Annotated in this window: 69 protein-coding genes and 1 other annotated feature; all 69 genes read right to left on the bottom strand. The window is 29.8% G+C overall.

Annotated elements, in window-relative coordinates:
- Positions 1-373 precede the first annotated feature (373 nt).
- Complete coding sequence (locus tag C4R78_RS05525; protein WP_103896096.1) at positions 374-1,699, bottom strand: pyrimidine-nucleoside phosphorylase; 1,326 nt, start codon at positions 1,697-1,699, stop codon at positions 374-376.
- Positions 1,700-1,715: 16 nt separating this feature from the next.
- On the bottom strand, positions 1,716-2,534 hold the full coding sequence (locus C4R78_RS05520; RefSeq protein ID WP_103896095.1) for a purine-nucleoside phosphorylase: 819 nt from the start codon (positions 2,532-2,534) through the stop codon (positions 1,716-1,718).
- 11 nt (positions 2,535-2,545) lie between these two features.
- Positions 2,546-3,364 carry a purine-nucleoside phosphorylase gene (locus C4R78_RS05515; protein ID WP_103896094.1) on the bottom strand — a complete coding sequence of 273 codons (819 nt, stop codon included), beginning with the start codon at positions 3,362-3,364 and terminating at the stop codon, positions 2,546-2,548.
- Between the two features lie 17 nt (positions 3,365-3,381).
- A complete protein-coding gene (locus tag C4R78_RS05510; protein ID WP_103896093.1) occupies positions 3,382-4,554 on the bottom strand; it encodes a phosphopentomutase in 1,173 nt (390 codons plus the stop codon).
- Between the two features lie 71 nt (positions 4,555-4,625).
- On the bottom strand, positions 4,626-5,501 hold the full coding sequence (gene xerD / locus C4R78_RS05505; RefSeq protein WP_103896092.1) for a site-specific tyrosine recombinase XerD: 876 nt from the start codon (positions 5,499-5,501) through the stop codon (positions 4,626-4,628).
- An 18-nt stretch (positions 5,502-5,519) separates the two neighbouring features.
- Positions 5,520-5,720 (bottom strand): hypothetical protein, encoded by a 201-nt coding sequence (locus C4R78_RS05500; RefSeq protein ID WP_103896091.1) that lies wholly within the window; start codon positions 5,718-5,720, stop codon positions 5,520-5,522.
- A gap of 10 nt (positions 5,721-5,730) precedes the next feature.
- Entirely contained in the window at positions 5,731-6,336 is a 606-nt protein-coding gene (gene spoIIM / locus C4R78_RS05495) for a stage II sporulation protein M (protein WP_103896090.1), read from the bottom strand.
- A gap of 89 nt (positions 6,337-6,425) precedes the next feature.
- On the bottom strand, positions 6,426-6,956 hold the full coding sequence (locus C4R78_RS05490) for an NUDIX domain-containing protein (protein ID WP_103896089.1): 531 nt from the start codon (positions 6,954-6,956) through the stop codon (positions 6,426-6,428).
- A gap of 53 nt (positions 6,957-7,009) precedes the next feature.
- Positions 7,010-7,816, bottom strand: coding sequence for a sporulation transcription factor Spo0A (spo0A, locus tag C4R78_RS05485; protein WP_103896088.1), 807 nt, complete (start codon positions 7,814-7,816; stop codon positions 7,010-7,012).
- A 127-nt stretch (positions 7,817-7,943) separates the two neighbouring features.
- Positions 7,944-9,155, bottom strand: a complete 1,212-nt coding sequence (gene spoIVB, locus C4R78_RS05480) for a SpoIVB peptidase (protein WP_103896087.1) — start codon at positions 9,153-9,155, stop codon at positions 7,944-7,946.
- Between the two features lie 165 nt (positions 9,156-9,320).
- A complete protein-coding gene (recN, locus tag C4R78_RS05475; protein ID WP_103896086.1) occupies positions 9,321-11,024 on the bottom strand; it encodes a DNA repair protein RecN in 1,704 nt (567 codons plus the stop codon).
- 12 nt (positions 11,025-11,036) lie between these two features.
- On the bottom strand, positions 11,037-11,489 hold the full coding sequence (locus C4R78_RS05470) for an arginine repressor (RefSeq protein ID WP_103896085.1): 453 nt from the start codon (positions 11,487-11,489) through the stop codon (positions 11,037-11,039).
- Positions 11,490-11,503: 14 nt separating this feature from the next.
- Complete coding sequence (locus C4R78_RS05465; protein ID WP_159945839.1) at positions 11,504-12,346, bottom strand: NAD(+)/NADH kinase; 843 nt, start codon at positions 12,344-12,346, stop codon at positions 11,504-11,506.
- Positions 12,347-12,363: 17 nt separating this feature from the next.
- Positions 12,364-13,179 (bottom strand): TlyA family RNA methyltransferase, encoded by an 816-nt coding sequence (locus tag C4R78_RS05460; protein WP_479722864.1) that lies wholly within the window; start codon positions 13,177-13,179, stop codon positions 12,364-12,366.
- Between the two features lie 13 nt (positions 13,180-13,192).
- Positions 13,193-15,049, bottom strand: coding sequence for a 1-deoxy-D-xylulose-5-phosphate synthase (gene dxs / locus C4R78_RS05455; RefSeq protein ID WP_173689743.1), 1,857 nt, complete (start codon positions 15,047-15,049; stop codon positions 13,193-13,195).
- On the bottom strand, positions 15,018-15,638 hold the full coding sequence (locus C4R78_RS05450; protein WP_242971201.1) for a hypothetical protein: 621 nt from the start codon (positions 15,636-15,638) through the stop codon (positions 15,018-15,020). Before C4R78_RS05450 ends, dxs begins: the two co-directional genes overlap by 32 nt.
- 594 nt (positions 15,639-16,232) lie before the next feature.
- Positions 16,233-16,655 (bottom strand): divergent PAP2 family protein, encoded by a 423-nt coding sequence (locus C4R78_RS05440; RefSeq protein ID WP_242971200.1) that lies wholly within the window; start codon positions 16,653-16,655, stop codon positions 16,233-16,235.
- Positions 16,656-16,678: 23 nt separating this feature from the next.
- Positions 16,679-17,554, bottom strand: a complete 876-nt coding sequence (locus C4R78_RS05435) for a polyprenyl synthetase family protein (RefSeq protein ID WP_103896080.1) — start codon at positions 17,552-17,554, stop codon at positions 16,679-16,681.
- Between the two features lies 1 nt (position 17,555).
- A complete protein-coding gene (gene xseB / locus C4R78_RS05430; protein ID WP_103896079.1) occupies positions 17,556-17,795 on the bottom strand; it encodes an exodeoxyribonuclease VII small subunit in 240 nt (79 codons plus the stop codon).
- Positions 17,792-19,066: an exodeoxyribonuclease VII large subunit gene (xseA, locus tag C4R78_RS05425; RefSeq protein ID WP_103896078.1), complete on the bottom strand. Its 1,275-nt coding sequence runs from the start codon at positions 19,064-19,066 to the stop codon at positions 17,792-17,794. The genes xseB and xseA overlap by 4 nt, the downstream gene beginning before the upstream one ends.
- Positions 19,059-19,907 (bottom strand): bifunctional 5,10-methylenetetrahydrofolate dehydrogenase/5,10-methenyltetrahydrofolate cyclohydrolase, encoded by an 849-nt coding sequence (locus C4R78_RS05420; protein WP_103896077.1) that lies wholly within the window; start codon positions 19,905-19,907, stop codon positions 19,059-19,061. The genes xseA and C4R78_RS05420 overlap by 8 nt, the downstream gene beginning before the upstream one ends.
- Positions 19,888-20,826 (bottom strand): tRNA (adenosine(37)-N6)-threonylcarbamoyltransferase complex transferase subunit TsaD, encoded by a 939-nt coding sequence (locus C4R78_RS05415; RefSeq protein ID WP_103896076.1) that lies wholly within the window; start codon positions 20,824-20,826, stop codon positions 19,888-19,890. Before C4R78_RS05415 ends, C4R78_RS05420 begins: the two co-directional genes overlap by 20 nt.
- Before the next feature lie 2 nt (positions 20,827-20,828).
- Positions 20,829-21,236, bottom strand: coding sequence for a transcription antitermination factor NusB (nusB, locus tag C4R78_RS05410; RefSeq protein ID WP_103896075.1), 408 nt, complete (start codon positions 21,234-21,236; stop codon positions 20,829-20,831).
- A gap of 18 nt (positions 21,237-21,254) precedes the next feature.
- Positions 21,255-21,479: a DUF2273 domain-containing protein gene (locus C4R78_RS05405; RefSeq protein WP_103896074.1), complete on the bottom strand. Its 225-nt coding sequence runs from the start codon at positions 21,477-21,479 to the stop codon at positions 21,255-21,257.
- A 10-nt stretch (positions 21,480-21,489) separates the two neighbouring features.
- Positions 21,490-22,017 carry an alkaline shock response membrane anchor protein AmaP gene (gene amaP / locus C4R78_RS05400; protein ID WP_103896073.1) on the bottom strand — a complete coding sequence of 176 codons (528 nt, stop codon included), beginning with the start codon at positions 22,015-22,017 and terminating at the stop codon, positions 21,490-21,492.
- Between the two features lie 66 nt (positions 22,018-22,083).
- Complete coding sequence (locus tag C4R78_RS05395) at positions 22,084-22,464, bottom strand: Asp23/Gls24 family envelope stress response protein (RefSeq protein WP_103896072.1); 381 nt, start codon at positions 22,462-22,464, stop codon at positions 22,084-22,086.
- Between the two features lie 71 nt (positions 22,465-22,535).
- The gene (locus tag C4R78_RS05390; protein ID WP_103896071.1) at positions 22,536-23,021 is read right to left on the bottom strand and encodes a SpoIIIAH-like family protein; all 486 of its coding nucleotides are present in this window, start codon (positions 23,019-23,021) and stop codon (positions 22,536-22,538) included.
- A gap of 67 nt (positions 23,022-23,088) precedes the next feature.
- Positions 23,089-23,691, bottom strand: a complete 603-nt coding sequence (gene spoIIIAG, locus C4R78_RS05385) for a stage III sporulation protein AG (RefSeq protein ID WP_159945837.1) — start codon at positions 23,689-23,691, stop codon at positions 23,089-23,091.
- 10 nt (positions 23,692-23,701) lie between these two features.
- A complete protein-coding gene (gene spoIIIAF / locus C4R78_RS05380; protein ID WP_159945835.1) occupies positions 23,702-24,262 on the bottom strand; it encodes a stage III sporulation protein AF in 561 nt (186 codons plus the stop codon).
- A 5-nt stretch (positions 24,263-24,267) separates the two neighbouring features.
- Complete coding sequence (gene spoIIIAE / locus C4R78_RS05375) at positions 24,268-25,413, bottom strand: stage III sporulation protein AE (RefSeq protein ID WP_103896068.1); 1,146 nt, start codon at positions 25,411-25,413, stop codon at positions 24,268-24,270.
- A 12-nt stretch (positions 25,414-25,425) separates the two neighbouring features.
- The gene (gene spoIIIAD, locus C4R78_RS05370) at positions 25,426-25,812 is read right to left on the bottom strand and encodes a stage III sporulation protein AD (protein ID WP_103896067.1); all 387 of its coding nucleotides are present in this window, start codon (positions 25,810-25,812) and stop codon (positions 25,426-25,428) included.
- Positions 25,813-25,823: 11 nt separating this feature from the next.
- The gene (spoIIIAC, locus tag C4R78_RS05365) at positions 25,824-26,021 is read right to left on the bottom strand and encodes a stage III sporulation protein AC (protein ID WP_103896066.1); all 198 of its coding nucleotides are present in this window, start codon (positions 26,019-26,021) and stop codon (positions 25,824-25,826) included.
- A gap of 10 nt (positions 26,022-26,031) precedes the next feature.
- Positions 26,032-26,547 carry a stage III sporulation protein SpoIIIAB gene (spoIIIAB, locus tag C4R78_RS05360; protein WP_103896065.1) on the bottom strand — a complete coding sequence of 172 codons (516 nt, stop codon included), beginning with the start codon at positions 26,545-26,547 and terminating at the stop codon, positions 26,032-26,034.
- A 17-nt stretch (positions 26,548-26,564) separates the two neighbouring features.
- On the bottom strand, positions 26,565-27,497 hold the full coding sequence (gene spoIIIAA, locus C4R78_RS05355) for a stage III sporulation protein AA (RefSeq protein ID WP_103896064.1): 933 nt from the start codon (positions 27,495-27,497) through the stop codon (positions 26,565-26,567).
- A 107-nt stretch (positions 27,498-27,604) separates the two neighbouring features.
- Positions 27,605-28,009: a CD1247 N-terminal domain-containing protein gene (locus tag C4R78_RS05350; protein ID WP_103896063.1), complete on the bottom strand. Its 405-nt coding sequence runs from the start codon at positions 28,007-28,009 to the stop codon at positions 27,605-27,607.
- 63 nt (positions 28,010-28,072) lie between these two features.
- A complete protein-coding gene (gene efp / locus C4R78_RS05345) occupies positions 28,073-28,630 on the bottom strand; it encodes an elongation factor P (RefSeq protein WP_103896062.1) in 558 nt (185 codons plus the stop codon).
- A 30-nt stretch (positions 28,631-28,660) separates the two neighbouring features.
- Positions 28,661-29,737 carry a M24 family metallopeptidase gene (locus C4R78_RS05340; protein ID WP_103896061.1) on the bottom strand — a complete coding sequence of 359 codons (1,077 nt, stop codon included), beginning with the start codon at positions 29,735-29,737 and terminating at the stop codon, positions 28,661-28,663.
- Positions 29,734-30,171 carry a type II 3-dehydroquinate dehydratase gene (gene aroQ, locus C4R78_RS05335; protein ID WP_103896060.1) on the bottom strand — a complete coding sequence of 146 codons (438 nt, stop codon included), beginning with the start codon at positions 30,169-30,171 and terminating at the stop codon, positions 29,734-29,736. Before aroQ ends, C4R78_RS05340 begins: the two co-directional genes overlap by 4 nt.
- Positions 30,172-30,238: 67 nt before the next feature.
- Positions 30,239-31,108 (bottom strand): TIM barrel protein, encoded by an 870-nt coding sequence (locus C4R78_RS05330; RefSeq protein ID WP_103896059.1) that lies wholly within the window; start codon positions 31,106-31,108, stop codon positions 30,239-30,241.
- A 1-nt stretch (position 31,109) separates the two neighbouring features.
- Positions 31,110-31,613, bottom strand: a complete 504-nt coding sequence (locus tag C4R78_RS05325) for a shikimate kinase (RefSeq protein WP_242971199.1) — start codon at positions 31,611-31,613, stop codon at positions 31,110-31,112.
- Positions 31,614-31,623: 10 nt separating this feature from the next.
- Positions 31,624-32,013, bottom strand: a complete 390-nt coding sequence (locus C4R78_RS05320; protein WP_103896058.1) for a hypothetical protein — start codon at positions 32,011-32,013, stop codon at positions 31,624-31,626.
- A gap of 4 nt (positions 32,014-32,017) precedes the next feature.
- Complete coding sequence (locus C4R78_RS05315; protein ID WP_103896057.1) at positions 32,018-32,419, bottom strand: hypothetical protein; 402 nt, start codon at positions 32,417-32,419, stop codon at positions 32,018-32,020.
- Complete coding sequence (locus C4R78_RS05310) at positions 32,409-32,825, bottom strand: hypothetical protein (RefSeq protein ID WP_103896056.1); 417 nt, start codon at positions 32,823-32,825, stop codon at positions 32,409-32,411. The genes C4R78_RS05315 and C4R78_RS05310 overlap by 11 nt, the downstream gene beginning before the upstream one ends.
- Positions 32,826-32,833: 8 nt before the next feature.
- Positions 32,834-33,289, bottom strand: coding sequence for a hypothetical protein (locus C4R78_RS05305; protein WP_103896055.1), 456 nt, complete (start codon positions 33,287-33,289; stop codon positions 32,834-32,836).
- A gap of 2 nt (positions 33,290-33,291) precedes the next feature.
- On the bottom strand, positions 33,292-34,029 hold the full coding sequence (locus C4R78_RS05300; protein ID WP_103896054.1) for a prepilin peptidase: 738 nt from the start codon (positions 34,027-34,029) through the stop codon (positions 33,292-33,294).
- A gap of 14 nt (positions 34,030-34,043) precedes the next feature.
- Positions 34,044-35,138 (bottom strand): type II secretion system F family protein, encoded by a 1,095-nt coding sequence (locus C4R78_RS05295; protein WP_103896053.1) that lies wholly within the window; start codon positions 35,136-35,138, stop codon positions 34,044-34,046.
- Positions 35,139-35,151: 13 nt separating this feature from the next.
- Positions 35,152-36,210 (bottom strand): type IV pilus twitching motility protein PilT, encoded by a 1,059-nt coding sequence (locus tag C4R78_RS05290; protein ID WP_103896052.1) that lies wholly within the window; start codon positions 36,208-36,210, stop codon positions 35,152-35,154.
- Positions 36,211-36,223: 13 nt separating this feature from the next.
- On the bottom strand, positions 36,224-37,594 hold the full coding sequence (locus tag C4R78_RS05285; RefSeq protein WP_103896051.1) for a GspE/PulE family protein: 1,371 nt from the start codon (positions 37,592-37,594) through the stop codon (positions 36,224-36,226).
- 54 nt (positions 37,595-37,648) lie between these two features.
- Positions 37,649-38,455, bottom strand: a complete 807-nt coding sequence (gene aroE / locus C4R78_RS05280; protein WP_103896050.1) for a shikimate dehydrogenase — start codon at positions 38,453-38,455, stop codon at positions 37,649-37,651.
- The gene (locus C4R78_RS05275) at positions 38,448-38,966 is read right to left on the bottom strand and encodes a YqeG family HAD IIIA-type phosphatase (protein ID WP_103896049.1); all 519 of its coding nucleotides are present in this window, start codon (positions 38,964-38,966) and stop codon (positions 38,448-38,450) included. Before C4R78_RS05275 ends, aroE begins: the two co-directional genes overlap by 8 nt.
- Positions 38,967-39,055: 89 nt before the next feature.
- Positions 39,056-39,739, bottom strand: coding sequence for an RNA polymerase sporulation sigma factor SigK (sigK, locus tag C4R78_RS05270; protein WP_103896097.1), 684 nt, complete (start codon positions 39,737-39,739; stop codon positions 39,056-39,058).
- A 57-nt stretch (positions 39,740-39,796) separates the two neighbouring features.
- On the bottom strand, positions 39,797-40,423 hold the full coding sequence (udk, locus tag C4R78_RS05265) for a uridine kinase (protein WP_103896048.1): 627 nt from the start codon (positions 40,421-40,423) through the stop codon (positions 39,797-39,799).
- The gene (locus C4R78_RS05260; RefSeq protein ID WP_103896047.1) at positions 40,416-41,645 is read right to left on the bottom strand and encodes a peptidase U32 family protein; all 1,230 of its coding nucleotides are present in this window, start codon (positions 41,643-41,645) and stop codon (positions 40,416-40,418) included. The genes udk and C4R78_RS05260 overlap by 8 nt, the downstream gene beginning before the upstream one ends.
- A 10-nt stretch (positions 41,646-41,655) precedes the next feature.
- A complete protein-coding gene (locus tag C4R78_RS05255; RefSeq protein WP_103896046.1) occupies positions 41,656-42,297 on the bottom strand; it encodes an O-methyltransferase in 642 nt (213 codons plus the stop codon).
- 164 nt (positions 42,298-42,461) lie between these two features.
- A complete protein-coding gene (locus tag C4R78_RS05250) occupies positions 42,462-42,944 on the bottom strand; it encodes a QueT transporter family protein (protein WP_103896045.1) in 483 nt (160 codons plus the stop codon).
- An 11-nt stretch (positions 42,945-42,955) separates the two neighbouring features.
- The gene (locus C4R78_RS05245) at positions 42,956-43,300 is read right to left on the bottom strand and encodes a YlbF/YmcA family competence regulator (RefSeq protein WP_103896044.1); all 345 of its coding nucleotides are present in this window, start codon (positions 43,298-43,300) and stop codon (positions 42,956-42,958) included.
- 15 nt (positions 43,301-43,315) lie between these two features.
- Positions 43,316-44,977 (bottom strand): ribonuclease J, encoded by a 1,662-nt coding sequence (locus tag C4R78_RS05240; RefSeq protein WP_103896043.1) that lies wholly within the window; start codon positions 44,975-44,977, stop codon positions 43,316-43,318.
- 118 nt (positions 44,978-45,095) lie between these two features.
- A complete protein-coding gene (locus tag C4R78_RS05235) occupies positions 45,096-45,539 on the bottom strand; it encodes a Fur family transcriptional regulator (RefSeq protein WP_103896042.1) in 444 nt (147 codons plus the stop codon).
- A gap of 83 nt (positions 45,540-45,622) precedes the next feature.
- On the bottom strand, positions 45,623-45,760 hold the full coding sequence (locus C4R78_RS09400) for a hypothetical protein (protein ID WP_159945833.1): 138 nt from the start codon (positions 45,758-45,760) through the stop codon (positions 45,623-45,625).
- Between the two features lie 15 nt (positions 45,761-45,775).
- Positions 45,776-47,614 (bottom strand): ferrous iron transport protein B, encoded by a 1,839-nt coding sequence (gene feoB, locus C4R78_RS05230; RefSeq protein ID WP_103896041.1) that lies wholly within the window; start codon positions 47,612-47,614, stop codon positions 45,776-45,778.
- An 11-nt stretch (positions 47,615-47,625) separates the two neighbouring features.
- Entirely contained in the window at positions 47,626-47,847 is a 222-nt protein-coding gene (locus tag C4R78_RS05225; RefSeq protein ID WP_103896040.1) for a FeoA family protein, read from the bottom strand.
- 137 nt (positions 47,848-47,984) lie between these two features.
- Positions 47,985-48,296 (bottom strand): DUF1292 domain-containing protein, encoded by a 312-nt coding sequence (locus tag C4R78_RS05220; RefSeq protein ID WP_103896039.1) that lies wholly within the window; start codon positions 48,294-48,296, stop codon positions 47,985-47,987.
- A gap of 61 nt (positions 48,297-48,357) precedes the next feature.
- Positions 48,358-48,774 (bottom strand): Holliday junction resolvase RuvX, encoded by a 417-nt coding sequence (gene ruvX, locus C4R78_RS05215; protein ID WP_103896038.1) that lies wholly within the window; start codon positions 48,772-48,774, stop codon positions 48,358-48,360.
- Between the two features lie 11 nt (positions 48,775-48,785).
- Positions 48,786-49,736 (bottom strand): aldo/keto reductase, encoded by a 951-nt coding sequence (locus C4R78_RS05210; RefSeq protein ID WP_103896037.1) that lies wholly within the window; start codon positions 49,734-49,736, stop codon positions 48,786-48,788.
- Between the two features lie 49 nt (positions 49,737-49,785).
- Positions 49,786-50,031 carry an IreB family regulatory phosphoprotein gene (locus tag C4R78_RS05205; protein WP_103896036.1) on the bottom strand — a complete coding sequence of 82 codons (246 nt, stop codon included), beginning with the start codon at positions 50,029-50,031 and terminating at the stop codon, positions 49,786-49,788.
- 178 nt (positions 50,032-50,209) lie between these two features.
- A complete protein-coding gene (gene alaS / locus C4R78_RS05200) occupies positions 50,210-52,846 on the bottom strand; it encodes an alanine--tRNA ligase (protein WP_103896035.1) in 2,637 nt (878 codons plus the stop codon).
- Positions 52,847-52,887: 41 nt separating this feature from the next.
- Positions 52,888-53,090, bottom strand: a binding site (T-box leader).
- Between the two features lie 70 nt (positions 53,091-53,160).
- Positions 53,161-54,162, bottom strand: coding sequence for an AI-2E family transporter (locus tag C4R78_RS05195; protein ID WP_103896034.1), 1,002 nt, complete (start codon positions 54,160-54,162; stop codon positions 53,161-53,163).
- A 9-nt stretch (positions 54,163-54,171) separates the two neighbouring features.
- On the bottom strand, positions 54,172-54,660 hold the full coding sequence (locus C4R78_RS05190; protein WP_159945831.1) for a PRC-barrel domain-containing protein: 489 nt from the start codon (positions 54,658-54,660) through the stop codon (positions 54,172-54,174).
- A 71-nt stretch (positions 54,661-54,731) separates the two neighbouring features.
- The coding region (locus C4R78_RS05185; protein ID WP_146057668.1) for a transposase at positions 54,732-55,079 on the bottom strand (348 nt) is incomplete at its 5' end.

The following is a 55,079-nucleotide window of genomic DNA, read 5'->3' as shown; positions in this document are numbered from 1 at the left end:
ATCGAATTCTTCATTGTTGTGTATAAACTTGTTAAACTATTAAATCTACAACAATTTTTAACGGCCTCGCGCAAAAAATTTAAGAAGAAAACCTTAGTCGACCTAAGTCAGTCTTTAAAGGTTTTCTTCTTAAACCTATACCAAACTACGTGCAAAAATAAACAATACGCTGAGCTTTTATAAAAGCCAACCTTTGATTGGCCTTTTTGTCATGCCCATTTTTAAAGCTTTTGCTTAAATTAATCTCAATTACATAAAAACTCCTTGGAAATTAGCAAGGGCGGGCATCTGAATAATTTGCCCACCCCAACTATTGACATAGAACCTAAAAATAAAGCTCCTAAAAGGTAAATACCTTTTAGGAGCTTTATTTTTAAAATCTTTGTATTCCATCTTTTGTTACAACACCAAATATCAATGGTCTTTTAGCAGGTTTTTCATCTGATATTTCAAATGCTTTTCTTAATCTTTCTTCACAATCTTTTAACTTATTTAGGTCATTTACATGTATGTAAGCAAGAGGTTCTCCTTTTTCTACATAGTCTCCAACCTTCTTATTTAAAACAACACCGACAGCTAAATCTATTTGGCTTTCTTTTGTTTCTCTACCTGCTCCTAAAACTAGAGCAGCTAAACCTACTTCCATTGCAACTATTTTGTTTACATAACCACTCTTTTCTGCTTTAAATTCAATAACATGCTGAGCCTTCGGTAAAAGATCAGGATTATCGATAACTTGTGGATCTCCACCTTGGGCAGCAACAAATTCTTTAAATTTATTAAGAGCTGCTCCTGTTTTTATTGTATCTTCTAATATTTTTCTTGCAGTTTCTACATCATTAGCTTTTTTAGCAAGAACAAGCATATAGGAACCTAAAGTCATGCACAATTCATATAGATCCTTTGGCCCTTGACCCTTTAATGTATCTATAGCTTCTTTTACCTCTAAAGCATTACCTACAGCATATCCAAGTGGTTCATCCATATCTGAAACAATTGCAACTGTATTTCTACCTACGTTTGTTCCTATATCAACCATTTCTTGAGCTAAAGCAAAAGAATCGTCTAAAGTCTTCATAAATGCACCAGCACCAGTTTTAACATCTAAAACTATAGCATCTGCTCCAGCTGCTATCTTTTTACTCATTATGCTTGATGCTATAAGAGAAATATTATCAACAGTAGCCGTAACGTCTCTTAAAGCATAAAGCTTTTTATCAGCTGGTGCAAGATTTGCAGTTTGACCTGCAACTGCTAACTTTATTTTATTTACATTTTCAATAAATTTTTCTTTTGGTAATTCAGTATTAAATCCTCTAATAGATTCAAGCTTATCTATAGTTCCTCCAGTATGTCCTAATCCCCTTCCTGACATCTTTGCAACTGGAGCACCGGCTGCTGCTACCATAGGTCCAAGCACAAGAGTAGTTGTATCTCCTACCCCACCTGTTGAGTGCTTATCAACTTTTATGCCTTCAATAGCTGATAAATCTACAACTTCCCCTGAATTAACCATAGCCATCGTAAGATCTGCTGTTTCTCTCTTATTCATCTTTTGGAAATAAATAGCCATAAGTAATGCAGCAACTTGATAATCTGGAATTTCTCCTTTTGTATAGCCGTTAACTACAAATTCTATTTCTTCTTTTGTAAGTTCTCCACCATTTCTTTTCTTTAAAATAATATCATACATCCTCATAATTATTACCCCCATGTTACATTGATTTTACTATTTCCTTTACTAAAGCCACAAATTTTTGTGTTGCCTTTGCTGCGGTAGCAACTACTCTTTCATGATCAAGTGGTTCAAGATTGTCTGGAATAGCCATATCTGTTATACATGAAATTCCTAGCACCTTCATTCCACCATGGTTTGCAACTATAACTTCAGGTACAGTTGACATACCAACTGCATCTGCCCCCATAAATCTAAGCATTCTAAGTTCTGCTGGAGTTTCATAGTTTGGTCCTGAAACGGCAACGTAAACTCCTTTTTGGACTTTTATATTTAACTTTTTAGCACATTCTTCAGCTAATTTTATCAACTCTCTATTATATGCTTGAGACATATCAGGGAATCTTGGCCCAAGCTCCTCATAATTTCTACCTATTAATGGGTTTGTTCCTATCATGTTTATATGGTCAGTTATTATCATTAAATCTCCTGCTTCAAACTCAGGATTCATTCCACCAGCCGCATTTGTAACTATTATCTTATCTATTCCAAGTGCCCTCATAACTCTTATAGGTAAAGTAACATCCTTCATATCATGACCTTCATAGTAATGGAATCTTCCATTCATAGCCATTACATACTTATCTCCTATGTATCCAAAAATAAATTCTCCTGCATGCCCTACAACTGTTGATTCTGGGAAATGTGGAACTTCATTGTACTTTATTACCATTTTGTTTTCAATTTCATCTGCTAGTTTTCCAAGGCCTGAACCTAATATAATTGCAACATCTGGGGTTTTTTCTATTCTTTCCTTTATATATTCTTTAGCCGCATTAATTTTTTCTAAATAGTTCATCCTAATCCCTCCTACATTTCTTTTACAATACCTTTAACAAGTCTTATAAACTTTTCTCTAACCTTCATTGATGTTTCAATTACTTCTTCATGGTTTAAAGGTTGATCAAGTATTCCAGCTGCCATGTTAGTTATACAGGAGATACCTAAAACCTTTATTCCACAATGATTTGCAACTATAACTTCTGGAACTGTTGACATACCAACAGCATCTCCACCAAGCTTTCTTATTGCTCTTATTTCTGCAGGGGTTTCATAGTTTGGTCCTGTTAACATAAAGTATACTCCCTCAACAACAGGAACCTCAACCTTTTGAGCTACTTTCTTTGCTAATTCAACTAATTCTTTATCATATGCATTTGACATATCTGGAAATCTTGGACCAAATTCATCAATATTTCTACCTATAAGAGGGTTAGCCATAGAAAAATTAATATGATCCTTAATAATCATTAAATCTCCTGGCTTAAAGTTTGTATTAACTCCGCCTGCTGCATTAGTTACAATCAATTTTTTAACTCCTAACATCTTAAATACCCTTATAGGAAGAGTTACTTCCTTCATTGAATATCCTTCATAAAAATGGAATCTTCCATTCATTAATAATACATTTTTGTCTTCTAGCTTACCAAAAATAAATTTACCTGCATGCCCTTGTACAGTTGATACTGGAAAATGTGGTATTTCACTATAAGGAATTTCAATCTTTTCTTCAACTTCATCTGCCAAAATTCCAAGGCCTGAACCAAGGATGATGGCTACATCAGGAATGAATGGAATCCTTGCTTTTATAAACTCTGCAGCTTCTTTTATTTTTTGTAGTTCTTGCATATTATCACCCCTTTATTTTATTTTAATATTTCTTTTGCAAAGCTTTCTCCATATATATCAGCTTTAATATTTAACATTTCTGCTATAGTCTTTCCTATATCTGCAAAAGTTTTTCTTGTTCCTAAATTAACACCTTTTTTAATTTGTTTACCATAAATTAGTATAGGTATATATTCCCTTGAATGATCTGTGCTTTCTGTTGTTGGATCACATCCATGATCAGCTGTTATTATTAAAACATCATCATCTTTTAAATTATCAATTATCTCAGGTATTCTATTATCAAACTCTATTAAAGCCTTAGCATAACCTTCAACATCATTTCTATGACCATAAACCATATCAAAATCAACAAGGTTTGTAAAAATAAGGCCTTTGGTGTCCATTTTCATATATTCTAATGTTTTATCCACACCATCCATATTATTTTTTGTATGAACAGCTTTAGTTATTCCATAACCATCATATATATCTTCTATCTTTCCAACTGCACAAACATCCATTCCACTTTCTTGAATATAATTTAGCAATGTTTTTCTAAAAGGCTTTAATGCAAAATCCCTTCTATTAGCAGTCCTTTTATAATTTCCTGAAGTTCCTATAAATGGTCTTGCTATTACTCTCCCTACCGCATGATCTCCTACTAACATTTCCCTTGCTATTTTACACATTTCATACAATTTTTCTAAAGGAATAACTTCTTCGTGAGCAGCGATTTGGAACACACTGTCTGCTGATGTATAAACTATAGGATATCCAGTTCTAACATGCTCATCGCCTAGCTCTTGAATTATAGCAGTTCCAGAAGCTGGCTTGTTTCCTAAGACTTTTGTCCCTATTCTTCTCTCAAATTCTTCTATAAGCTCTTTTGGAAAACCATTAGGGTATGTAGGGAATGGTTTATCAAGTATTAGCCCTGCAATTTCCCAATGTCCTGTTGTAGTATCTTTTCCTTTAGACATCTCAAGGGATCTTCCAAAACATCCTTCAGGTTCTTCTACAGCCTCAATACCCTTTATTCCGTCTATATTTCCAAGTCCTAATTTCTGCATGTTGGGAAGGTGTAATCCTCCTAATACCTTTGAAATATTACCTATTGTATCGCTTCCTTGATCATTATATAAATGAGCATCTGGTAATTCGCCTATACCAACGCTATCCATAACTATCAAAACAACTCGGTTAATCATAAAAAATTTCCTCCTTTTTAAAATATTCAGGAATAACATTATATCATATTTTCAAAAAAATAAAAAGGGCTTTATGCCCTTGGATGTGATTTTTTATATATCTCTCCTATTCTATTTTTTGAAATTTCAGCATATACTTGAGTCGTTGAAATATCTGAATGTCCAAGAAGCTCTTTAAGAGATTTTAAATCAGCACCATTTTCAATCAAGTGAGCTGCAAAGGAATGCCTTATTATATTAGGAGTTATTTCTTTATTTATTCCTGCTAACTTAGCATAATGTTTTATAATCTTCCAAAAGCCTTGCCTTGTCATTCTTTCACCATGTAAATTGACAAATAAAGCTTTTTCATTTTTATCACCAATCAATTTATTTCTAAAATTAAAAATATAAACTTGCAAAGCCTCAATAGCTACTTTTCCTAAAGGTATAATTCTTTCCTTGTAGCTTTTACAATATAAATATCCTAACTTTAAATTTACATCTTCTAAATTAAGATTTACAAGTTCAGAAACCTTTATTCCTGTAGCGTATAAAACTTCTAGCATTGCTTTATCCCTTGCTCCTTTAAAATCATCTTCTTTTGGAATAGATAAAAGCTTTTCGATTTCCTCTATTGATAATATACTAGGAATTTTTTTTTCAACTTTTGGAGTTTCAAGCTCGAAGGTAGGATCAAATTCAACTAATCTATTTTTATATAACATTTTATAAAAAGCTCTTATTGAAGCCAAACTACGTGAAATGGAAGATATTGCTCTACCTTCTTTTTGTAAATTTAAAAGATAACCTATTATATTCGTCTTTTTTACGTTTTTATAATCTAACCCGTTATATCTTAAATATGTTAAAAAACTTTTTATATCCCTTTTATAACACTCTAAAGTATTTTCCCTCAATTTTTTATTTTTTAAAAAAACTTCAAACTGGTTTAATATTTCCTCCATTGTAATATTCCCCTTTAGTTATTTTGGAATATTTAATATTTTCTTTATTGTATCCATAAAGTTTTGCTCATCAATTCCATAATTTACAACAAAAATTGCATCATCCTTATTTTTATTATAATTTTTTGAAAGAAAAAACCTTATAAACATAGGTATTAAAAAGCCTAAAACTAATATTACAATAAAAATCTTTATAAATAATCTAATCTTTTTATTCATACCAACACCTTTATTGAATTGCTAAATATGTAGATAACAATTTAATAATATAAGGTGAAATAAAAGATTCTACAACATTACCTAAAAATACAAATAACAATAAAAATAGCATATTAAAAGAAAAGTTTAAAAAATTACCATTAACTGTTAAATTTTTAGGTTTTTTAAACAAACTTAAACTATAAATAAAGCTTATAGAACATATAAACAAAAATGCAGGAATATAAAACAGATTTTGAGGTAATAACGATAATATTATAAATAAAAATCCCTTTAATCCAAAACTTTGCAAAATAAAAGCTATAGTAAAACCTAAAGAAAACCCCTTATATAATAAAATTAATATAGAAAATAAAAATCCAAAATATGTAAAACTCAAAATCCAAATAAGTATTATCATTAATAAGTTATTTTTTAAAATTCTTATAAAAATGGAAAAACTATTTATTTTTTCATTGTTTACCACTTGAAAAAAATTATTTAAATAGATAAAAAGATTTTGTTTATCGCTATAAGTCATTCCTTTAACATTCAAAGCTCCTAAAGCTATCCCAACGGAAAAAATTAAAGTTATTATAAAGTAAATAAATAAATTTTCCTTTAAATTAAAATGCATTTTATAATTTATCCTTCTGTTCGTAATTATACCCCCTTTGTTTATAATCTTTTTACTACATTTATATGAAAAACAAAGGGATAAAATGATTAAATATAATTTTTAGCTAAAAGAATGCCAATTATGGTTTTAGCATCCTTTATTTCTCCTTCTTTAATCATTTCTAAAGCTTTATCTATTGAAACCTCAAAAACCTCTACATTCTCACCCTCATCAAGATTTACTTTACCATCTTGTAAATCATCAGAATAATAAATGTATAAAACCTCCGATGAATATCCTGGAGATGGATAAAACTTTGTTAAAAGCTTTAAGGATTTGGGGACTTTCCCAGTTTCCTCTTCAAGTTCTCGAGCTGCACACTTTTCAGGCTCTTCTCCTTTTTCTAATTTCCCCGCAGGAATTTCAATTAAAACCTCCTCCGCTGGTTTTCTAAATTGCCTAATTAAAATAATGTTTTTTTCATTCGTAACTGCAACTATTCCAACTCCTCCGTTATGTTCTACAACTTCTCGAGTAGTTTGTTTTCCATTCGGCAATAAAACAAAATCCTGCCTTACTTTAATTATTTTACCATTATATTTTTGCTCTGATGAAATAGTCTTTTCATATAAATTCATTAACTTCACCTCTCAAAATTATTTAGGCCATTCCCTAGGGAATAGCCCAATCATTAACCTAATTTTTGTTTTAATCTAAGTTTATCAGCAATCATAGCTATAAATTCAGAGTTTGTAGGTTTACCTTTATCGTTATGAATAGTATATCCAAAAATCTTATTTATAGTTTCAACTTTTCCTCTTGACCATGCAACCTCAATTGCATGCCTTATTGCTCTTTCTACTCTGCTTGCAGTAGTATTATACTTTTTAGCTATTGAGGGGTATAATTCCTTAGTAACAGCACTTAAAAGTTCTATGTCATTAACAACCATTTGTATAGCTTCCCTTAAATATAGATATCCTTTTATATGAGCAGGAACTCCTATTTCGTGAATAATATTTGTAATTTCTGCTTCAAGAGAATTTGAACTGTTAATACTACGCAATGATTCAGGTATGTTAACAGATGTTCTTCTTACTTCAGGTAAATTATTTGTTGATGCAAAAAGCTGTCTAATTCTTTTACTAAATATATCCATGTCAAAAGGCTTTACAACATAATATTCTGCTCCTAAGTTTATAGCCCTTTGAGTTATCTTGTCTTGTCCAACAGCAGACAAAATTATTATTTTGGGCATTGTGATATCATCCATAGAATTTAATTTTTCTAAAACCCCCAGCCCATCTAAGTGAGGCATTATTATATCAAGAACCAGAACATCCGGTTTATTGGCTGTAACAAGTTTTATTGCCTCTATACCATCTTTTGCAATACCAACAACTTCAAAATCTTCTTGTGTTTTTAAATATTCGCTAAGAATTGATGTGAATTCTTTGTTATCGTCAGCAATTACTATTCTTATTTTTTTATCCTCCATTAAATTACCCCCTCATTTTTCCATTATCTAACAATAATATTATTCGACAAAGTAGCTTAAAATTCCTTCTAATAAAAACAAATTTTTTTAAAATTAAAATAACGTAAAATTAAAGAAAAATTGGGTATTACATATCATACCCTTGTTGTTTTAACATCCATTCAATATAAATACCATATCCCATATCGGGTTTATTAACAAATACATGAGTTACAGCACCTACTATTTTCCCATTTTGAATGATAGGACTTCCACTCATTCCCTGAACTATTCCACCAGCTTTTTTTAAAAGCTCTTTATCTGTTATCCTTATTATCATACTTTTAGAACTTGGTTTTGTTTGTTGAATTACTTTTTCTATAACAATATCATATTCTTTTACATTAGTTCCATCTACCGTTGTCAATATTTTAGCTGGACCTTCCTTTACTTCATATTGATAAGCTATAGGTATAGGCTTTTTATATATATCATTATTATAAACTTTTAACAATTTTCCGTAAATACCACATAAAGTATTTTTTTCTATTTCTCCAATAGCGCTATCGTTTAAAAATATACCTTTAAGTTCACCCGGTCTTCCTCTTTGACCTTGTTCTATACCTACTATGCTAGCATCAAATATTTTTCCTGATCTTATAGGAAAAAGGATTCCTGTATCCACATCGTTTATAGGATGTCCCAGTGCTCCGAAATTATTATTTTTAGGATCATAATAAGTTAAAGTTCCAATTCCTGATGTTGAATCTCTAATCCAAAGACCTATTTTGTATTCATTATTTTTATTTTTAATAGGTTTTAAATATATAACTTTTATGTTTTCTTTCCTTTTTAATTTTATTTTTATTTCCTTTCCATTAGAACTTTTTACTATATCAAGCATATCATAAACGTTCTCTAACTTTTTATCTTGTGCCTCTAAAATTATATCTCCTATCTCTACTCCACCAATTGCAGCAGGGCTTTGTTTATATCCTTCATCTACCTCAATATCTGAAAACCCAACCACTATAAGCCCATCACTTTGAATTTTTACTCCTATAGGCTTCCCTCCCGGAATTAATTTTATTTCAGGCACTACATTTACCGTCATCTTTTTTACAGGTATAAGCCCAAGGAGCTTTATATTTAAATCTACTTTTTGGCTTTCTATTTTCTTTTCAACTTTATATAAAAATTCATTTTTAACAAAATTTCTTATAAATGAGCTTGTATTTATATCTTTTTCATTCGCATTTATATTTGAAGGCAAAAACAAAATTTGACTTAAAGTAGTTAAAAATAAAAAAACAGATATATATATATAATTTACGGCTTTCCTTTTAAATTTCCACTTCAAGGTAATCACTCCCTATTCCTTTTTATACCAGTCACCTTCCTTTCTCTATATCTAAATTAACCTGTTTAATGTCCATATATACTAGAATAAAACTTCGCTAATGGCCAATAATGTATTTAAACTAATAATTATTCCATAAAAACAAAAAGCCAATGGAAAATTATATTAATTTCCATTGGCTTTAATAGTAGACTTTAATTGATTTGCTATACTAATCATTTCATTTGCATGCTTAAAAGTTAATTCAGTTACAATTGCTCCACCTACCATTCTTGCAATTTCATTTATTCTTTCTTTATCGTCTAGTTTTTTAACAATAGTTTTGGTTGTATCTTCATCAAGTATCTTTTTTATCATAAAATGATTATCCGCCATAACAGCAATTTGAGGTAAATGAGTTACGCACAATATCTGATGATCCTTTGAAATTAAGCACATTTTTTCTGCCACTGCTTGCGCTGCTCTTCCACTAATTCCAGTATCTATTTCATCAAAAATAAGTGTAGGTATTTCATCTACTTTAGCTATAACGGATTTTATAGCTAACATAATTCTTGAAATTTCTCCACCAGAAGCTACCTTATTAAGCTTTTTAAGCTGTTCTCCTGGGTTTGCGCAAAACAAAAAATTTACAGCATTTTTACCATTTACAAAAAATTTATCTAGTTCTAAAACTTCAACATAAAACCTTGCCTTTTCTAACCCTAAATACCTAAGTTCATATTCTATTTTTTCTGACAGCTTTTTTGCCGTTTCTCTTCTAATATTTGTAATTTTACCAGCTAAATCGTTTAAAATTTCTAAACATTTTTCATGTTCCTTTAAAAGATCCTCTAATATTTCCTCACTTCTTTGAATATTTTCATATTCAATTTTTATTTTGTCATAAAAATTTAGTATGTCTTGTATGTTATTGCCATATTTTCTCTTTAACTTACTAATCAAATCTAATCTTTCTTCTATGATATTAAGTTCTTCAGGATTGTATTCTATTTTGTCTTTAAAGTCCCTTATTCTTTCTATAACATCTTCAAGTTTATAATAAACTTCTTCTAAATCTTCTTTTATTTTAACAAATTCTTCATCAAATCTTGCTATATTTTCTAGTTGACTTAAACTTGAGGATATTTCATCAAAAGCTGAATATCCTTCACTTTTTTGGTATAATCTTTCATAAACATTAGCTAAAGTTGAATAAATTTTTTCAGAATTAGCAAGTAAATTTCTCCTTTTTGTTAATTCTTCATCTTCTCCAATTTTTAAATTAGCCCTTTCTATTTCATCTATTTGAAATGACAATATGTCTAATTTTTGTAATTTATATTGCTCATCACGCCTTAAATCTTCTATATTTTTCTCTATTTCATTTAGCTTTTCAAAATAATACCTATATTCTCTCTTAATAGGCTCTAGTTCAAAATTGCAAAAAGCATCAAGAATATGAACATAATTATCTTCATCTAGTAAAGATTGATGCTCATGTTGTCCATGAATATCTATAATAAACTTTCCTATTTTTTTTAAAAAACTTGCTGTGACGGTTTTGCCGTTTACTCTAGATAAACTTTTACCACTACTATTTATTTCCCTTGAAATTATAAGAACATCATCAACATCAATCCCTGCTTCTTGTAAAATTTCCTTTAATTTTAAATTAGTACATTCAAAAACACCTTCAACATAAGCAAAATCCTTTCCCTGTCTTATTATATCCTTACTTTGTTTTTCTCCTAATAAAAAATTTATGCTATCTATTATTATAGATTTACCCGCTCCAGTCTCCCCAGTTAAAATATTTAAACCTTTTGAAAACTTCAAATCCACCTCATCTATTAAAGCAAAATTTTTTATATTAAGCTCAAGGAGCATCAAATTACCTCCTTATCCATTAAACATCATCTTCATCTTTGCAACTATCTCCAAAGCCTTTTCTTCACTTCTTGCAAGAGCAAAGATTGTGTTATCCCCCGCTATTGTTCCTACCAAACCATCAAATCTTAGATGATCTATAGCTTCTGCTGCTGCAGAAGCTGAACCTGATAAAGTTTTTATAACTATCATATTTCCAACACAATCTATATTAAGAACAGTTTGTGAAAATATATTAACTAATCTATCATAAACAACATTGTTTTCATTTGATAAAGGAGCATACTTATATCGTCCATCTTTTGTTTGTACCTTAATAAGTTTCAACTCCTTTATATCCCTTGAAACTGTAGCTTGAGTTACATCAAACCCAGCTTTTCTTAATTCATCTACTAATTCCTCTTGAGTCTCAATATCCTTTTGAGTAATTATTTCTAAAATTTTTGAATGCCTAGTAATTTTCATAAAAATAACCCCTTTCAGGTAGAAAATTCCTTTAATTTCTTTTGTAATACATCAAAAAAATTCCTATTGTATACCCTTACAAACTGAGCCATATGCTCAGACTTTGATATAAATACTTTATCTCCCCCTCTAAGCTTTAATCCAAACTGCCCATCAGTAGTCAAAAATACTCCTTCATTTTCATCCAAAACCCTTACCTGTAATTCTTGTTGACTTCCCAACACAATAGATCTTGAATTTAAGCTATGTGGGCAAATAGGTGTTACTATTATAACCTCCAACTCTGGATAAACTATAGGACCTCCTGCTGAAAGAGAATAAGCCGTCGAACCAGTAGGAGTTGAAACAATAAGTCCATCTCCTCTATATGTTTCAACATGAGTAGAACCAATAAACGTATCTAATTTTATTATTCTTGAAATAGCTCCTTTGGTTATACATATGTCATTTAGACAAAACAAAGTTTTTTCTATTTTTTCATCTCTATAAATATCCGCCTTTAACATCATCCTTTTTTCAATTGTAAAATTTCCTGATAAAAGTTTTTCAATAGCATCAAACATACCATCTTTTTCTGCTTCTGTAATAAAACCTAAGTTTCCAAAATTAATTCCTAAAATTGGTTTGTTGTAAGGTATCTGCATCCTTGCAACTCTTAAAATAGTTCCATCTCCACCTAAAACAACAATAAAATCAGACTTTTTAAACACATCTTCTTGAGAAACTCCTTTTATTTCTAGAGAGTCTTCATTAATAAAAACATTGCAACCTTTATTTAAAAGAAATTCAATTAATCGTTTGGTGGTGGTTAAATTTACATCTTTAGTTTTATTTACAACAACCCCTATGTTATACATATTTCTCACATCTTTCATCAACTTAAATTTTTATGAGCTTGTTCAACCGTTTTTACTATTAAATCATCTAAATCATTTATTTTAGCCTCATCTTGTTTTTTTGAAAGATAAATAAGGTATTCAATATTCCCTTCAGGTCCTTTAATTGGTGAAAAATCCAATCCCTTTATTGTAAATCCCTTTTCTAATGAAAAATGGGCAATCTGTTTAATAACTTCCTCATGAACTTTTGGGTCTTTAACAACACCTTTTTTCCCAACTTTTTCTCTTCCTGCTTCAAACTGAGGTTTTATAAGTGCAACTATTTCTCCATCTTCCTTTAACAATTCCTTTACAACAGGAAGAACTAATTTTAATGATATAAAAGAAACATCTATTGATGAAAAATCAGCAAGTTCTCCTATATCATCCCTCTTAACAAATCTAATATTTGTCCTTTCCATCACTACAACTCTAGGATCGTTCCTAAGTTCCCACGCTAATTGACCATATCCAACATCAATAGCATAAACCTTTCTAGCTCCATTTTTTAACATACAATCAGTAAACCCACCAGTAGAAGCTCCAACATCAATTGCTATCTTATCTTTTAAATCTATTTTAAAAGATAAGATAGCTTTTTCAAGCTTAAGCCCTCCACGGCTTACATATGGAATTGCATTTCCCTTTACTTCTATATGAGCATTAACATCAATTTTTTCACCTGCTTTATCAATTCTTACACCATTTACAAAAACTAACCCTGCCATTATATTTTTTCTTGCCTTTTCACGAGTTTCAAAAAATCCTTTTTGAACTAAAAGAACATCAAGCCTTTCCTTTTCCATAGTCACCTAACCCTTTGCTTTAAATTTCTTTTAAAATAGTATTATATAATCCTTCAACATCCAAGTTATACTTCTTATAAAGAAGAGCAATATTCCCATGAGGAATAAATTCATCTGGATAACCACATAAATAAATTTTTCCCTTATAATTCCTTTTAGCTGCATATTCTAAAATAGCCGAACCAAACCCTCCGGCTATATAGTTATCCTCTACTGTAAATATAAAATCATGTTCATTAAAAACTTCATCTAACATTGAATAATCTAAAGGTTTTATAAATCTGGCATTTATTAATGTAGCATCTATCCCGTTTTTTTTCAATTTATTTGAAACAAGCATAGCATTTTGAGTAAGCCTTCCTGTTGCAATTATACAAACTCCTTTACCTGATATCAATTTTTCCCATTTACCTAAGTTTATTTCATCATACTTCATAAAATCGACATCAAAATCTCCGCCCCTTGGATAACGCAAAGCAACAGGCTTATCATAATTTATAGCCCATCTTATCATCATCCTAAATTCAGCAATATCTTTTGGAGACAATATCACCAAATTAGGAATAATCCTAAGAAAAGATATATCAAATACACCTTGATGGGTTTCTCCATCTTCTCCAACCACTCCTGCTCTATCAATAGCCAAAACAACTGGTAAATCTTGAAGACATATATCATGTATAACTTGATCATATGCCCTTTGAAGAAATGTTGAATACACAGCAAACACTGGCTTAAAACCCTGAGTTGCAAGCCCCGCTGCAAAAGTTGCTGCATGCTGTTCTGCAATTCCAACATCAAAAAATCTATCTTTAAAAATTTGTGAAAATTTTTTAAGTCCCGTTCCATCGGCCATAGCTGCTGTAATAGCCACAATTCTTTTATCTTTAGATGCTAAATCTACCAATTCCTCACCTAAAACTTTAGAATAAGTAGTATAAGATTTAAAAAAACTATTCCCTGTCTCTATTTCAAAAGGACCTACTCCATGATATACATCTGGTTTATCTTCAGCATATAAATATCCTTTTCCTTTTTTGGTAACTACATGTATCAATATAGGTCCTTCCATATTCTTTGCCCTTTGAAAAACATCTATTAAATTTTGCATATTATGTCCATCTATCGGCCCTAGATATGTAAAACCTAATTCCTCAAAAAGCATACCTGGAATTACTAGATGCTTTACTCCCTCTTTAATTTTTTCTATTGATTTATATATGTTATCCCCTAATGCAGGTATTTTTTTTACCAAAACCTCAATATCATGTCTTAAATGTAAATACTTTGGACTTGTTCTTATTTTACTTAGATACATTGCTAAACTTCCTACATTTTTTGATATAGACATCTCATTGTCATTTAAAACAACTATAAGATTAGTTTTTGAAACTCCTGCATCATTTAAAGCTTCTAAAGCCATACCTCCAGTCAATGCTCCATCCCCAATAACTGCAACAACGTTAAACTTCTCTTTCTTTAAGTCCCTAGCTTTTGCTATTCCCAAAGCTGCAGAAATTGAAGTGCTGCTATGTCCCGCTCCAAAAACATCATATTCACTTTCTTTTCTTGTTGTAAAACCACTTAAACCTCCATACATTCTTAATGTATCAAATTTGTCCTTTCTCCCCGTCAATATCTTATGGGTATAACACTGGTGTCCTACATCCCATATTATTTTATCCTTAGGCAAATCAAATACTTTATGTAACGCCAAAGTCAATTCAACAACACCTAAATTTGATGCTAAATGTCCTCCAGTTTTTGAAACCTTTTCTATTAAAAAATCTCTTATTTCTTGTGCCAGAATATTAAGCTCTTTTAATGACAAATTTTTTATATCTTTAGGATAATTTACTTTTTCTATTATAGCCATCACCCTTACCTCTTTTACTTTTTTTAATTTTTATAAATTTTTCTAAAAAACGTGAAATATAAAAAACTATATTATTAGCTTGAACAAATGCAAAATTCTTCCCTAAAGCTTTTCCTCCTATTGTTAAGGTAGCAATAATAGAGCTTATAGTTAAAGCTAAAAAAGTCTTATTTAAAGAAGTATAAAGACTACTTATGTTAGAAGCTATAACTGCTCCCGTTGCTCCACTTATTATTCCAACTATATCTCCTATTACATCGTTACAAAAGTTAGAAACTTTATCAGCATTTCTAATCAACCTTACCGCAAGCTTTGCTCCATTAATTTTTCTAGAAGCTAAAGAGTGAAAAGGAACTTCATCAGCTGCCGTTACTGCAACACCTATTATGTCAAAAAAAATACCAATAAAAATAATAAAAAGCAAAATTGCTATAGCACTTATCAAATTAACATTTGGAATAATCCATTCTGTTAAGGTATTAATTGAAAAAGATATTACTAAAGTCCAAATAATTATCATAAATAACCATTTTTTATTATTCTGACCATTAGATTTTTTCTTATATAACTTTATCTTTTTATTTCCCATATACTCACCTTTTTTAATTTAAATTGGGTGGCAGCAGGATGAGTTAAGTTTGCGGCTTAGGTCTAGCAGGATTTCCCATTTTCAGACCTAGGCGTCGCCGCCCAGGCGGTTTCCCTTTAACTGAAAATTCACACCGTCGCCGAGTGTGAGGCTAGATTACCACTTAGTCCACACTGCAATCCCCATCCTGCCTCTTTACGAACAGTCTAGGAGCTTTCCTCAACGGCATCGTCTATTCCTAGCCTCTTTTGCAGAAATGGTTTCCTATAGCAATAATCCATATTCGTGGGCCCATTTAGAATATGGATCTGATCTATCCTCCACCATTTCCGCTCAAGGCAGGCTACACTGCACGCAGCTTTGAACCGCCTTGCAGGTTTAATCCCTTGCCGTAGATTACCCACGAACAAGGGTCTCCGCGGAGGTAGGGTCGATTCCGCATGCCATTGCGGTCGCCCCAGCCCCCTTACTCCCAGCACCAACCCACTACTGGGCGTAGCGAGCCAGCACAAGGAACTTCATCGATGTGCCCTTTAGCGGATTTTTAGCCCCGCCTTCGGAATAGACTAGCCGACTAGAATACTGCGCCACCCATTAATAGCAAATTCCAACTATTAAGCCTATAATAGCTCCAACGAAAACTTCTATAGGAGAATGTCCTATAAGCTCTTTTAATTTTTCCTGTTTAAATTTATGATGCATTAAATCATCAACTATCTTATTTAATATTTCTGCTTGTTTTCCAGCAGCTCTTCTTACACCTGCAGCATCATACATAACTACAAGTGCAAAACATAAAGATATTGCAAATTCTATGCTATCAAATCCCTTTAAAAGTCCAACCTTTGTAGAAAGCGCTACAACAAAAGCTGAGTGGGAACTTGGCATTCCTCCAGAACCTACAATTCGCGAAAAATCTAGTTTGCCTTTTTTTATTGAAACTATTAAAACTTTTAACCCTTGAGCAATAATCCAAGCTATAAAAGCTGTTATAAGGATTTCATTTTTAAAAATCAAGAAAACATCCACCTAATCTTCACCTAACTTTCTCGATATAAAAGATATTCTGTCAAAGCATGTAAAAATCCTGTATTATCTATTTTAATAGCAAGTTCTGCAGCTTTCAAACTATATTCTTTGGCTAATTCCCGTGATTTTTCTAAACCATACAAGCTTACAAAGGTAGGTTTATTGTTTTTTGCATCTTTTCCCACGCTTTTACCCAATTTTTCGCTATTTCCTACAACATCTAAAATATCATCTACTATCTGAAAAGCAATACCTAGGTTTTTACTATATTCCCTTGTCAAAGGAAGAGCATCGTATCTATTTGCAATTATTGCTCCAACATTACATGAGGCTTCAATAAGTTTTCCTGTTTTTTTCTCATGCATATTTTTTAATAAGTTTTCATTTAATAATTTTCCCACATTAGTTATATCTATTACTTGACCTGCTATCATTCCCATTACTCCACTTGCCCTTGAAATTTCAAAGGCAGCATCTATAAATCTTTTATCATAACTATTTTTTGAAGATAAAAGAAGTATTTCAAATGCTAAATTAAGCAAAGCATCTCCAGTTAAAATAGCAATAGCTTCTCCATAAACCTTATGATTTGTAAGTTTTCCTCTTCTATAATCATCATTATCCATGCAGGGTAAATCATCATGAATTAGTGAATAAGTATGTATCATTTCTATACTACAAGCAACATCTAAAACTTCTTCAGTATTTCCTCCTAAAGCTTCACATATAGCTATACTAAGAATAGGCCTTATTCTTTTTCCTCCTGCAAGCAAACTATATTTCATAGAATCAATAATAATTTGAGGAGCATCTAAATTAGAAACAAGCTCTTTAAGCCTTTCGTTAACCCTTTTTTGCTTATCTAATAAACATTTTTCAAATTCCATTTTACTCCTCCTCAAAATTAAACTCTGTTTCAATTAATTCTCCATTGCTTCCCTTTAAAACTATATTTATCTGTCTTTCTGCCTCGTCAAGCTTTCTATTACAATAATCTGAAAGTTCAATACCTTCCTTAAACAATTTTAAAGATTCATCTAAAGATAAATTATCACTTTCCAATTTTTTTACTATTTCTTCCAATCTCTTTATAGCTTCTTCAAAATTTAAATTTAACTGTTCCTTCATAAGTTTACCTCCATTTTCTCTAAAACATTACATTTTACATTTCCATCACAGAAATGCAAGATTATATCATCTCCAATATCCAACTCATTAACACTTTTTACTATACCTTCATCTTTTTCAACAAATGCATAACCCCTCTTAAGTATTTTTAATGGGCTTAATGCATCCATTTTTCCAACCAAAACTGAAAAATTACTTCTTCTTTCTAAAACAACATTAGAGCCTATATTTAAAAGCTTTGTTTTTAAAAGTTCCACCTGGCTTTGAGAAGTAGTTAGTTTTTGTAAAACAGTATGTTCTAATTTATTACGAAGATTGTCTAGATATTGCATATTTTGTAGTATTATATTATTAGGAGAATAATTCATAAGCCTTTGATGTAAACTACCTAAGTATAATAAATCCTTCTTGATCTTATTATTTAAACATTTATATAAAGTCTCTTGATAACTATTTATTTTAAACTTTAATTCATCAAACCTAGGAACTGCCATTTCAGCAGCATGAGAAGGGGTAGAAGCTCTAACATCTGCAACAAAATCTGATATAGTATAATCAGTTTCATGTCCAACAGCAGAAATTATAGGAATTTTGCTATCGTATATAGCCCTTGCAACTATTTCTTCATTAAAAGCCCAAAGCTCTTCTATAGACCCCCCTCCTCTTCCTATTATGATAACATCAATATCATCCCTTGAATTAAAATATTTGATTCCTTCAACAATAGTTTCAGCGGCTCCTTCCCCCTGAACCTTTGCTGGATACAAAATTATTTTTACTCCACTAAATCGTCTTGTTGAAACATTTATAATATCTCTAATAACAGCTCCCGTGCTTGAAGTTACAACTCCAATTTTCCTTGGGAATATAGGTAATTTTTTTTTCCTTTCTTCACTAAACAATCCTTCTTTATATAACTTCTCTTTTAATTTTTCAAAAGCAAGATATAAACTACCATATCCCTCAGGCTCTAGTTTACGACAGTATAATTGATACTGACCATCTCTTTCATATACAGTAACACATCCATAAGCTATTACGCTCATACCGTCCTCAGGAATAAATTTTAATTTTGAACTATATCCTTTAAAAAGGACACATCTAATTTTAGCATCATTATCCTTTAATGTAAAATACATGTGTCCTGAAGAATGAAGCTTAAAATTTGATATTTCTCCTTTTACTATTACATCGTTTAAAACATCATCATAATCAAATATTTCTTTGATGTATTTTGTCAGCTGACTTACACTAAATATTACACTATCCATAAATATTCGCTGCCTCCAAAACGTTTTCTATAAGCATAGTAGTTGTCATAGAACCTACACCGCCAGGAACAGGAGTTATCATTGAAGCTTTATTTAAAACATTTTCAAAATCCACATCGCCAACTAATTTTCCATCAACAAGCGTTGTTCCTGCATCCACAATTACTGCACCTTCTTTTATCATATCTTCTGTAATAAGCTTTGGCTTACCGACAGCACTTATAATAATATCAGAATTTAATAATATTTCTTTTAAATTTTCCGTTTTAGAATGACATATAGTAACTGTTGCATCATTATGCAACATAAGTGCTGCTATAGGTTTTCCAACTATATTGCTTCTTCCAACAACAGCAACTTTCTTACCACGTATTTCAATATTCATTTCCTTTAATATTCTTAAAATCCCCTTTGGAGTACAAGGAAGCAAACATTTTTCTCCCCTGTATAATTTTCCTACATTTATAGGATTAAAGCAATCTACATCTTTATTAACATCTATAATTCCCGCAATCTTATTTTCATCTATATGCTTTGGAAGAGGAACTTGAACAAGTATGCCATGAACACTTGAGTCATCATTTAATTTTTTTATAAGCTCTATTAAATCCTCTTCTGAAGTATCTTCAGAAAGTTCATATGTAATGAATTTTAATCCTGTTTCAATACAAACCTTTTCTTGATTTTTTACGTAAGATAAAGATGCTGGATCTTTTCCAACTATTATAGTAGCAAGACAAATTTTTTGACCATTTATATCTTCATATTGCTTGGCCTTTTTAGAAAGTTCCTCTCTAATCTTTTTGGCAATTTCTTTGCAATTAATCACGTAGGCTGCCATTATAATCCCCCTTTAATAACTTTTTAAGGCCTATATAAGCAACCCCAACAGCATTATCGGTTGCAAACTCCTCTTTGGAAAAATAAACCATGCCATCAAATTTATTTTTTAGGTATTCTCTAATAAATTTACTTGAAGAAACTCCTCCAATTAAAATTATAGGTAGCTTGTAATATTTAATCAAATTATTTATGAGTTTTTCCAAGGTTTTAGCCGCACACAACATTACAGCATAAGCTATTTCATCACTTGCTTTTCCTTCATTTATATACCTTAAAGCCATAGTTTCTTGCCCTGAAAAATTAAAAAAGTATCCATCTACCTTTGATGGAATTCTTAAATTTTTGTTTGTAGAATTTAAAGCCAATTCATCAAGTTTTTTACCTGATGGAAAATTATATCCAAGAGCTACTCCTACTCTATCTAAAAACTGCCCTATACTTATATCTTTTGTTCCACCTATTTTAGTTATATAGTAATCATCTTTAAATTGAACATGTAAAACCTCTGAAGTTCCTCCAGATAAATGTAAAGCAATAAATTCAGTATAATTAAAATCTATAGATCTTACAGCTGCTTCGATATGCCCCTCTTGATGAGTTGTTAAAAATAATGGAATAGAATTAGTTAAAGATATAACTTTTGCAAAGGACTCTCCAGCTCTAAAAACCGGCATGTATGAACCTTCAACAGGCCTTGGCTTTATGCTTACACAAACAGCATCCATTTTCTTGCCTTTAAAATTTTCAAATAACTCAGGTAAATTTATAACATGTTGAAAAAGGGCTTCAGATTGCCTCAAGCCCTTTTCTCCTATCTTTACAAATAATGCTTTTCTTAAATCTAATATAACCTTATCTTCAGATACTAAAGAAACAGAAGTTGTATAGTTGCTAGTATCAATTCCTAACACTAACATAATTAATCTAACTCCTCTATAACTCTTCCTAATATTCCATTTATAAAAGCTGGAGATTGATCAGTCCCATATTTTTTAGCAAGTTCAACAGCTTCATTTATAGCAACTGGATTTGGAACATCTTCTCTTTTTAACATTTCATAAATTGCTAGCCTCATTATTGATAGGTCAACCTTAGCAATTCTATTAAGCTTCCAACCTTGAGAATATTTTTCTATGTAAGAATCTATAACATTTAAATTCCTTTCAACTCCATAAACACAATCTTTTATATATTCAATATCCTCATCTGAAAATTTTACTTCATTATTTTCATAAAAATCCTTAATAATTTCATCTGCAGTATAATTTGTAATTTCCATTTGATAAATTAAAGTCATAGCTTTTTCCCTTGCATTTTTTCTTCCCATGACCATTCCTCCATAGTTTTATTTCCAATTATTATTCAATATATTTTTTATAAAATCAAATAAATCTTCATTGTTATCTATCTTCTTACCTATATAATAACCAAAATAAATACAAATAACAATAAAAATAGTTCTAAAAAAACCTATAATTAAAACAAAAATGGAAAATAAAAGCCCTAAAAAAGCACCTAGAAACTTTCCTTTATTAGCCTTAATTATATCAATTATATACTCCCTCAACATTTTAATCCCTCTATTCTACTTTAAACTTAGTACTACTAGCTATCTCATCCACCATAACTTTTACCTCTCCAACTGGTATTTCAGCAATACTCTCTAGATACCTTTTTACTGAACGTTGAACCTCTAAAACTAAATTAGGGATATTATGATCGGGATATACCAACGCTTTAATCAATATATTTAATTTATCTTTATCAGTTTTTAATAAAATCTTTACATCCTTCAATCCTTTTATATCTTTTAAAGACTTTAATATCAAAGACTTTATGGCATCGTTAGAAATAATAAGTTCTCCTTCAGAGGTATATTTAGATACCCCTAATCTAAATTTTTCCCTTTTTAAAATATTTATAAGAATTATACCATTAACTACAACTATAAAAAAACAAAATACAGATGTATAAAAATCTAATCTATTAACTAATAACAATAAAATATTCTTAGCTACAGAATAAAATGGAGCTATAGCTAAGAATAATGCTAAAGCAATAACAACTATTATATATATACATAAAAAAAACTTCGTAAAGTTTTTCATATGTAACACTCCTTATTTCATAAATTAACCTAAATTAACCCTCTGTAAACAGAGGGCTAATTTAGGTTACTTTTTCATATCCTCTTTTGGTTCTTTTTGGAAATTTATACCTTGAACATGAACATTTACTTGAGTTACATTTATACCTGTCATAGTTTCAACAGAAAGCTTTACCTTTTTTTGAACTTCTTTTGCAACCTCAGGAATAACTACTCCATACTCAACAATTAGATAAACATCTATTAAAACTTCATTTTCTCCAAGTTGAACTTTTATTCCTTTGCTAGGTGATTTAACACCAACCTTTTCTAACATATCCCCTGTAAACCCTGCAGTAAGATCAGCAACACCTGATACTTCACTAGCAGCCATTGAAGCTATAAGAGAAATAACCTCAGGCGCTATCTTAACCTGCCCCATTTCATCTAATTTCATGTCTGGTTCCATTTATTACACCCCCTGTAGAGTCCATCCTTATCTTTAGTTTATTACTAATATATGAAAAAATCAAGTAAAAATTATTTTTGTCTTACCGTAATTCTTGACGGAGAAATTCCTGTAGTTTTTACAATTATATCCTTTATTTGATTTGCCTCTTCACTTGTTAATGGATTATCTGATTTTACACAAACCTCAACTCCATTATCATCTATAAAGCATAGAGCATCTTCAAAACCTTTTTCTTTAACTAAAGATTCTATTTTATTTTCCTTTAAAGCCCTATCATTTAATTGCATCAATTTAGTTGTAGCAGCTTCTTTAGCTGATTTTGCTGCATCTTTGCTATTTATTATCTTTTCTAATTCTTGTTTTACAACACTTCTTTCTTGTTCCCTAGCAATTCTGCTTTCTGCAAAGTAATTCACTGCCTCCTTATTTTCCACACTTTTGCTTATGGTTGTCAAATCTGCAGAATCGTTAAACTTTTTAGCTGCCCAACCAGCAACTGCTATAAGCATAATCAAAACAGCAATAATAGCAGTTTGTCTTTTTACATCTGACATTTAAATCCCCCTCCTTAAATTTTCTAAATTTATCTAATAAATTTATATGATAAACAAAGAACTTATATTAATTTTTCATAGGTAAAACAGATACTTTGCTAGCAGGAATATTTAAACATGTTTTTACAGCGTTAATTATTTGCTCTTTTACAACAGGATTTTTTGCTCCTTCAGCCACAACAATAACACCACCTATTGTCGGATTTACTTGTTTTACAATTAGAGGTTTGTTGCCTGAACCTTCGTTTACAATTACTACATTCAAACTTTTGCTGTTTTCAGTAGTAGTTCTTGTTCCCCCTTGATTATCCTTCTCTTCTATTTTTCTTGTGCTGTTATTTTCGTTATATGCAGGAACTGAAATACTTCCACCTTCAAAATAAATCATTGCATTAACTCTTCCAACCCCATCTATCTGCATTAATATATCTATTAACTCCTTTTTTAGTTTTTCTTCATATGGAAGCTGAGGAGCATATGTAGTCGTAGAAACTTCAATTACAGATCTTTCTTCCTTTCTTTTTTTATCAGTCATTTTTATACTTTTATATGTATCAACAACCAATATAATAAACACCCCTAAAAGAAAAAGTATAATCAAATTTAAAATAAACTTCTTAGGATTTTTCTTTATATCATCAACCTTTTCTAAAATTTTTCTTATATCCATCCTCATCCCCTCACTTTATAACCCTAATATTTTCTTGACGTATTCCTAAATTTTCATGTAAATACTTTTTAATTAAAATAGTTTCATAGTCTTCCTCCTTTAAATCTCTTCCTATAGTTACTTTTTCAACAGGCTTTATAATTTTACTATAATTCTTTGACAAAGTTATACTTTCTATTTTCCCAAAGCCTAATGAATTCATATCTTCGTTAATTTTTATATCTTCAACTGTAAATTCCTTATTAAGTTTTTGTCTTATATCATTTTCAATTCTTTTTTTAAGATTATTCTTAAATTCATCTACAAGCTGCCGATTATAAACTTCAAGGTTAAAAGATTTCGATGCATCACCGTAATACTTGTTATAATACTCAGAAACTGTATTTTCCACATTTATGCCTTTATCAAAAAATTTAAATACTGGAGTTAAAATAGCTACCAAAACTATAAACCCTAACACAAACTTAACATATTTTTTAAATTTATTAGAGGGAAGTAATATCTCAACTAAAGCTATAAAAATATAAACGCTTAATATAATTTTTATCCAAGAACTTAAAAAATCTATCATAACCATCACCCAATGTTAACAATAACTTTACCAGCTGAAGCTAAAATTGTTATCATTATAAAAAACATTACACCTACAGATAATACTGCAGCAAAAATCATAACTAAAGATTTACTTGCAGCATTTAATCCATTTATAATTTTTCCATCTGCAATAGGCTCTAAAACAACACAAGAAAACTTGTATATTAAGCTAAGTATTAATATTTTTACAAGAGGAAATATACATATACCAGCAATTACAATAAGCCCAAATATACTAACAGCATCTTTTAAAATTAAAGAATAACTAGCAACAGTTGCAACAGCATCAGAAAGGGCCCCTCCAACTATAGGGACTAACTTATCTACTGCAAACTTAGTACTCTTTAAAACAACTTCATCAAAGGTATTTGCTGTTATTCCTCTTATAGTTATTATTGCAATAAAAATAGTCATTAAAAATGTTAAAACCAAAGTATTAATAGAATTAATAAAATCACCAAGCTTAGTTATCTTTATATCATCACTAAGATTATCAACAATATATATAACAACAATTATTATAGTCGTAGGTAATACCAAATTTTTTATAACATCGCTTGAAAATTTAATGAAAAACATCATTATAGGATCAAGAGTTGTTGCAGTAGCTATACTTCCTGTTCCAACAAGAATGCTAACAAGAGCAGGAATCAACGCGTTCATAAATTCCACCATTTCAGTAATAGCTTTTGTTGCTATAGAAATAGCCTGCATAAAACTTTTTATAATTATAGTAGTTATCAAAAGAAAAATAGCAAAATTAGATACTCTATATATACTATTTTCTTCAAAAGCCAACTGCAAATTATGTATTAAAGCTGCAATTATCCCAATAGCTAGAAGTTCAATAAGCAGCTTATAATTTATTAAAATTTCTTTAAAAGAAAATCTTATTATGTTTTTTATAAAATCCATAATAGTAAACTTTATCGTTCCTGAACTTTTATAATCCTCTATTATTTTACTTAAGCTAACATCTGGAAAATACTCATTTGTCTCCTGAAGCATTTTTGCTGAGTTTTCTAAATACGAATAATCTGCATTTGAGGTTTCTCTATTCATTGAAAAAACGCTAAAATTTATAAGCAACAAAAATACAACTACAAAAGACATTATTTTAAATCTCATATGTATCACATCCTAAGGTAGTATTTTTATAATAAGATCAATAACGGCAAGCATAATTGGAAGTGATAGTAATACAATTAAAACCTTCCCTGCAAATTCAATCTTACTTGCTATAGAATTTTGACCTGAATCTTTGCAAATTTCTATACCAAAAGAAGCAATATAAGCTATTCCGATTATCTTAAATACAATATTAAGATATGTATAATCAATATTAGCCTTTATAGCTATCTGCTGAATAGCCTGTATAACTACCGTAAGCTTTGAAATCATCATAAAAAATATAACCAATCCCGTAGCAATGCTAAGATGAACAGCATACTCAGGCTTATCTTTCTCAACAAACAATATTATTATTGAAGCAATTAATGCTATAGCAACAACTTTTATAATTTCCATTTAACCACCTTCTAAAATTGAAACATGGATTTTACTGTGTCAAATAATTTCATTATCATATTTAAAGTTAAAAACAAAATCATAACTACTCCTATCAAAGTAGTAATAGTTGCAAAATCCTCTTTTCCTTGGCTGTTAAAGATTTTATCTAAAATTATAATAAGTATTCCTAATGCACCTATCTTAAAAATTATACTTATATCAATCATTATATCCCCCCTAAATAAGAATAACTACAACAATGACCCCAAAGGAAAAACCTAAGTATTTAATCAATTTATCATTCTTCCTTCTTTTTTCTTCTGCTTGTTTTTCTAAAAGTTCAAGTCTTTTAATAGTTACATTAAAATTTTTCTTTTGCCCTTCTATATCGCTTGTCCCTAATTCTCCAAAAAATTTAGCCAAAACTTCTACTTCTTCTTTGTTTAGAAAAATCTTATCTCTATATTTTTCAAATAAGTTTATAAATATTTCATATACAGTATCTGCCTTAAACTCTTTTAAATCCTTTGACATATCTATAAAAAAACTTTTTAATGGTTCACGTAATTTTTTTGAAACTAACAAAAGAGCATTATACAAAGGTTCTGAAGAATATACTATCTCACCCTCTAAAACTTGAAGTGCGTATTGTATTTCTTGAATTTGCCTTACCTTTTCAGATAAAAGATAAGAAATATAAAATCCCATTGTAGTAGTAGAGGCAATAATCAAAATACACCCTATAAATTTCAAAATATCCCCCCTTTTATTTAAAGGTATATAATTTTATCTATTGTTCCTGGACCTTGTCTTTTACTTAAAACTATTACAACTTCAAAAAATTTATTTTCTAACATTTCTTTTATTCCTATTCTATTTTTTACTTCATCAAGGTCTTTTCCATGGGCAGTAGCTATAATTTTTACTCCTGATTTTAAAGCATCTTGAATAGCTTTTGCATCTTCTAAACTTCCTATTTCATCAACGGCTATCACCTCAGGTCCCATTGACCTTAATAATAAGTTAATTCCTATAACCTTAGGACACGAATCTATAACATCTGTCCTTATTCCAACATCTAATTGAGGAACTCCATAATAACAAGCTGCTATTTCTCCTCTCTCATCAACAACACCTACTTTATAACCTTTGATATTTAGTTCGTCATTTCCATTACTAATATTTCTTATAATATCCCTAAGAATAGTAGTCTTCCCACATCCTGGTGGAGAAACAATTAATGTATGCTTCAATCCTTCTTTATAGGCTAGTTTTAAAATTTCTTTAGAACATCCCTTTATTTCCCTTGCTATTCTAAGATTAATTCCTGAAATATTTCTTATAGTTTTAATGCTGTTATTATCTAAAACAACTCTTCCAACAATACCTACCCTATGTCCGCCAACTAGAGTAATAAAACCATTTCTTATCTCATCATCAACTGAATACAGTGAATAATTTGACATCCTTTTTATTGTCTTATCTATATCAAATACTTCAACAATAAAAGCATCTTTTAAACTCTTTGTTATCTGTCCTTTATCATCTAAAAAATAGTCCTCTGAATTTTTTACAACCATAAGAGGTTTTTTAGCTCTTAATCTTATCTCTTGGATTTTATTACACTCCTTATCTGGAATATTGCTTAAAACAGTTGATATCCTCTCTGGAAATACATTAATAATTTCTTTAGTAAACCCCACCTACCTCCCCCCTTTCTTAATATAAAATTTATTATTACATAATTATTTTTATGACAAAAAAAATTTGTCATTCAGTTAAATAAAAAAGCTCTGGAATAAATCCAGAGCTAGCAATTACAATCTTCACTATCACATTCACATTCTTCTTTAATAAAAATAGGCTCATTGCAATTTGGACAAATTATTTCTTCTTCCTCCTCATCTTCAAAGACCTCTTTATCTAAAAATATTTTTTCATTACAATGGGGGCATTCAACTTCTACAAAAGCATCATCTTCATAATCATCATCTTCATACAACTCATCTTCAAGCCTTGTTAAATCTTCATCTATTGCATCTACATATTCTTCAAGGTCAGCTTGCTCTCCATAAATTCTATCTATTTCTTCAGCAATTTCATCTAAAACATCAATAATTGCAATAAGCAGTTTTCCTTCTTTAGTATCTTCATTAATTCCAAGACCATCAGCTAAACCTTTAAGATATGAAACCCTTTCTTTAACTATGTTCATTATATCACCTCATTTTATATAATTTAAGCAGTGGTAGAAACCACTGCTTAGTTTTAGTATGCATCATACTCTTGACATATATTCGCCTGTTCTTGTATCAATTCTTATAACATCTCCTACGTTTATAAATAAAGGAACCATAAATGTAGCACCTGTTTCAACTTTAGCTGGCTTTAATGCTGTTGTAGCTGTATCTCCTCTTACACCTGGTTCTGTTTCAACTACTTCTAATTCAACAAATGTTGGTGGTTCAACTGAGAAAGCTTCTCCTTTATAAAATTTTATAATAGCTGTCATATTTTCTTTAAGATATTTTATAGCATCTTCAACTTTATCATAATTTAATGGTATTTGTTCATATGTTTGTGTATCCATAAAGTAATATAATGTTCCATCATTGTAAAGGTATTGCATTTCCCTTCTTTCAATAACAGCTTCTGGGAACTTTTCAGTTGGGCTGAAGGATTTTTCAATAACTGCACCAGTAACAACGTTTTTAAGCTTAGTTCTTACAAAGGCAGCTCCCTTTCCTGGCTTTACATGCATAAAGTCAATAACTGTAAAAACTTGTCCATCAAGTTCAAAAGTAGTTCCTTTTTTGAAATCTCCTGCTGAAATCATGAATGATATCCCTCCATCTTATGTTTTTTATTATTCAATTTCTATTAAATGCTTTGGTGAATGTGAAAGAACTCTAAATCCATCCTGAGTTACAACTACTAACTCTTCAATTCTTACTCCACCAAAATCTGGTATATATATTCCTGGCTCATCTGTTATTACCATTCCTGCTTCTAATACTTCATCGCTTCTAAAGTTAACCCTTGGTAGTTCATGAACTTCCATTCCAACACCATGACCTAATCCATGGCTAAACCTATCTCCATATCCTCTTTCTTTTATAATATCCCTTGCAATCTTATCTAAGTCAAAACATTTAACTCCTGCCTTAATAGCTCTTAAAGCAGCTTCATTTGCATCTAAAACTGCATTGTAAATTTCCTTTTGCTTTTCCGTAGCCTTTCCAACTACTATAGTTCTTGTCATATCTGAACAATATCCTTTATAAATACATCCGAAATCTAAAGTTACAAAATCACCGTATTCTATTTTCTTATCAGTTGGTGTTCCATGTGGTAAAGAAGATCTTGCTCCTGAAACAACTATGGAATCAAATGAAAGTCCTTGAGCACCATGCTTTTTCATAAAATATTCAATCTCAAGAGCAATATCTCTTTCAGAAACACCAACCTTTATATACTTTAATATGTGTTCAAAGGCTTTATCTGCAATAGCTGCAGCTTGTTCTATAAGAGCAATTTCATCTTCGTCCTTTATCATTCTTATCTTTTCTATAGTATGATTTAATTTAACGATTTTTATGTCCCCAAGTCTTTCTTTATACATTTCTAAATCTTGGAATGTAAATTTATCCTCTTCAACTCCTAATACCTTTACATTGTTTCCAATAAGTATTTCTTTAATAGCATCATATATTGGTGGCTTATACTCAATTACTTCATACCCTACAACTTCCTTATGAGCCTGTTCTATGTACCTTCCATCTGTTAAAAAATAAGCCTTATCTTTTAGAATAACTGAAAAACTTTCATGACCTGTAAAACCACTCAAATAATTTCTGTTATAATCACCAATTATAAGCGCAGCATCAATGCCTAGCTCATCAAATTTACTTCTGAAATTTTCAAGTCTTTTTAAAATGTTCATTTATATTCCCCCTTTAATTTAAAATAAAGTATAGCCCCAATATAAGAATAAACACCTAATCCACTTATCTGACCTATACAAGCAGGTGCTATTACAGACTTTTTTCTAAACTCCTCCCGTGCATAAATATTGCTTAAATGAACCTCAACTGCAGGAATTGAAATGGACTTTAAAGCATCATAAATAGCATAGCTATAATGAGTATAAGCTCCAGGATTTATAATTATACCGTCGTATAATCCTTCTGCAGAATGAATTTTATTTATTATTTCCCCCTCTATGTTGCTTTGAAAAAAATCCACTTCAATTCCATGGACTTTAGCAAAGTCTCTTATTACATCGCAAAGCTTGTTATAAGACATACTACCATAAAATTGCACTTCTCTTTTACCAAGCATATTTAAATTAGGTCCATTTAATACTAAAAGCTTCATATTATCACATCCTGATAAATAACAATTGTATTTTATCAAATTTATGGCAACAATGCAATTATTATATTTAACCATTATATTTTTTAAGCATTTCAATATAAATATTTTTTAATTTTAAAGCATCTTCCGCCATATGTTCTCTTGATTCACATATTATTCTAAAGGATAAATTTTTCTCAACTAACACTTTTGCAAGATCTGAGAATTCTGGGCCATAATCTAAATCATCTATTGTCCAATGCTTTTTTTCCCCTGCACTTGTATATTCTATCCTACTAAAGTGGCAATGCAAATCTTTAATCTTTTCCTTACCTAAAGAATCTTCTAATTTATCTATTATTACCTTAAAATCCTCAATGCTATTTAAAGCTCCTCTACCTAAAGCATGTATATGACCAAAATCTATAGTAGGGATAAGATTTTCATCAATGCCACAAATTTCAATTATTTCATCTAGAGTTCCAAGTTGATTTTGTTTTCCCATAGTTTCCGGACATATCTTTATCTTAGGATAAAGTCCATCCTTTATAAGTTCATCTATTGCTCTACTTATACCTTTTTTACAATTTTCAAAAGCTTTTTTTCTATCCATTTTTGCACAGGAGCCAGGGTGAAAAACTACTCTATCAGCTCCCATTATATTTGCAAAATAAGAGCTTTTTCTTAAATATTCAATTGATTTTTTTATTTTTTCATCTTCATCACTAGCAAAATTTATAAAATATGGAGCATGAACAGACATTTGTACTTGATACTTTTTAGCATTATCACCTATTTTCTCTGCAGTCTTTTCACTTAAAGTTATTCCTCTACCAAAGGAATATTCATAAAGCTCAAGTCCCATTCTATTTAACCACATAGGGTAATCAACAGATGACTTATATCCTTCTTCATAAAACGCTTTAGATATACCAGATGGTCCAAATTTTACTGTCATTTTAAACCTCCTGATTTTTTATAATATTTATAATAGACTTTACAACTTCATCTATTAATTTATTATCTACAACATAATGAGCACATTTTTCATATAGTTTATATCTTTGATTGTAAAGCTCATATATCTTATTTTTATTATCCCTAAGAAGAGGTCTATTTTCAAGATCTACATTCTTTAAAATATCTTCTATGTTTCTTTTTATATAAAATACTATAGATCTATTCCTTAAAATCTCTATATTCTTCTCAACCGTCACTATTCCGCCACCTGTAGCAATAATTTGTCCTTCTTTTTCTAAAACTTCTTTTAAACATTCTGACTCTATATTTCTAAAAAATTTTTCACCATAAATATCAAATATGTTACTTATGCTTAAGCCTATTTTAAGCTGTATGAATTCATCTAAATCTATAAAATCCATACCTAATTTTTGTGACAAAATTTTACCTATAGTGGTTTTTCCGCATCCTGGCATTCCAATTAAAGAAAAATTTTTTATCACAGCCTCACCCCTATTCATTAACTGTAATTTGATCATTAATAAAGCTACAATAATCAAAATAATAACTCTTTGATGATATATTAAATATTTTATACCCTATTCCAATAGTACAACTTATCTTAACGAAAGCATAGCTTTTGCCTAATGGCTTATCATAAATAAATACATCATCATCTTTAAATATAACATAAAATTGTGAATTGCCATTTATCAATTTGTTTTTTATTTTATAAATTGCATAATTCATACCCGTTTCAGCATAATATCTAGATTGAACTTTATTTTTTAAAATTAAAGGTATAGATAAATTATTTAAAGCAATATCTAATAAAAATAAACTAAAAAATATCAAGACAAAAAGAAAGACCAAAAAACTTATCTCTATAAATCCTTTTTTCATATAATCACCGCTTTTGAATTATAATCTTTTTAAAATCATGTTTAGATTCAACACTTATTTCATAAAGACCATTTCCTAAATCTAAAACAGTAAAATTTTTTATCTTGTCAACAACAGGAGTAGAACCATATTCATATATCAAAACATCTTTATTTAAATAAATCTTTTTACCATCAACATATAAAATTCCATTTTGAAAACTTATATTTTTTGAATTAGTTATTTTATCAATTAAAAATTCCATTGCAATTTGTGTGTTTATTCTTGAATCCATAGAATCAATAATATTAAAATAAAACTTACTATTAAATATAAGCATATCAAAAAAACAAATAAACATCACAGATATAAGAAACATCCAAACAAAGACTTCCATCAAAACATACCCTTTATGTCTAAATCTCATAAGGTTTTGCAAAAATAAGTTCTATACCTCCTTTTTGATTCATACATCTAACTTTTATAATATTAAATTCATTTTTTATATAAAACTTCATAATAACTTTATACTTTTTATGTTCAACTTTTTTATCCATAAGTATTATGTATTCATAAAAACCTCTTTTCAATATTTCTTGTTTAACTTCAGAAAAATCATCGAAATCAATTTCTACTTCTATGTTATCCATCGTTCTATTCTCAGCCTTAAAAAACTCTATTATACTTCTGCAAACATAAAGTTCATATTCTAAATCATTACTACGCTGAACTTTATTTAAAACATTTGTATTAACATCAAAAATCAAAATAATAATCATGCTAAATAAAGAAAAAACCAACAAAGTGTTAATAAGAATAAATCCTTTTTTCATTACAATCACTACTTTTCTGTTATTCTTGTAAAACCTATAGTTAAAGTAATTTTTTTGTTTTTTCCACTGCTTTTATTTAAAACAACTATGGAACAAGCATAAGGCGAAACACTTCCATTAGGATTAAAAGTCAAAATACCTGAAGATGAGAACGTACTTAAGCTTCTTGACACGACTATATTTTTAGGAAACATAACTTTTTTTAAAGTTTTTAAATTTTGAGATATGGAGTAACCAACGTAATCGGAAGATTGGTTATCTTTTATAAAGTAAAAACAAACATCAGCCCCCTTAGAATATGCATTTAATTTGCTCCACTTTAAATCGCTTACAAGACCTTTTGCTACAAATTCCAAACATAAGTTATTATAAAAAGCAGAAGGACTTACATACAGAAAACTAAAAATTATAAAAACTATACAAAATCCAATTATAATTTCTAAAAGAACATGCCCTCTTTTCATAATCACCCCCATAAGAATTTAGTAATACAATCTCCAAAAAAAATTGCTATTATAGAAGCTATAGAAATAAAAGGTGCAAACGGAATATAATCTTTATGTGATTTAAACTTTAATACAACAAGAAAAATTCCAAAAATACCACCTATTATAAAAGATAAAATTAAAGTAATCAAAGTAAGTCCAAATCCTAAAAATAATCCTATAACAAATAAAAACTCAGCATCTCCCCAGCCCATTCCATTTGTTAAAAATATGATGACAGATATTATTCCTCCTCCCATCAATGCTCCTAAAAAATAAGTAATAATTTTTACTTTTAAAAAATATTCAAGCAATATAAAAATTACTCCTGTTGCTATTCCAAATATGATAGTATTAGTATATATATCAGTAGTATAATAATCTATAAAACCTATTACTATAGCAAGGGAAGATAATACAGCATATTTTAAAAACAATATTGTAAAATCATATTTAAGATAAAGCAATAAATACAAAGTTGCATTTAAAATTTCAACACAAGGATAAATCAAAGATATTTTATTTTTACAAAATCTACACCTCCCCTTTAAAAATATATAACTTAATATAGGTATTAAATCCCTCCATTTTATTTTCTGCTTACAGTATGGGCAATAAGATCTTGAAAAAATAATTGATTCTTCTTTAGGTATTCTATATATACAAACATTTAGAAAGCTTCCAATAATAAGTCCAAGTATAAAAACTAATACAGGCATAAATTCCCCCCAGATTACAAACCTATCTTTTCATAAATTTGAAATATAGGAAACAAAATCGAAAGCATAGTTATAAAAACAAATAATGAAATAATAATTATTATAAAGGGTTCTATTAAAGTTATTAAAGAATTAAGCCTTATTGTTACCTCCTTGTTTAAAAAATCCGATATTTTAATTAAAGCATCATCTAATTCTCCAGTCTCCTCGCCTATAGAAATAAACTCAACAAAATAATTAGGAAATATTTTTCTTTTTCTAAAAGCTTCAGAAATTCCCTTACCTAACATTATTTCATTTAAAGCATTCATATATTCTTCATAAACTATAACGTTGTCTATTAAGGAAGCTGCTAAATTTAAACACTCTACAATAGGAACTCCACTTATTATCATAAGATGTAAACACTTTCCTAATCTCGACATTAAAATATCCATCTTTAAACTTTTGTATATCGGAATATAAAGTAATATAAAGTCTATTTTTCTCTTAATACCATTTTTAGAAAATTTATACATAAAAACTAAAATAAAAAACAAGAAGGAAAAAAACAAAATTAGTTTACTAAAGCATTTAGAAAAATCAAGAATAAACAATGTTAATTTAGGAATTTGAGTTATGTTAAATTCCTTAAGTAGCCTTATTATTTTAGGTATTATATAATTTGTAATTAACAATATAGAAATTAATGCTGTTGATGTTAAAAAAAGCGGATAATATAATGAACGCATTATCTTTCTTTCAAATTCATATTCATTTTCATAATAATTAGAAAGCTCTAAAAAAACATCTTCAAGCCTACCGCTTTTTTCTCCAACTCTTATAAGAGCAACAGCTAAACTTGGAAAAATTCCTACTCGTTCTATTGAATCACTAAAACTATTTCCTGCGGCTACTAGATCAAACAATTCATTTATAAATACATTTAATTTTTTATTATTAGTCATGTCCTTTAATATATTTACACCCTTTATAAAATTTATACCTGAAGAAGTAATAAAATATATATAACTAAAAAACTTTGCAATTTCTTTTTTATTTAATCTATATAAACTAACAGAACCCCCCTTAAGGATTCTTTTATTTAAATCAATCTTAAGGGGCAGCATATCAAACACCTCTTTAAAGTCTCATAAGTCTCTCCATTATATCCTTATCTACAGCAAAAGCTAAAGCATCTTCTTGCGTTATTAATCCTTTTTTATATAACTCAACTAAAGATGTATCCATGGTTTTCATACCATATTTTCCACCTGTTTGAATAATTGAATCGATTTGATGAGTTTTTCCTTCTCTTATTAAGTTTCTAACAGCTGGAGTGGTTATCATAATTTCCATAGCACATACTCTTCCTACTCCATCTGAACGAGGAATAAGCTGCTGAGAAATAATTCCTTCTAACACTGAAGCTAATTGTATCTTTATCTGCTGTTGTTGATGAGGCGGAAACACATCTACAATCCTATCTATGGTCTTTGAAGCACCAATTGTATGTAAAGTTGAAAGAACAAGATGTCCTGTCTCTGCTGCAGTTAAAGCAATAGATATAGTTTCTAAATCTCTCATCTCTCCTACCAAAATAACATCTGGATCCTCCCTTAACGCTGCTTTTAAAGCACTAGCATAGGATTTTGTATCATATCCTACCTCTCTTTGATTTACTATACTTTTTTTATGTTTATGTAAATATTCAATAGGATCTTCAAGAGTAATAATATGGCAATTTCTTAAATTATTTATTTCATTTATCATTGCAGCTAATGTAGTAGATTTTCCACTTCCTGCAGGACCTGTAACTAAAATAAGTCCTCTTGTCTTTGTACAAAGTTCCTTTATAACTTTAGGCATATCAAGTTTTTCCAAAGTAGGAACTTGTAGAGGAACATTTCTAATAGCTAATGCATCACTTCCTCTTTGTTTAAAGATGTTTATTCTAAATCTTCCAATTCCTTGTAAAGAATAAGATAAATCTATTTCTCCTTTTTCATTATATAATTCATATTGAGATTCATTTAAAACATGTTCTACAAACATCCTTGTATCATCTGATGTTAACTTTTTATCTCCTATTTGCTGAAGCTTCCCATTTATTCTAAATGTAGGAGGGATACCAACAGTTAAATGTATATCCGATGCTTCAAGTTCAACTGCTTTTTTTAGTAAATCATCAAAATTGAACAAAATTCATTCCCCCTTACATAAATAGATATGATACTTTCATATATTCTTCAAAGGTTGTAACACCTTTTTTAACTAATATCCTACAATGTTCCTTTAAAGTTTTAAAATCATTTAATTTTCTAATTCTATCTTCATTAAAGTCCTTCATAATAATTTCTCTATGTTTTTCATTTATCTCTAAAACTTCAAAAATACCTGTCCTTCCCTTATAGCCAGTATAATTACACCTGCTACAGCCTTTGCCTTTAAAAATACCATCATCTATTTCAAGAAAACTTTTTTCAAATTCTGATGGATAATATTTTTCTTTACAATACGGACAAATAGTTCTTACTAATCTTTGAGATATTATTAAATTTAATGACGCTCCAATTAAAAATGGTTCAATTCCCATATCTAAAAGTCTAGTTATTGTTGAAAAACAATCGTTAGTATGAAATGTTGATAAAACTAAATGTCCCGTAACTCCAGCTCTTATAGCTATCTCTGCTGTTTCTTTATCTCTTATCTCTCCAATCATTATAACATCAGGATCTTGTCTTAAAATAGCCCTAAGTCCATTTGAAAAATTTAAATCTACCTTATAATTAACATTTATCTGGTTAATCCCTTCTATTATATATTCAACAGGATCTTCAATAGTTAAAATATTTAAACTTTCTTTATTTAACATTGTTAATATAGAATAAAGCGTTGTAGACTTTCCACTTCCTGTAGGACCCGTGATTAGTATCACACCTCTTTTTCTTTTTAAGGCCCTATTTAAAATTTCTAAATGTTCCTTTAACATTCCAATCTCATTTTTTTCAATAAAAGCATTATTTCTATACAAAATTCTAATAACCATCTTTTCTGCATAGTAAGTTGGAACAGTAGAAATTCTAAGGTCATATTTAATTCCTTCTATTTCCCAAATTATTTTACCATCAAGGGGCAATCTCTTCTCTGCAATATCCATATTTGCTAAAAGTTTTATTCTATTAATTATCAAATTATAAGCATCATAAGATATCCTTATAATTTCACTTAACTCTCCATCTATTCTGTATCTTATTCTAACATATTTTTCAAAAGGTTCTATATGAATATCGCTAGCTTCAAGCTTTGTAGCATATTCAATAATCCAATTTAAAAGGTTGGAGGCTGAAGAAAGATCTAAACGGTTATATTTATTCTTAACCTTTAACTTTATTATCTCCTTTTCTAAATTGCTTTCTATGTTCCTTAAAAAATCTAGATTAGAATTCTCATTTATGCCTAAAATAATTCTTTGGCTATTTTCATAAATAGGATAAATATTATTCTTTATAAAATCATGATTTGTTGAATCAAAATAAAATAAATCTAAACTAATAAAATCATCATATCCAAATTGAAATTCCATACATACCACCTGTAAAAATTTTTCATTAATAATTTTTACAGGTTTTTTGTAGTTTTAAACATATATGTTAACATTTTTAATTATGCGATCTACAAATTCATCACTTATATAAATTTCATTCCAAATTTCTTGAGATTTAATAGCTTGTAAAAGTAACATATAAAATCCATTATAACAAGGAATATTAAATTCCTTGGCATACTTCATTAAAAGAGTCTCGCTAGGATTATAGATTAAATCGAATACCTTTTCAAATTTAATTATATCTTTTTTATCTAAGGGTGAAAAATTAACATCTGGATACATACCTAAAGGAGTACAATTAACTAAAATATCAGCTCCTTTAAAACTAGAAACATCCTCATAATCTATAACCTTTACGCCATCAATAACTTTTCCATTTTTTTGTCTTGTTACAACAACAATCTCCCTTGCATTTAAATCCTTAAAAACTTGAATAACAGACCTTGCAGCACCTCCAGAGCCTAAAACACAAACAGTTTTATTTTTTCCCTCTATTCCATACCTTTCAAGAGAATATTTAAAACCATAATAGTCTGTGTTATATCCTATTGCATATCCATCTTTAAATTTTATCGTATTGACTGAACCTATAAGCCTTGCTTCATAGGATAAATCATCTAAAAATTCCATTACTTTTATCTTATATGGAATAGTGACATTAATTCCCTTAACCTTTAAAACCTTAAAAGCTTCAAAAGCTTTTTTTAGATTTATTTCATCTACTTCAAAAATATAATATCCACCTTTTATTTTCAGTTCATTTAAAATAGCAAAATGAATCTCCGGAGATTTGCTATGGGAAAGTTTTTTACCTAAAAGTCCAAAAATATTATTCATACTTCATTATCTCCTTTGAATAATTTAGATTTTTTCTTATTTTATCTTCTAATCTTCTTAAATATCTAGTAGCAATAAATTCCTTTTTAAAAATAGGATCAACTAATATAGTTCTTATTCCACACCTTTTTGCCCCTAAAATATCAGTAAAAATCTGATCTCCAATACAACATACCTCGCCTGGTAAGGAATTTAAAATATTCAAAGCTCCTTTAAACATCCTTTTCATAGGTTTTATACCTATTCCAGAATAATACTCAATTTTAATATTACCTATAAATTTTTTAATTCTTCTTTTTGAACTATTAGACAGTAAACAAATTTTAAAACCTCTTTTAAAAAGACTATCAATTAAAATCTTTACGTTATCATCAGCCTGTTTAGCTCCCCAAGGCATTAAAGTGTTATCTATATCTATTATTAAAGATTTTATACCCTTTTGTTTTAACTTATCAAAATCAATCGAATAAATGCTTGGCACATAATAATCCGGTTTTAATCTATTAAACATACCTCACCTCTTTATAAAATTTTTCCTTACAATAACATTAATTATATCAAAAAATTATAAAAAGTGCATTTCAGATTACTGAAATGCACTTAAATCTTCATAGCCTTAGCCAACTTTTTTAAAGCTTTTTTTTCTATTCGCGATACATAGGACCTTGATATTCCAAGAATTTTTGCAATCTCCCTTTGAGTTAAAGGTTCGCCAGATATTCCATATCTAAGCTCTATTATGATTTTTTCTTTTTCATCTAAAACTTTATTTAAAAGGGATTTTAATTTCCTTGTAGATATTTTATTATCAACTTCATCAACTATCTTTTCGCTATCTGTTCCTAATACATCTATAAGACAAATTTCATTCCCTTCCTTATCAACTCCTATAGGATCTTGAAGGTAAACTTCAGATTTAGATTTTTTAGAACTTCTTACATACATTAAAATTTCATTTTCTATACACCTTGCCGCATAGGTTGCAAATCTATTTCCCTTTGATTTATCAAAAGTTTCAATGGCCTTAATAAGCCCTACAGTTCCTATAGATATTAAATCATCAGCATCTTTAGGACTAGGATTAAACTTTTTTATTATATGAGCAACTAATCTTAGGTTCCTTGTAATAAGTTCATTTTTAGCATTTTGATCTCCATTTTTATATGCTAAAAACAACTCCCTCTCTTCTTCTTCAGAAAGAGGTTGAGGAAACGATTTTCCATTAGTTAAATAACCTATAAAGTTTCTCGTTGTTTCAATAATCAAAATAATAATGTCAATCAACAAAAGTTCACCCCCCAGTTGGCTATGTATTATAATATGCCAACTAGGGGGTTTTTGTTACTTATTTTTAGATAAAATTTGTTTAATTTTTGCTATTAAAATATCTATAGCTACCTTGTTGTATCCACCTTCTGGAATTATTATATCAGCATATCTTTTAGTTGGCTCTACAAACTGCATGTGCATTGGGCGAACAACATTCATATATTGCTCAATAACAGATTCTACTGTTCTTCCTCTTTCCTTTATATCCCTTTGAATTCTTCTTATAATTCTAACATCAGCATCAGTATCCACAAAAATCTTAATATCTAATAAATTTCTTATCTCAGGTTCTGCTAAAATAAGTATGCCTTCTAAAATAATTATATCCTTTGGCTCTATCCTTACAGTTTCTTTTTTGCGCGTGTAAATTTCAAAGTCATATAAAGGTTTTTCAATAGCTTCACCGTTTAAAAGCATCTTTAAGTGTTTAATCAAAAGCTCAGTATCAAAAGCATCTGGATGATCATAATTTGTCTTTTTTCTTTCCTCTAAAGTTAGATGGCTTTGATCCTTATAATATGAATCCTGCTCGATTACTGCTATGCTTTCTCCTGGTAAGCTTTTAAAAATCTCATTTGCAACAGTACTTTTTCCAGAACCAGTTCCTCCTGCAATACCAATTAAAATAGGTCTATTCATCTTTATCCCCTTTCTCCTTAACTAGCATATCATATGGATTTAATTTTTTATTTGTTTTTATTTTATATATCATCTGTGGATGTGGAGTAGAGTCAATCTCCTCTCCCTCCAAATTCCACATATAATCCAAAGTTATTTTAAAATTTTCACCTTTATAAGTTAATACTTCAACAGTATCCCCTTTAAAAATTTTATTTCTTTGCTCAATAGTTGCAATGTTATTTTCTTCGTCATAATCAACAACAATTCCCACAACATCATGGGTCCTAATATATGAAGATGTTGAATAAATCTGCTTTTGAGGTTTACCAAAATAAAAGCCTGTTGAAAATTCCCTATGGCTTGCCTTTGAAACTTCTTCAAGCCACTTAGGATTAAATTTATAATTTTCTTTATCCTTTAAATAAGCATCTATTGCTTGCCTGTATGCTTTAACAACCGTCGCAACATAATAAGAACTTTTCATTCTTCCTTCTATTTTAAAACTTGTAATCCCACTTTCAACAAGCTCAGGAATATATTCTATCATACACAAATCGTGAGAATTTAATATATATGTTCCCCTTTCATCTTCAAAAACTGGAAAATATTGTCCAGGTCTTTTTTCTTCAACTAAATAATATTTATACCTACAAGGATGGGCACAAGCTCCCCTGTTTGCATCTCTATAAGTCATATAATTAGATAATAAACATCTTCCCGAATAAGATATACACATAGCCCCATGAACAAAAGCTTCAAGCTCTAAATCCTTTGGAGTTTTTTGTCTTATTTCTTTTATCTCCTTTAACGAAAGTTCCCTTGCTAAAACTACCCTTTTTGCTCCAAGTTTATACCAAAACTCACAGGTTTTGTAATTTGTATTATTAGCTTGAGTGCTAATGTGAACCTCCATGTCAGGTGCAACTTCCTTAACTATAGAAAAAACCCCTGGATCAGATACTATTATAGCATCAACACCTATTTCACTTAAAGATTTTACATAACTAGGAATACCCTTTAAATCATCATTATGGGCAAATATATTAACCGTTACATAAACCTTAACTCCATGCTTATGTGCAAACTCTAATGCTTCTTTCATAGTATCTATATCAAAGTTATCTGCCATTGCTCTTAGGCTGTAAGCTTCCCCACCAATATATACAGCATCAGCTCCATAAAGAACAGCAACTTTAAGCTTTTCTAAATTTCCAGCAGGAGCTAAAAGCTCTAATTTCATTTTGCACCTCCTATCTCTTTAAAGTAATAGCAACACCATCTCCTAAAGGAAGAACAACCGTCTCTAAAACTGGATTATTAGAAATATCGCTTAAATATTTTCTAAGCCTTTTTACAATTGTTATTTTTCTTCTTTTAACTAGGTCGTTTGTTGCAATCATGCCTCTAAAAAGTACGTTATCAGAAATCAAAAGTCCTCCTTTTTTTAACAACCTTAAACATTCTGGAAGAAAATGTATGTAATGTCCCTTAGCTGCATCCAAAAAAATTAAATCAAAACTTCCCTCCAAACTTTTTAATACCTCAAGGGCATCTCCCTTTAGTACCTGTATCTTATCCTCCATGTTAGCTTTTCTTATATTATCCACTGCTTTATTTACCATATCTTCATCTCGCTCAATAGTAACTATTTTGCAATCTCCTGCTGCATCAGCCATTAGTATAGAAGAATATCCTATTGCAGTTCCAACTTCAAGAATATTCTTAATACCATGAAGCCTTATCAATATCCTAAGCAGCTGACCAACTTCCTTATGAATAATAGGAACTTTATTATTCTTGGCATACTCCTCTAGCTCCTTCAAAATCCCTTTGCTCTCAGGAATTAAATTTCTTATATACTCTTCAATATAATCATAAACAATTGCACTCATTTTTCCCTCCAGCAACATAAAATATTCTCAATTTATTTTATCACAAATCATGTAGAAATATTTTGTAGAATCTTGTTGTTTTTTAACCTACAAAATTATAACACTTTATAATGTTTTCCTCAAGCGCAAAAATAGCACTTTATTCAGCTTAGCTGAATAAAGTGCTATTTTTGTATTCTTTCATATATTGTAAGCAACATAATCCCAAGTATACCCGCAGTTACAAACTCTCCAAATCCAATAGTTCCTACCGTAATCCAATACGGACTTAATCCTTTTATCTTAACTTCTTGTCCTATAAACTGTTGAACCCAAATTGCTACAACAAATGCATTTAAAAATATGGGCGGCAAAACAGCTAAGTACTTATTTGGCATCTTTGAAGTAAGATAAGCCGCAACAAGGGTAGTCAAACTTCCAAAAACTATATCCACCCATCCAAGACCTCCAAAGTAGTTAGCAAAAATACATCCTATAAAAAGCCCCCAAATTGCAGCAGGCTCAACAAAAGGTAAAACAGTTAGGGCTTCTGATATCCTAAATTGAACTGGCCCATAGGATATAGGCATTAGAAAAATAGTTAAAACAGCATAGATAGCAGCTATAATACCCGCTTTTGTTAAATATTTTATTCTATTCTTATCCATAATACCCTCCATTATAAGTTAGGATTTATATTAATTCCTATAGTATCAGTTATTATTTTAAAAATATCCTGCCATAAAGTTAAAAACCTCATTTCAGCTTCTAAAAATTCTTTTACTTCAGGGTTTAAACTTATAATATTTGAGATATTTTCAAAAGCCTCCATTTGCTCTTTTGATGGTTGTTTTCCTTGAAGTTGCATTGAATAAATCTCAAATTGCATTTTTCTTAAATCTTCAACCATCTTTTTATGCTTTTCATTAGCATTGATTTTTTCAAGTGCTCTTTTATAATTAACTACCTCAGGAGCATTTTTAAGTTCCCTTGCAAACTCATAAACTTTGTCATAAATATACATAGACCCACCCCCTTATTAAATTTCCATTATAATAGGTAATATCATAGGTTTTCGTTTTGTTTTTTCGTATAAAAAGTCCCTTAAAACATCCCTTACATTAGCTTTAATTGTTGCCCATTCCGTAACCTGCTTACTTAAACATTCATCTATTGCCTTTTTAACTAGCTTCTTAGCCTCCTCTATCAAATCTTCTGATTCTCTAACATAAACAAATCCTCTTGAAATAATATCTGGTCCTGCAAGGATTTTGCCGTTTGATTTATCTATGGTTACAACAACCGTCAATATTCCATCTTGAGATAAATGTTTTCTATCCCTTAAAACAATACTTCCAACATCTCCAACCCCAAGTCCATCAACTAAAACTTGACCTGCTGGAATACTTCCATTAAGCTTTGCACCTTCCTTAGTTATTTCAAGAACCTGTCCTATTTCAGCTATAAATATATTTGACTTCTCCATTCCTAATTTTTCAGCCAAGAAAGCATGTTGTTTTAAATGTCTAAATTCTCCATGAACTGGCATAAAATACTTAGGCTTTGTTAAAGTATGAATAAGTTTTAACTCCTCTTGGCAAGCATGCCCTGATACATGAACATCTGCAAGAGATTGATAATATACATTAGCTCCTTTTTTAAATAGTTGATTTATAACTCTTGAAATAAGCTTTTCATTACCAGGTATTGGAGTTGCTGAAATTATAACAAGGTCTCCTTCTTTAATTTCCACCTTTTTATGTTCAGATGTAGACATTCTAGCAAGAGCCGACATAGGCTCTCCTTGACTTCCAGTAGTTATAATAACTATTTGTCTATCATTATATTTATTAATATCATCTATGCTTATCAGTAAACCTTCTGGTATATTTAAATATCCTAACGAATATGCAACTTCTAATATAGTTTCAACGCTTCTTCCTGACACAGCAACTTTTCTATTAAACTTATAGGCAGAATTTATTATTTGCTGAATTCTATGAACATTCGAAGCAAACGTTGCAACTATTATTCTACCTGAAGCTTCTGAAAATATATTATCGAAAGTTTCTCCAACAACTCTTTCTGACATGGTATATCCCGGTCTTTCAACATTTGTGCTATCAGCCAGTAAAAGTAAAACTCCCTTTTTCCCAAGTTCTGCAAATCTTGCAAGATCCATAGTAACTCCATCTATAGGAGTATAGTCTATTTTAAAATCCCCAGTATGAACTATAACGCCAAGTTCGGTATGAATTGCAAGAGAGCATGAATCAGCTATACTATGACAATTTTTAATAAATTCTACCTTCATATTTTCAAGCTCTACAACTTCTCCTGCTTTTACCACTCTAAGATCCACAGAACTTAGAATTCCATGATCCTTTAACCTCGTTTGAACAATACCCAAAGTCAGCATAGTCCCATAAACTGGAACATTAAGCTGCTTTAAAATATAAGGAAGTCCTCCTATATGGTCTTCATGTCCATGGGTTAAAAATATTCCTTTGACTTTTTCTTTATTTTTAACAAGATATGTAACATCAGGAATTACCACATCTATTCCAAACATCTCTTCCTCAGGAAACATTAAACCACAATCTATAACTATAATTTCATTCTTATATTCTATCATCGTCATATTTTTTCCTATTTCATTTACTCCACCTAACGGAACAACCTTTATTTTATTTTTTGTCAATCATATTCCCTCCTTTGTTAAGCCAAACACTTCTACTTGTATTTTACCACAAAAAACAAAATATATATGTAATTTAAAAAATAAAGCATGAAGAATTGCTAAAAGCAATTCTCATGCATTATTTTCTACATTTTTTACAAAAACCATAAAACTTTACATCATGATTTTTTATAAAAAAATCATATTTTTGAGCTATTTTGTCTTCTAAAACCTCTAAAAGATCATCTTCTACTTCCTCAATACTTCCACATTTTAAACATACAAGATGGTGATGTTGGTGATCAGCGGTGTTTTTAACAAGTTCATATCTACTTACACCATCATCAAAATTCATCCTATAAAGAACACCCATTTTTTCAAGCAATTGAACTGTTCTATAGACTGTAGCTAATCCTATTTCTGGACATTCTTTTTTTACAAATTCATATATTTCCTCTGGTGACAAGTGCCTTCCTTCGTTTTCTATTATGACGTTTAAAATTGCCCTTCTTTGAGGTGTTAATTTATAACCTCTTTCCTTAAGTTCCTGCTTAAACTTTTCTGTTTCTTCCTTTGTCATCATACCACATATGCACCCCAATGAAAAATATTTTCATTAGTTAAATTTTACATGCACTATTTGTATATTGTCAAGTAACATCAATATTAATTTTTATCCTTCCTGAGCTTGCACTTTAAACAATTACCACTGCAACCTAGACATGATATAAGTTTTGTTCTACATCTTGGACATATCATAGAGTCTTTAACTATATAACCGCAGGTTGGACATTTTATTTCCATATTATCACCTTCTAATTAAAGTAAAATAAAAGCCAAAATTCCGCCTACTAAAAAAGCAATTATAAAACTTCCTAACCAAATAGCTATAGCTTCTTGCTTGCTTCTTTCTTTAAACATAACCATAATAGAAGCTATACAAGGCACAAACAAAGTTATGGTAACCAAAGCAATTACCGTTTGTTCTTTATTTAAAGCAAGTTCTGTAAGACCTGCTGCGCCAAAATCTCTTCTTATTATACCCATTATAAAAGCATTTGTAGCCTCTTTAGGAAGCTTTAGTATATTTTGTGTAAAAGGTGCAAAAAGTATTTGAATATAATTAAGTAAATTGGTTTCATTTAAAAGCGTTATAATAAAAGCTCCTAAAGCAAATAAAGGAGTTGCTTCCTTTAAAAACATTAAAGTCTTAGAATACGTCTTTTTTAATACATTTAAAATCCTTGGAATTCTAACAGGAGGCAAATCAATAAAAAGATGTGAAGATTCTCCGGGCAATATTTTATTTAAAGTAGTTCCTGTAATAACAAAAACAGAAACAATAGTAATTAAATAAATCAATACATACTTAACTCCTAAAGGTGCAATCATTCCAGCTATAACACCAAGCTGAGCAGAACAAGGTATAGTTAACCCTAAAAGCGCTGTTGCTATTATCTTTTCTTTTCTTGTTCCTAAAAGCCTTGTAGTTATAGTAGCCATAGTTATGCATCCAAATCCCAATATTATTGGAATTATAGCCCTTCCATTTAATCCAAAGAAGGATAGCACTCTATCTGTAAGAGCTGCTATTCTTGGAAGATAACCTGAATCTTCAAGTAAAGACATAAAGAAATAAAAAGCCACTACAAGAGGCATCAAAAGTCCTAAAACGTAAGTTGGAGTTAGTGTTAATATTCCATACTCTCCTACAAGAAAATTATAAATAACTCCTCCTTTAACAAATTTTGATATAACACTTTTAATAAACGGCTCATAGTATCCTTTCATTATGGTTCCTTCCGTTATTTCAACTAAATTTCCAGCAACAAAAACTCCTATGACCTTAAATATAACATACAAAGTAATAAATAGTATAGGAATTCCAGTTAAAGGATTTAACATATAGTATCCTATTTTATTCCTTATAGAACTTTTACTGTAATCACTTAATACAACTTCTGAAACTATTTCATCAACTCTTTGTCTTCTTAACCTGTAAATTTCTTCTCTTAAATTAAAGGGTTTTAATCCATACTTTTTTAACATATCTTCATCATCTTCTAGAATCATTAAAGCTTCACTTTGATTTTCTATTTTATCCTTTATTGATTTTATATATTCTAGTATTTTAGGATGAGAATTTCCAACTTTAGCATTATATATCTGATTTTTAACTTCACTTATACCTTTTCCTTTAACTGCAACAGTTGGAATAACAGGAACCCCTAAAAGTTTACTAAGCTTATCTACATCTATTTTTATTCCATTTCTTTCTACATCATCCATCATATTAAGAGCAACTATAATAGGTTTACCCATATCTATAAGCTGCAAAGTTAAAAACAAATCTCTATCCAAGTGTAAAGCATCAACTACATTTAATATAATATCTCCATAAAGTATAACATCCTTTGCAACCCTTTCCTCATCATTAAAAGATGAAACTCCATAAACTCCTGGAGTATCTAAAACTACATCATTTCCAAATCTGCCGTGGGATATATCAACCGTTGTTCCTGGGAAATTTGAAACATCAACATACATTCCTGTTAAAGCGTTAAAAAAAACAGATTTTCCTACGTTAGGATTGCCTGCAAGAACAATTTTTTTAGCTCCTTTTGGAATATTTATCTTTAAACCTTGACAGCAGCTCATAACATCCCTCCTTAACTTACTATGTCTATTTCTATTTTTTTTGCAAGTTCCCTTCCTACAGCAATCTCCTGAAACTTATTTCCTACTATAATAGGCCCAAAAGGGATTTTAGCTGAACACACCACATTAGCTCCTTTATAAAGTCCTAATCTTATAGCTTGAACCCTTATATTTTCATCAAGTATATCCTTAATTACTATTTTTTGCCCAACCCTAGCTTTATCAAGAGTCATAGGTCTTACCTCCCAATGATAATGACTTTCATTATTATTATATTATTATTGAAAATCATTGTCAATATAAAAAACAACTTAACCTCATAACTTAAAACCAAATAAAAATTAGGCAGGCATTTCAATGCCTGCCTAATTTATTCTTCATCATCTTCAAAATCTTCAAATTCTTCAAAATCCTCTTCTTCAAGCCATTGTTCGTAAGCTTTAGCAACTTTATCGAATTCTTCATCATCTTCAATTGCTGCTAAAGTTCCTTCTCCATTCTCATCCTCTTCATACCTTAAAACAACTGCCTCTTCATCCTCTGAATCAAGTGGATATAACACATAATAAAGTTTATCATCAACTTCTAGTGATGTTATAATTTCAAATTCTGTTTCAACTCCATTTTCATCCGTTAAAACAACTATGTTTTCATGTTCATGTTCATGATGTTCATGTGACATAACTAACACCTCATTTCTTTTAATATATTGTTATTGTAAAATTAAATGCAATTTTTGTCAACTATAATTTTCTATTTCTATCAAGATATGTTTGAAGTATAAAAGTAGCCGCAAGTGCATCAACTATTCCTTTTCTCTTCTTTCTTGAAATATCAGCATCAATAAGTATTTTTTCAGCTGCCATAGTAGTTAGCCTTTCATCTTCATAGATAATTTCTATATTTATTTTTTCCAATAACTTATTACAAAAATTCATAACTTTTTGTCCAGATTCCCCTATCGTTCCGTTCATATTTTTAGGAAGACCAACTACTAATTTTTCAACCTTATGCTGTTCAATTATTTTTATTATTTCCTCAATATCGCTTTTAATATTCCTTCTTTCCAAAGTTTTTAAACTCTGAGCTGTCCAACCTAAAGGATCGCTTATTGCAATTCCAATTCTTTTTTCTCCTACATCAAGCCCTAATACCCTCACAATTATCCTCCTTAGATTATTTTTAAACAAAAATTTTTACAATATGCAGAACAATATCCACAAAGAAGACATTTATCTTCATTTACCTTTAGCTTATCATCAATATACAACGCATCATTTGGGCAGTGGCTTATACATTCACCACAAATCTCACACCAACTCTCTATATGAAGTCTTCTCTTTCTATTTTTTAATTTCTCTTTTATATTCTTATCAATTTCTCTTCCTTCAAACCTAAAAACATTTGCATAAACTTCATCAAAACTTTGCATTCCCACCGCTATAGAATGCAGATAAGGAAAACCTAAAACAAAGTCAAAGGCTTCATCAGCATACTTAATTAAATTCCCCCCACCAAGAGGCTTCATAGCTATTATACCTTTACCACTTTCATAAGCTTTTTTAATTGCAGCTTTCATATCCTCAATGCTTCCATCTATTATACCAATACCTTTTTTGTTAAATATAGGATGAATTACATCAACCTCTTCCATATCACAAACGGCATCTACAACCTCAACTGCATGAGTTGAAATTCCAACAGCCTTAATTATACCTGCCTTTTTAGCATCTATTAAACATTTCAATGCATCTTTGTGTCCCTTTAAAGTAAGCCTACTTTCTTGTTCATGAAGCATAAAAATTCCTAAAGATTCAACGTTTAACTCTTCTAAAGCCTCTTTTATGCTTTCTTTCATTCCATCATACGTATAATCATAGGATTTGCTTGAAATAATTATTTTTTCTTTATCACCAAAAAGCTCTAGTGCTCTTTTTATATAAGGGTATGTTTTATAAAGTTTTGCTGTATCAACTATATTTACTCCAAGTTCAAAAGCTTTTAAAATTATTTTTGCACCTTCTTCAATTGACAAATTAGCTTGTAAAGGTCCTATAGTCAAACTTCCAAAACAAAGCTTTGATACAAATAAATCAGTATTTCCAAGCCTTTTATATTCCATAAAAACCTCCTTAAGACAAAAATTTAGCATGCAAGATTCCTTGCATGCATTATCTTTCAAGATAAGATCTTAAAAGCTCTTCTAAAAGTTCATCCCTTTCAATTTTTCTAATTAAAGATCGTGCATTTTTGTAACTTGTAATATAAGTTGGATCTCCAGATAATATATATCCTACAAGCTGATTTATAGGGTTATATCCTTTTTCCTTCAATGCGTTATAAACCTCAGTAAGAATCTCTTGAACTTTTTTATTTCCTTCAAAATTAAATTTAAATTGCATTGTTCCTTCAGTCATATAAATCACACCCTTCTTAAGTAACTACATTAAGATAATTTCCAATGTTTATTATAATTATACCAAATAAGGATAATAAATCAATGTTTAATCAACTCCTTCTAACTTATTTTAATAATAAATTATGAGAAAACTCAACATATTGAGACAATTTTTTAAAAAAAGACCCAAAATGGGTCTAACTTAATATCTGTTCTACTAAAGCATAAACTGTATCTAGAGCTTCTTTAACTTTTGATTTATCCTTTCCTCCAGCTTGAGCCATATCAGGTCTTCCTCCACCACCACCGCCTGCAATCTTTGCAACTTCTCTTATTATATTTCCAGCATGAATTCCTTTAGATACCGCATTCTTTGTTGCCATTGCAACAAAACCTACTTTATCGTCCTTTGTAGATGCTAAAACAACAAGACAAGTGTCAAGTTTTTCCTTTAGCTTATCACCAAGCTCCCTTAAAGCCTCCATATCTAAATCAAAGGAAGCTGTAATAACCTTTACTCCTTTTACATCCTTTGCCTCATTTATAAGATTCATAGCTGCATCCTTTGCAATTTTAGATTTTAATGCATCTATTTCCCTTTCTTTTTCCTTTAATTCATTTACTAAAACTTCCACCCTTCTTGGAATATCTTTTACATTTGTTTTTAATATAACTGCAACATCCTTTAACATATTTTCAAGGGATTCAATATATCTTAAAGCATTTTTTCCTGTTACTGCTTCTATTCTTCTCACTCCCGAAGCTACTCCACCTTCAGATGTAATCTTAAATAATCCTATAACAGAAGTATTTAAAACGTGAGTTCCTCCACAAAGCTCCATGCTATAATCTCCAACTTTAACAACCCTTACAATGTTAGCATATTTTTCATCAAACAAAGCAGTTGCACCCATCTTTTTAGCTTCATCTAATGTAGTTTCAACAGTTTCAACTTCTAAAGATTCCATTATTTTACTATTTACTAGATCTTCTACCCTCTTTAAATCCTCTGTAGAAAGCGCATCAAAATGAGTAAAGTCAAATCTCAATCTATCTGGAGCAACTAAAGAACCTGCCTGATTAACATGATTCCCTAATACATCCTTTAAAGCCTTGTGTAAAAGATGAGTTGCAGTATGATTTCTTGCGATATCCATTCTTCTTTCCTTATCTACTATAGTCGTAACTTCTTTTTCTTTTTCTAATCTTCCCTCTATAACTTTACCAATGTGTATAACCTTATTATTTGCTGTCTTTTTAGTATCTTTTACTTCTACTTTGAATCCTTCTCCTTCAATTATTCCTGTATCTCCAACTTGCCCACCCATTTCTGCATAAAAAGAAGTCCTATCCAATATCAATTCAACATTATCACCTTCATTTGCAAAATCAACTATGTTACCATCTTTAACTATTACCAATATTTTACCTTTTGATATTGTATTGTTATATCCATCAAACACAGTATTTATTTCAGCAGGTAAAGTCATATAAACATCCATATCTGTTCCCATATAATTTGTCTCTTCTCTTGCAGACCTTGCTCTTTCTTTTTGAATTTCCATCTCTTTATTAAAACCATCTATGTCAACGCCCATCCCGTTTTCTTGTAATATTTCAAGGGTAAGCTCTATTGGGAATCCGTAAGTATCATAGAGTTTGAAGGCTTTTTCACCATCTAATATATTTTTGTTTTCTTTCTTAAGCTCAGCTATATATTCTTCTAATATATTCATTCCTTGATCTATAGTTTCGTCAAATCTTTCCTCTTCAACCTTTATAATTCTTTTTATGTATTCTCTTTTTTCTTCAAGTTCTTTGTATACATCCTTTGAATTTTCAATAACAACATCACAAATCTCCCAAAGAAAAGCACCATTTATTCCAAGAAGTTTACCATGCCTTGCCGCTCTTCTTAATAACCTTCTTAAAACATATCCTCTTCCTTCATTTGAAGGTAAAACACCATCAGAAACCATAAATACAACACTTCTTATATGATCTGTTATAACTCTAACTGAAACATCCTTCTTTTCATCAGTGCCATATTTATAATTTGCAATTTCACATACTTTATTTAATATATTCTTCATAGTATCTATTTCAAATATACTGTCAACTCCCTGCATTATAGTTGCTATTCTTTCGAGTCCCATTCCTGTATCTATATTAGGATTTTCTAATCTATGATAATTTCCTTCTTCATCTTTATCAAATTGAGTAAATACAAGATTCCAAAACTCAACAAATCTATCACAATCACATCCTATACCACAAGTTGGCTTTCTACAGCCCTTGTCCTCTCCCCTATCAAAATATATCTCTGAACAAGGTCCACACGGTCCAACACCTATTTCCCAAAAGTTATCTTCTTTACCCATTCTAACAATTCTTTCAGCAGGAACTCCAACTTTTTTATTCCATATTTCAAAAGCTTCATCATCATCTTCATAAATTGTTATCCATAATCTCTCTTTAGGTAGTTTTAAAACCTCTGTTACAAACTCCCATGCCCAAGGTATTACCTCTTCTTTAAAATAATCTCCAAAAGAAAAGTTCCCAAGCATTTCAAAGAAAGTTGCATGTCTTGCAGTTTTACCAACTCTTTCAATATCACCAGTTCTTATGCATTTCTGACATGTTGTTATTCTCTTACTTGGTGGAATTTCTTGTCCGGTAAAATATGGTTTTAAAGGTGCCATACCTGCGTTAATTAAAAGCAAACTCTTATCATTTTTAGGAATTAAAGAAAAACTTGGAAGTCTAAGATGCCCCTTGCTTTCAAAAAATGATAAATACTTTTCTCTTATTTCATTAACTCCCATATAGTTCATAACAACACCTCCTTATCCTTATTAACAAAAAACCCTCGTCCCAAAGGGACGAAGGTTAACTTCACGGTCCCACCCTAATTACCAATAAGGTCACTCTTTTAGGTAACGGATTGCCCGTCTCTGCCTACTATGATTCGGCAGGAAGCTCCGAGACTGCTCCCACATCCCTCTGTAAAGGCTTGCACCAACCGCCTTCTCTCTAAAATCAGAAAGGATGTGTACTCCTTCTCTTCATAGCCTTTAGATATTAACCTTTATCTGCACTAATAATAGTATATCCATTAATACAACATTGTCAAGAGATTCTAAACTTTCTAATAAAGCCTATTAACAACATAATTAAACGTAACCTTTATAATAGCAAATATAGGAACGGACAAAATAAGCCCCCATGCTCCAAAAAACTTACCTCCTAATATTAAAGCTATTATTACAAATATAGGATGAAGCCCCATAGTATTTTCTAATATTTTAGGAGCTATAACCCCACTTTCAACTTCTTGTATTATAAAAAAAGCTATAGCAACAATTAAAGCTTTTGAAGTAGATTCCGTTAATGCTGCTAAAAAGGCTGGAATAAATCCTAATATAGGTCCAAAATATGGTATAATATTGGCAAATCCATTTATTATAGAAATTATAAAAGCATATTTTATTTTCAGTAATAAAAGTACTGCTAAAGTTGAAAAGGTTATTATTATAGATAAAATAACCTGACCCTTTATAAAATTCCCTATTATTTTTTCATAATCCCTAAAAAGTTCCAACATCTTGTCTCTTATATTATAGGGTATTAAACATTTTAATAACTTTTTAAAATAATCTGCATCTGATAAAAAATAATATACAAAAATAGGTATTAGTATATAGGTTGGAAGATATGACAAAAACTTTAAAATATCTTCAATGAATTTACTTAACTCTATCAAAAGTCTTTCCTGAAATTTTTTCAAAGCATTATTAAACATACTTTTAATATAATTAGGAACCTGCATTTTATTTATAAAATCTATTATTTTTCTATACTCCTTCGAAAATTCTCCTACACTTGCCATAAGGTCCATAATTTCCTTTGTAATAACAGGTATAAAATAAAATATCGCCAAAACTATTACAACCAAGAATAAAACAATAGTAATAAAAGAACACAATTTATAATTTGAAATAAACTTATTTATATACTTAACAATAGGGTTTAACATGTAGGCTATAAAAATAGAAAATAATAACGGTCTTAAGTATAATACAGACATTATAAAAAACAAGACAATAATCAGAGCATAAGCTAAAGATATAAGTACCCTATAAAGTCTCATATCAATCCCTCAAACTATTGAAATCTCATTTATAATTTCTACAGAATCCTCTTTTACTATTATTTTATCGCTATTTAAAACATCATCTTTATTTAACATATGTATCTTTCTACCATTTACTAAATCATCAAAAATTCCAAGAGATATTATTATCGCTTTTATTATTCCCGTATTTTCATCAAATATAACATCTACTACGCTTCCTATGTCCTTTAAATTATTTTCATAAACGCTTTTTCCTAAAACAGAAGTTAATAAAAATTTTTCCGCTTTCTTGTATATGTTATTTTTTACTTTAAAAAACCTTTTTACAAAAAATTTTTCCTTCTCTATAAAAAAATCATTTATTTTTATAAAATATACTCCTTTATCATAACTAGGTTTTATTAAAAAAGATGAAATAACCTTTTTATCAAAGTTTACTAAAGCATTATCTACAAATCCGATAGAATTTCCTTTATAAACCACTTCCTTCCCTTTTACCTCCAAAAAACGCATTACATCACCCCACATTCTACAATTTATTATTAACAATTTTAAAAAAAAATAACAGCTTTAAAGTAAAACCTTTAAAGCTGCCAGACCGTCGACAAACCCCACTTTTCAAAAAACGAAAAGTGGGGTTTGAGTATTTTTACAAGCATTTTTGATAAATATTTTATAAATACAAAGAAATTTTTGCCCTTTCCAGGGCCGTTTTGTCCCTTCTTCCACATCCAATTTGCCATCTTCTTTAAGTTAAAGCAAGCACAAACAAGCATCGCTTGCATGGACACTTTTTCTATCCCTCTTAGTGTTGTCCATCGCAAACCATGCTTCTCCTTCAAGTCAGCAAATACCCTCTCTATGGTTTTGCTTCTATCTTTATATAGTTCTTTGCATTCGTATGTATGTCTCAAATGTTCTACTTCTTCTAG

The sequence above is a fragment of the Caloramator fervidus genome (assembly GCF_900108045.1).
In the GTDB taxonomy this organism is placed as follows: Bacteria; Bacillota; Clostridia; order Clostridiales; family Caloramatoraceae; genus Caloramator; species Caloramator fervidus.
Note: the sequence above shows the minus strand (reverse complement) of the source record. Positions and strands in the feature narration are given on the sequence as shown.

What these genes read in the sequence shown, in the direction of transcription:
- alaS (WP_103896035.1), bottom strand. Translation starts at nt 52,846, where the DNA reads ATGAACTATATGGGAGTTAATGAAATAAGAGAAAAGTATTTATCATTT.
- spo0A (WP_103896088.1), bottom strand. Translation starts at nt 7,816, where the DNA reads ATGGAGGATAAAAAAATAAGAATAGTAATTGCTGACGATAACAAAGAA.
- spoIIIAE (WP_103896068.1), bottom strand. Translation starts at nt 25,413, where the DNA reads ATGAGATTTAAAATAATGTCTTTTGTAGTTGTATTTTTGTTGCTTATA.
- C4R78_RS05520 (WP_103896095.1), bottom strand. Translation starts at nt 2,534, where the DNA reads ATGAACTATTTAGAAAAAATTAATGCGGCTAAAGAATATATAAAGGAA.
- C4R78_RS05285 (WP_103896051.1), bottom strand. Translation starts at nt 37,594, where the DNA reads ATGGAATTTCAATTTGGATATGATGATTTTATTAGTTTAGATTTATTT.
- xseB (WP_103896079.1), bottom strand. Translation starts at nt 17,795, where the DNA reads ATGAAGGAACAGTTAAATTTAAATTTTGAAGAAGCTATAAAGAGATTG.
- C4R78_RS05235 (WP_103896042.1), bottom strand. Translation starts at nt 45,539, where the DNA reads ATGATGACAAAGGAAGAAACAGAAAAGTTTAAGCAGGAACTTAAGGAA.
- xerD (WP_103896092.1), bottom strand. Translation starts at nt 5,501, where the DNA reads ATGGAGGAAATATTAAACCAGTTTGAAGTTTTTTTAAAAAATAAAAAA.
- spoIIIAC (WP_103896066.1), bottom strand. Translation starts at nt 26,021, where the DNA reads ATGATTGATATAAGTATAATTTTTAAGATAGGTGCATTAGGAATACTT.
- C4R78_RS05250 (WP_103896045.1), bottom strand. Translation starts at nt 42,944, where the DNA reads ATGGATAAGAATAGAATAAAATATTTAACAAAAGCGGGTATTATAGCT.
- amaP (WP_103896073.1), bottom strand. Translation starts at nt 22,017, where the DNA reads ATGAAAAACTTTACGAAGTTTTTTTTATGTATATATATAATAGTTGTT.
- C4R78_RS05525 (WP_103896096.1), bottom strand. Translation starts at nt 1,699, where the DNA reads ATGAGGATGTATGATATTATTTTAAAGAAAAGAAATGGTGGAGAACTT.
- C4R78_RS05450 (WP_242971201.1), bottom strand. Translation starts at nt 15,638, where the DNA reads ATGGGAAATAAAAAGATAAAGTTATATAAGAAAAAATCTAATGGTCAG.
- C4R78_RS05470 (WP_103896085.1), bottom strand. Translation starts at nt 11,489, where the DNA reads ATGAAAATTACTAGGCATTCAAAAATTTTAGAAATAATTACTCAAAAG.
- C4R78_RS05190 (WP_159945831.1), bottom strand. Translation starts at nt 54,660, where the DNA reads ATGCGTTTTTTGGAGGTAAAAGGGAAGGAAGTGGTTTATAAAGGAAAT.
- C4R78_RS05350 (WP_103896063.1), bottom strand. Translation starts at nt 28,009, where the DNA reads ATGAACATAGTTAAAGAAAGGGTTTCATATCTTAAAGGTTTAGCTGAT.
- C4R78_RS05295 (WP_103896053.1), bottom strand. Translation starts at nt 35,138, where the DNA reads ATGCTGCCCCTTAAGATTGATTTAAATAAAAGAATCCTTAAGGGGGGT.
- nusB (WP_103896075.1), bottom strand. Translation starts at nt 21,236, where the DNA reads ATGGGAAGAAAAAATGCAAGGGAAAAAGCTATGACTTTAATTTATCAA.
- C4R78_RS05310 (WP_103896056.1), bottom strand. Translation starts at nt 32,825, where the DNA reads ATGAAAAAAGGATTTATTCTTATTAACACTTTGTTGGTTTTTTCTTTA.
- efp (WP_103896062.1), bottom strand. Translation starts at nt 28,630, where the DNA reads ATGATTTCAGCAGGAGATTTCAAAAAAGGAACTACTTTTGAACTTGAT.
- aroQ (WP_103896060.1), bottom strand. Translation starts at nt 30,171, where the DNA reads ATGAAGCTTTTAGTATTAAATGGACCTAATTTAAATATGCTTGGTAAA.
- spoIIM (WP_103896090.1), bottom strand. Translation starts at nt 6,336, where the DNA reads ATGCATTTTAATTTAAAGGAAAATTTATTTATTTACTTTATAATAACT.
- C4R78_RS05330 (WP_103896059.1), bottom strand. Translation starts at nt 31,108, where the DNA reads ATGACAGTAAAATTTGGACCATCTGGTATATCTAAAGCGTTTTATGAA.
- spoIIIAD (WP_103896067.1), bottom strand. Translation starts at nt 25,812, where the DNA reads ATGGAAATTATAAAAGTTGTTGCTATAGCATTAATTGCTTCAATAATA.
- udk (WP_103896048.1), bottom strand. Translation starts at nt 40,423, where the DNA reads ATGAATAGACCTATTTTAATTGGTATTGCAGGAGGAACTGGTTCTGGA.
- C4R78_RS05515 (WP_103896094.1), bottom strand. Translation starts at nt 3,364, where the DNA reads ATGCAAGAACTACAAAAAATAAAAGAAGCTGCAGAGTTTATAAAAGCA.
- dxs (WP_173689743.1), bottom strand. Translation starts at nt 15,049, where the DNA reads ATGGCTATAATAGAAAAAGTAAATTATCCTAAAGATATAAAAAATTTG.
- C4R78_RS05305 (WP_103896055.1), bottom strand. Translation starts at nt 33,289, where the DNA reads ATGAAAAGAGGGCATGTTCTTTTAGAAATTATAATTGGATTTTGTATA.
- C4R78_RS05490 (WP_103896089.1), bottom strand. Translation starts at nt 6,956, where the DNA reads ATGAATTTATATGAAAAGACTATTTCATCAGAGCAAAAATATAATGGT.
- C4R78_RS05205 (WP_103896036.1), bottom strand. Translation starts at nt 50,031, where the DNA reads ATGACTGAAGGAACAATGCAATTTAAATTTAATTTTGAAGGAAATAAA.
- C4R78_RS05245 (WP_103896044.1), bottom strand. Translation starts at nt 43,300, where the DNA reads ATGTATATTTATGACAAAGTTTATGAGTTTGCAAGGGAACTTAAAAAT.
- C4R78_RS05300 (WP_103896054.1), bottom strand. Translation starts at nt 34,029, where the DNA reads ATGCCTGTATTAGTTTTTATACTTGGACTTATTATTGGAAGCTTTCTA.
- C4R78_RS05195 (WP_103896034.1), bottom strand. Translation starts at nt 54,162, where the DNA reads ATGAGACTTTATAGGGTACTTATATCTTTAGCTTATGCTCTGATTATT.
- C4R78_RS05340 (WP_103896061.1), bottom strand. Translation starts at nt 29,737, where the DNA reads ATGAACATTTTAAAAAGACTTGAAAATTTCAGAAGTAAATTTGATGAG.
- C4R78_RS05220 (WP_103896039.1), bottom strand. Translation starts at nt 48,296, where the DNA reads ATGTCACATGAACATCATGAACATGAACATGAAAACATAGTTGTTTTA.
- spoIIIAG (WP_159945837.1), bottom strand. Translation starts at nt 23,691, where the DNA reads ATGGATATAAGAAAAATTTTAGAAAAGGTTGATGATATAAAGAAAAAT.
- C4R78_RS05320 (WP_103896058.1), bottom strand. Translation starts at nt 32,013, where the DNA reads ATGAAAAAAGGATTTATAGAGATAAGTTTTTTGGTCTTTCTTTTTGTC.
- C4R78_RS05435 (WP_103896080.1), bottom strand. Translation starts at nt 17,554, where the DNA reads ATGGAATTTGAAAAATGTTTATTAGATAAGCAAAAAAGGGTTAACGAA.
- feoB (WP_103896041.1), bottom strand. Translation starts at nt 47,614, where the DNA reads ATGAGCTGCTGTCAAGGTTTAAAGATAAATATTCCAAAAGGAGCTAAA.
- spoIIIAF (WP_159945835.1), bottom strand. Translation starts at nt 24,262, where the DNA reads ATGATAGATTTTTTAAGTTCTTGGATAAAAATTATATTAAGCGTTTAT.
- C4R78_RS05315 (WP_103896057.1), bottom strand. Translation starts at nt 32,419, where the DNA reads ATGAGATTTAGACATAAAGGGTATGTTTTGATGGAAGTCTTTGTTTGG.
- C4R78_RS05390 (WP_103896071.1), bottom strand. Translation starts at nt 23,021, where the DNA reads ATGTCAGATGTAAAAAGACAAACTGCTATTATTGCTGTTTTGATTATG.
- aroE (WP_103896050.1), bottom strand. Translation starts at nt 38,455, where the DNA reads ATGAATAATATTTTTGGACTTTTAGGTAAAAAACTTTCCCATAGCAAA.
- xseA (WP_103896078.1), bottom strand. Translation starts at nt 19,066, where the DNA reads ATGGATAGTGTAATATTTAGTGTAAGTCAGCTGACAAAATACATCAAA.
- C4R78_RS05415 (WP_103896076.1), bottom strand. Translation starts at nt 20,826, where the DNA reads ATGTTAGTGTTAGGAATTGATACTAGCAACTATACAACTTCTGTTTCT.
- C4R78_RS05260 (WP_103896047.1), bottom strand. Translation starts at nt 41,645, where the DNA reads ATGAAATTAGAGCTTTTAGCTCCTGCTGGAAATTTAGAAAAGCTTAAA.
- C4R78_RS05255 (WP_103896046.1), bottom strand. Translation starts at nt 42,297, where the DNA reads ATGAGTGCAATTGTTTATGATTATATTGAAGAGTATATAAGAAATTTA.
- C4R78_RS05225 (WP_103896040.1), bottom strand. Translation starts at nt 47,847, where the DNA reads ATGACTCTTGATAAAGCTAGGGTTGGGCAAAAAATAGTAATTAAGGAT.
- recN (WP_103896086.1), bottom strand. Translation starts at nt 11,024, where the DNA reads ATGCTCCTTGAGCTTAATATAAAAAATTTTGCTTTAATAGATGAGGTG.
- C4R78_RS05395 (WP_103896072.1), bottom strand. Translation starts at nt 22,464, where the DNA reads ATGGAACCAGACATGAAATTAGATGAAATGGGGCAGGTTAAGATAGCG.
- C4R78_RS09400 (WP_159945833.1), bottom strand. Translation starts at nt 45,760, where the DNA reads ATGGAAATAAAATGTCCAACCTGCGGTTATATAGTTAAAGACTCTATG.
- C4R78_RS05210 (WP_103896037.1), bottom strand. Translation starts at nt 49,736, where the DNA reads ATGGAATATAAAAGGCTTGGAAATACTGATTTATTTGTATCAAAGCTT.
- C4R78_RS05420 (WP_103896077.1), bottom strand. Translation starts at nt 19,907, where the DNA reads ATGGCAGCCTACGTGATTAATTGCAAAGAAATTGCCAAAAAGATTAGA.
- C4R78_RS05510 (WP_103896093.1), bottom strand. Translation starts at nt 4,554, where the DNA reads ATGATTAACCGAGTTGTTTTGATAGTTATGGATAGCGTTGGTATAGGC.
- C4R78_RS05465 (WP_159945839.1), bottom strand. Translation starts at nt 12,346, where the DNA reads ATGTATAACATAGGGGTTGTTGTAAATAAAACTAAAGATGTAAATTTA.
- C4R78_RS05405 (WP_103896074.1), bottom strand. Translation starts at nt 21,479, where the DNA reads ATGTTGAGGGAGTATATAATTGATATAATTAAGGCTAATAAAGGAAAG.
- C4R78_RS05500 (WP_103896091.1), bottom strand. Translation starts at nt 5,720, where the DNA reads ATGAATAAAAAGATTAGATTATTTATAAAGATTTTTATTGTAATATTA.
- C4R78_RS05275 (WP_103896049.1), bottom strand. Translation starts at nt 38,966, where the DNA reads ATGTTTAATAGATTAAAACCGGATTATTATGTGCCAAGCATTTATTCG.